The 57,671-nt window shown below is 45.0% G+C and carries 33 protein-coding genes; 15 read left to right on the forward strand and 18 right to left on the reverse strand.

Translation table 11 applies throughout. The annotated features are described in order from the left end of the window. The 3 genes from tnpC to B050_RS0110160 form a co-directional block, all read right to left on the reverse strand. Positions 1-1,019, reverse strand: a 1,019-nt coding sequence (tnpC, locus tag B050_RS22230; RefSeq protein ID WP_455423223.1) for an IS66 family transposase, incomplete at its 3' end; no start/stop codon positions are given. Next, positions 1,019-1,312 carry an IS66 family insertion sequence element accessory protein TnpA gene (tnpA, locus tag B050_RS23795; protein ID WP_018473810.1) on the reverse strand — a complete coding sequence of 98 codons (294 nt, stop codon included), beginning with the start codon at positions 1,310-1,312 and terminating at the stop codon, positions 1,019-1,021. The genes tnpA (B050_RS23795) and tnpC, both read right to left, overlap by 1 nt. Before the next feature lie 9 nt (positions 1,313-1,321). Further along, the gene (locus tag B050_RS0110160; RefSeq protein ID WP_018473811.1) at positions 1,322-1,714 is read right to left on the reverse strand and encodes a cysteine peptidase family C39 domain-containing protein; all 393 of its coding nucleotides are present in this window, start codon (positions 1,712-1,714) and stop codon (positions 1,322-1,324) included. Between the two features lie 58 nt (positions 1,715-1,772). Between B050_RS0110160 and tnpA (B050_RS22235) the strand changes: the two genes are divergently transcribed. From tnpA (B050_RS22235) to B050_RS23800, 3 genes are read left to right on the forward strand one after another with little or no spacing between them, the layout of a single operon-like run. Beyond that, positions 1,773-2,150: an IS66 family insertion sequence element accessory protein TnpA gene (gene tnpA / locus B050_RS22235; RefSeq protein WP_044202227.1), complete on the forward strand. Its 378-nt coding sequence runs from the start codon at positions 1,773-1,775 to the stop codon at positions 2,148-2,150. Beyond that, entirely contained in the window at positions 2,147-2,392 is a 246-nt protein-coding gene (locus tag B050_RS23550; protein WP_169336251.1) for a hypothetical protein, read from the forward strand. Before tnpA (B050_RS22235) ends, B050_RS23550 begins: the two co-directional genes overlap by 4 nt. Beyond that, the gene (locus B050_RS23800) at positions 2,304-2,564 is read left to right on the forward strand and encodes a DDE-type integrase/transposase/recombinase (RefSeq protein WP_052308742.1); all 261 of its coding nucleotides are present in this window, start codon (positions 2,304-2,306) and stop codon (positions 2,562-2,564) included. The genes B050_RS23550 and B050_RS23800 overlap by 89 nt, the downstream gene beginning before the upstream one ends. A gap of 1,004 nt (positions 2,565-3,568) precedes the next feature. On the opposite strand, the gene B050_RS0110170 is transcribed toward B050_RS23800, so the two are convergent. The 6 genes from B050_RS0110170 to B050_RS0110195 form a co-directional block, all read right to left on the reverse strand. Further along, on the reverse strand, positions 3,569-4,966 hold the full coding sequence (locus B050_RS0110170; protein ID WP_018473813.1) for a sensor histidine kinase: 1,398 nt from the start codon (positions 4,964-4,966) through the stop codon (positions 3,569-3,571). Then, positions 4,963-5,631: a response regulator transcription factor gene (locus tag B050_RS0110175; protein ID WP_018473814.1), complete on the reverse strand. Its 669-nt coding sequence runs from the start codon at positions 5,629-5,631 to the stop codon at positions 4,963-4,965. Before B050_RS0110175 ends, B050_RS0110170 begins: the two co-directional genes overlap by 4 nt. Positions 5,632-5,756: 125 nt before the next feature. Next, positions 5,757-6,917: an efflux RND transporter periplasmic adaptor subunit gene (locus B050_RS0110180; protein ID WP_018473815.1), complete on the reverse strand. Its 1,161-nt coding sequence runs from the start codon at positions 6,915-6,917 to the stop codon at positions 5,757-5,759. A 4-nt stretch (positions 6,918-6,921) separates the two neighbouring features. Continuing rightward, positions 6,922-11,253: a CusA/CzcA family heavy metal efflux RND transporter gene (locus B050_RS0110185; RefSeq protein WP_018473816.1), complete on the reverse strand. Its 4,332-nt coding sequence runs from the start codon at positions 11,251-11,253 to the stop codon at positions 6,922-6,924. A 539-nt stretch (positions 11,254-11,792) separates the two neighbouring features. Beyond that, complete coding sequence (locus tag B050_RS0110190; RefSeq protein ID WP_018473817.1) at positions 11,793-12,962, reverse strand: MFS transporter; 1,170 nt, start codon at positions 12,960-12,962, stop codon at positions 11,793-11,795. Positions 12,963-13,045: 83 nt separating this feature from the next. Further along, positions 13,046-14,749 (reverse strand): GMC oxidoreductase, encoded by a 1,704-nt coding sequence (locus B050_RS0110195; RefSeq protein ID WP_018473818.1) that lies wholly within the window; start codon positions 14,747-14,749, stop codon positions 13,046-13,048. A 325-nt stretch (positions 14,750-15,074) separates the two neighbouring features. Here B050_RS0110195 and B050_RS0110200 point away from each other — a divergent pair, with 325 nt between their 5' ends. Further along, positions 15,075-15,959 carry an AraC family transcriptional regulator gene (locus B050_RS0110200; RefSeq protein WP_018473819.1) on the forward strand — a complete coding sequence of 295 codons (885 nt, stop codon included), beginning with the start codon at positions 15,075-15,077 and terminating at the stop codon, positions 15,957-15,959. 59 nt (positions 15,960-16,018) lie between these two features. Here the strand turns inward: B050_RS0110200 and B050_RS0110205 are convergent, their stop codons facing one another. Both B050_RS0110205 and B050_RS0110210 read right to left on the reverse strand, forming a co-directional pair. Beyond that, the gene (locus B050_RS0110205; RefSeq protein WP_240473669.1) at positions 16,019-17,794 is read right to left on the reverse strand and encodes an arylsulfatase; all 1,776 of its coding nucleotides are present in this window, start codon (positions 17,792-17,794) and stop codon (positions 16,019-16,021) included. Between the two features lie 7 nt (positions 17,795-17,801). Continuing rightward, positions 17,802-20,255: a glycoside hydrolase family 2 TIM barrel-domain containing protein gene (locus B050_RS0110210; protein WP_018473821.1), complete on the reverse strand. Its 2,454-nt coding sequence runs from the start codon at positions 20,253-20,255 to the stop codon at positions 17,802-17,804. Positions 20,256-20,775: 520 nt separating this feature from the next. On the opposite strand from B050_RS0110210, the gene B050_RS22245 reads away from it, so the two are divergent. The 9 genes from B050_RS22245 (at position 20,776) to B050_RS0110255 (ending at position 36,818) form a co-directional block, all read left to right on the forward strand. Continuing rightward, positions 20,776-22,350 carry a cellulase family glycosylhydrolase gene (locus B050_RS22245; RefSeq protein ID WP_018473822.1) on the forward strand — a complete coding sequence of 525 codons (1,575 nt, stop codon included), beginning with the start codon at positions 20,776-20,778 and terminating at the stop codon, positions 22,348-22,350. Between the two features lie 665 nt (positions 22,351-23,015). Further along, positions 23,016-23,384, forward strand: coding sequence for a GreA/GreB family elongation factor (locus B050_RS0110220; RefSeq protein ID WP_018473823.1), 369 nt, complete (start codon positions 23,016-23,018; stop codon positions 23,382-23,384). 242 nt (positions 23,385-23,626) lie between these two features. Next, positions 23,627-26,503 carry a two-component regulator propeller domain-containing protein gene (locus tag B050_RS0110225; RefSeq protein ID WP_018473824.1) on the forward strand — a complete coding sequence of 959 codons (2,877 nt, stop codon included), beginning with the start codon at positions 23,627-23,629 and terminating at the stop codon, positions 26,501-26,503. 243 nt (positions 26,504-26,746) lie between these two features. Next, complete coding sequence (locus B050_RS0110230; RefSeq protein ID WP_229802500.1) at positions 26,747-29,773, forward strand: PAS domain-containing protein; 3,027 nt, start codon at positions 26,747-26,749, stop codon at positions 29,771-29,773. Positions 29,774-29,779: 6 nt separating this feature from the next. Beyond that, positions 29,780-30,154 carry a response regulator gene (locus tag B050_RS22250; RefSeq protein WP_044202231.1) on the forward strand — a complete coding sequence of 125 codons (375 nt, stop codon included), beginning with the start codon at positions 29,780-29,782 and terminating at the stop codon, positions 30,152-30,154. A gap of 399 nt (positions 30,155-30,553) precedes the next feature. Next, positions 30,554-31,585 carry an NHL repeat-containing protein gene (locus tag B050_RS0110240; RefSeq protein WP_018473827.1) on the forward strand — a complete coding sequence of 344 codons (1,032 nt, stop codon included), beginning with the start codon at positions 30,554-30,556 and terminating at the stop codon, positions 31,583-31,585. A gap of 12 nt (positions 31,586-31,597) precedes the next feature. Next, entirely contained in the window at positions 31,598-33,904 is a 2,307-nt protein-coding gene (locus B050_RS0110245; RefSeq protein WP_026235786.1) for a PSD1 and planctomycete cytochrome C domain-containing protein, read from the forward strand. 7 nt (positions 33,905-33,911) lie between these two features. Beyond that, positions 33,912-35,408 (forward strand): DUF1501 domain-containing protein, encoded by a 1,497-nt coding sequence (locus B050_RS0110250; RefSeq protein WP_018473829.1) that lies wholly within the window; start codon positions 33,912-33,914, stop codon positions 35,406-35,408. A gap of 24 nt (positions 35,409-35,432) precedes the next feature. Continuing rightward, a complete protein-coding gene (locus tag B050_RS0110255; protein ID WP_018473830.1) occupies positions 35,433-36,818 on the forward strand; it encodes a c-type cytochrome domain-containing protein in 1,386 nt (461 codons plus the stop codon). An 18-nt stretch (positions 36,819-36,836) separates the two neighbouring features. Here B050_RS0110255 and rluF read toward each other — a convergent pair whose 3' ends face one another. The 7 genes from rluF to B050_RS0110295 all read right to left on the reverse strand — a co-directional run bounded on the left by rluF (position 36,837) and on the right by B050_RS0110295 (position 54,491). Then, complete coding sequence (rluF, locus tag B050_RS0110260; RefSeq protein WP_018473831.1) at positions 36,837-37,568, reverse strand: 23S rRNA pseudouridine(2604) synthase RluF; 732 nt, start codon at positions 37,566-37,568, stop codon at positions 36,837-36,839. A 643-nt stretch (positions 37,569-38,211) separates the two neighbouring features. Then, positions 38,212-39,735 carry a RagB/SusD family nutrient uptake outer membrane protein gene (locus B050_RS0110270; RefSeq protein WP_018473832.1) on the reverse strand — a complete coding sequence of 508 codons (1,524 nt, stop codon included), beginning with the start codon at positions 39,733-39,735 and terminating at the stop codon, positions 38,212-38,214. An 18-nt stretch (positions 39,736-39,753) separates the two neighbouring features. After that, complete coding sequence (locus B050_RS0110275; protein WP_229802501.1) at positions 39,754-42,819, reverse strand: SusC/RagA family TonB-linked outer membrane protein; 3,066 nt, start codon at positions 42,817-42,819, stop codon at positions 39,754-39,756. A gap of 863 nt (positions 42,820-43,682) precedes the next feature. Then, positions 43,683-45,497: an alkaline phosphatase gene (locus B050_RS0110280; protein ID WP_018473834.1), complete on the reverse strand. Its 1,815-nt coding sequence runs from the start codon at positions 45,495-45,497 to the stop codon at positions 43,683-43,685. Between the two features lie 428 nt (positions 45,498-45,925). Further along, positions 45,926-47,506: a RagB/SusD family nutrient uptake outer membrane protein gene (locus tag B050_RS0110285; RefSeq protein ID WP_026235788.1), complete on the reverse strand. Its 1,581-nt coding sequence runs from the start codon at positions 47,504-47,506 to the stop codon at positions 45,926-45,928. A 21-nt stretch (positions 47,507-47,527) separates the two neighbouring features. After that, positions 47,528-50,596: a SusC/RagA family TonB-linked outer membrane protein gene (locus tag B050_RS0110290; protein ID WP_018473836.1), complete on the reverse strand. Its 3,069-nt coding sequence runs from the start codon at positions 50,594-50,596 to the stop codon at positions 47,528-47,530. A 193-nt stretch (positions 50,597-50,789) separates the two neighbouring features. Beyond that, entirely contained in the window at positions 50,790-54,491 is a 3,702-nt protein-coding gene (locus B050_RS0110295; protein ID WP_169336252.1) for an AraC family transcriptional regulator, read from the reverse strand. Positions 54,492-55,311: 820 nt separating this feature from the next. Between B050_RS0110295 and B050_RS0110300 the strand changes: the two genes are divergently transcribed. Both B050_RS0110300 and B050_RS23625 read left to right on the forward strand, forming a co-directional pair. Next, complete coding sequence (locus B050_RS0110300) at positions 55,312-56,265, forward strand: fatty acid desaturase family protein (protein WP_229802502.1); 954 nt, start codon at positions 55,312-55,314, stop codon at positions 56,263-56,265. 480 nt (positions 56,266-56,745) lie between these two features. After that, positions 56,746-57,213: a hypothetical protein gene (locus tag B050_RS23625; RefSeq protein ID WP_189458099.1), complete on the forward strand. Its 468-nt coding sequence runs from the start codon at positions 56,746-56,748 to the stop codon at positions 57,211-57,213. The last annotated feature ends 458 nt before the right edge of the window (positions 57,214-57,671 follow it).

The raw sequence follows: 57,671 nt of genomic DNA on the forward strand, positions 1-57,671 counted from the left end.
CGCTGCTCCAGGGCATACAGCAGCTGCATTTCATCCAAGACATAATTGGCCTGCTTTTCGTCATCTTTGACCGCATCGACAAAATAGNGCCTTGCATGTGCCATACAGTAAGTAAGCAGGATATCCGGATGGTTCCCGTAAAGTGAATCATAGACGATATAGCCATCCGTTTGGAGGATTCCCTTAAANCCNGNAAGCATTTCCTTGGGNCCGGAACTGTCCCNNCCTTTACGGTAGTCAAACAGTACGAGNCTGTCCACNGGAGCATGGTATAGCNACANGTATCCTTTATGAATTCCATTTTTATGGTCCCTATCCTGNACCTTTATGGGGCTTTCATCCGCCTGGAGATACTTATGNGNGAAGACGACTANGCGGAGGAGCTCCCAGAGCGGTTGGAGTTGCTCCCATCCCTTCATCAGCCAGTCCGATGCGCTGGAAGCGGGGATNCTAACTCCCATTTTTCTGTATTTGTCGATCTGCCGGTGCAGCGGCATCCCGTAAACGTATTTGTCAACGGTGAGCTGTGCAATGACCGATTCGGAAGGGATGCCCTTNTCGATTACCCGGTCAGGAAGCATNCCGATCAGAATGCCTTCCCCGTTTGGCCTGGCATANTTTGGACGCACATANCGTTTCACATAGAAAAAAGCAGGTTCAATCTCCAACACCTCAGTNACNTCNTCCCCGATCTTTGTGCAGCCTTCAGTGGATTCGGACGGCTCTATCACGATCTCTTCCCTGGTCAGTTNTTCAGGCAGGCTCATACGNCCGGTTCCTTTGGCACGTTTCTTCGGTGCTGGTTTCTGCCGCTCCACCGAGCAGGACAGCTCTTCCTGTACCGACTGGGTGACACCGAGTTCAAAAAGTCCCATCTGGTTGTCTCCGACATTGCCGTTGCGTTTCTCACTTAAACCAAGTTTGTTGCGCACAAGCCCGGCAAGCGAGTTGATCCCGAAACGCATGTCTGTCGGTTCATGATACATGAAATACCTCACTGAGCTTGATAGGGCCAGCATCAGCCCACCAGCTCACGGACAGTTGCCACATCTACTGCCCCAAACAGTTCCACACAGATTCCGGATGGATAACTGATTCTGGCAACTGGGCTTGCTGCGATATGANCCATCGGAATAATCGAGAACGGGGGAGGGGAAGTTGAAGGGGCCGAATCGGTGTCAAACTTCTTACACCAATAATAGAACGTTTGCTTTGGGATGCCTTCTGCTGCGGCAAAAGTGGCCTTACGCTGACCCGATTCCTGCCACTTACAGAACAGGGAGTAATATACTTGCTTGGATTTCTTTCTCATCCTGCAACATTAGGTATTCAGAACGCCTGTATCAATATGGGGTTTGTCGGACGGATACAATCCAAACGCAGGATCAGCCACGATTACTTTTTCCGGAGTTGCCTCATAAATTACAACATAGTGTCGTTGTCTCCAATGTGCAATACATGGCAATGGAATTTGTTCAGAAAGAGTATTATAGTCTATTACTAAAGCAAGTGTACTAAGACCAATTTTCTCCACTGCATCTGCAATTCCTTCCAAAGTTGTTCCATCACCAGATTGAAGGGATATATCTCTTAAATAGCCAATTTCATAATTCTTCCCATAGTATTTGGAAATCATTCTTAGACAAGTTGGTCCACAATCCATCCTGTCATATTGGCAATAAAAAGGCAATTTTTTAGATTGAAAATTAATCATTTTTGTTCCTAACTGCTTAAATAACTGAACCGGTTTTCTTGCCTAAACTAGGAACAAAATGATCGAAGAACTATTCAAAAAAGTCCGACTCTCATCAAGTGGTCGCAAGCTGCTTACCTCACAACAAAAAGTGTTCATTGTTGAAAATTGGGAATCCTCTGGCTTATCTTGCCCTGAATATTGCCGACGACACGGGCTGATCACCAGTCAAGTGTACAATTGGCGATCCAACGCTAAATCAGGAGCTATTATGAGTATCAAGAATCAAGGGGATTTACACACCAAAGCAGAATTAGAACTACTCAGAAAAGAGAATGAAGAGCTGAAGAAGGCTCTTGGTGAATCTACCTTGGACATCAAGATTCTAAAAAAAAAGTTGGAAATGGATCAACAACGAAACAAGAAGTTGAATCGTTATCCAGGGAGTTCAGAGTGAGTATTAACAGAACTATCAAGACTTTAGGAGTAGCCAAATCTACCGTTTACTATAAGCCAAAGGAATATCCAGATCGTAAAAGAACAGCTCGGAAGGCGCTTTGTGAGCAGATGAAAGCAGCAATTCTCGAGCTTACTGTAAGCAAGTCTACCTATGGAGTGCCCAGAGTTAAGGCCTCATACCGGTCAAATAGCGGTAGAGGTTTCCAACACCCGCTGGGCAAGCGACATTACTTCGATTAAATGTTGGAATGGGGAAAAGCTCCGTGTAGCATTTGTGATGGACTGTTGTGACAGGTCTATCATTGCTTGGAGAGCAAGTAAACATATGCAGGCGGTAGATATTGAAGTGCTGGTTCAGGAAGCTTTACACAGGCGTTTTGGAGAGAAATTGCCTCCTCTGGGGCCGCTATAGTTCTTGCATGACAATGGGCCAGAATTCGTTGAAAAGAAACTTAAAGCGAGTTTGAAATCATGGAATAGTGTCGATTGTAATACACCAACCTATTCTCCACAATCAAATGGAATGTGCGAAGCTCTAAATGGCACATTTAAAATAGATTACGTGTATGAGAGTTGTCTAGACAACACTCAAACCGTATTCAATCAAATGCAGAAATGGGCATGAATACAATACTTATGCACCTCATTCAGCTTTAGAAATGAAAACACCGAATGAATTTTTTAACTATAAATTCGCAGCATAACTAGTCCAACTTTTTAGCGGAAAGAGCATTTTGGTTTGTTCCATCCCAGAAGCAATGTAACCCAAAATATCACAAGTCACCGGTATCATCACCGTAGTTTCCTCAGGCAAGTAATAATAACCTTTTTGATTTTTTCATTAGGTGAGTGGCAAGATACCAGTACCAAAATCAAGCATGAGAATAACAGTTTATCTATTTGACCCATATTTCTTAAGTTGTCTGTCCTCATTATACCTTTTCTGTTTTATTTTTTGATAATAATTATAGGTAGCTGCCCTATCAACTTTATTAGATGTAAGGCTTCTTATTACAAGCTGTACTCCAGAATGTGAGGTTCTTATTACTCTTGTAGGAGATATTTCGTTAGCCTTCACTGTTCTTTCCTCGGAACCAGGTATTACCCGCCGCACTTTTTTGTTATCAAACTTTGGTGAGGGATATCTGACCCCATTTCTTTTGCCGAATAGCTGATTTGCTTGTACGCAGTGGTGATATAGTTTTGGTTAAGTACTATATGGGTTCGTCGGAGGAATGCATTTATTCTCTCCTATCCATTTGCTTGGTTGTTTACCGAAAACTATGGAATAGCTCAGTCTGTGTAAAATTGCACTTGGTGGGATGGATACAGATAAATTAAACAGTTCTGAAAAAGTATTGGAGGGTCTAACTACAAAAAACTCGCCACTAGGCTACCAGTGGCGACAAAATGGCACTAAACCCCAGCGCTTGCCTGTCTTACAAATCGCAGGTGCACCTCTGTCCACTCCCCTTGCTTACTGCGAATAGCAATTTTAGCCCCGATAGCATTGACCGCCTTCTGGACGATCGACAGGCCTAAGCCACTCCCTTGTATCTCCCGATGTCCAAGTGCATCTGACCGGAAAAACGGGATAAATACCTGCGCTAGGTCTGTATCTTTTATCCCTAAGCCTTCATCACGGATAAAGCAGTGGCACTCCCCCATGCTATTCTCCAATCGAATCGAAAGGGTCGTATTTTCATAGCTATACTTTATAGCATTGCCCACAATATTTTCCAGAATGACGTTGCCATAATAATATGGCAGAATATAGTCCCCAGATTCATCCGCTTCCAGGGAGACTTTTATTTGCTTACGCTTAAGTTCTTTCTGAAATCTGGAAAGTGTCTCATCGATCAACACCGCGATGGGCACCCGATGCTGCTTTTGATGGGACTGCTGCTGGTCATTTCTCGCCAGAAAGAGTAATTGCTCCACTATGACAGACATTCTGTCCACCTCCGAAAGGCTATAGTTTATTTTTTCTTCATAATCCTCCACGTTTCTTTGCTTACGGATGAGGATCTCCAGCGTCCCACGCAGCGCCGCTAGGGGCGTGCGAAGCTCATGTGATGCATCAGAGGTAAACTGCTTTTCTCGCTCCATCGCGGCTTCGATCCGATCCAGAAGACCATTGATGGAAGTAGAGAGTTCGTAGAGTTCATCTTGATTCTCCGGTAGCGGCACCCGCTCGCTGAGGTTGTTCCTAGTGATGCTGCTGGTGGCTCCAATAATGGTGGCAATGGGGGCGATACTCTTCCCCGCCAGGTACCTGGAGATAAAGAATAGGACCATCACTGAAATAGGAAAAAGAATCAGGAGGGTTTTCATCAAATTGGTAAGCACCATCAGGGAGGCCTCCAGCGGAACTGCAGCGACGATGTATCCCTTTAGCTCCCCCTGCTCTAGGATGCCTATTTGTACCTGACGAATGGGCCTGTTCTTCAGTTTGGTGTCATAATGCAGATCGAGCACCTTGCCCTTGCCCATTTCCAATTGGTCCTCTTTCAAGTTGGGAGATTTGTCCATCACCTGTCCGGCGGGCCCCATTAGCTGCAAAAATACCGGATTGATCTGAACTTCCTTATGCTCGATTTCCTCCCACTCTTTCTTATGGGTAAAATACACCGTGTCCGCCTCCACGGCTATTTCTAAGAGGTGCTTATTTGCTTCGAAAGACAGGGAACTGTCCAGACTTTCATACACGGTGCTGCGGACCATGAAGTAAATAAAGGCAAATACCAGCAAGCTGATGACTGAGGTAGCCAGCAGGTATAAAAATGCTATCCTAGTCTGAAAATTCAACTTCATAATTCCTTAGCAATATATCCCACCCCTCGGATGGTCTGGATATAATTTTCCTTATCCTCCAAGGCTAGTTTTTTTCTTAAAGCATTGATATAAACGTCAATCACCCCGGTATTATAATCAAAATTGATATCCCAGACATGCTCTATAATCTGCGTTCGGCGACAGACCTTTCCTTTATTTCGTAATAAAAATTCGAGTAAAGAAAATTCCTTCTGGGTAAGATAGATTTCTTCTGAGCCCTTAAACACCTGGTGGGTACCAATATCCATGAGAATATCGCCTACCGAAAACTGCTCATGCTCACCCGAGCTCGGTCGCAACTGCACTTTTACCCTTTCCAGCAATTCCTCAAAATGAAAGGGCTTCTTGATATAGTCATTTGCCCCAGCCTGAAGTCCAAAGATGACATCAGCCACCTCGTCCCTGGCCGTCAAAAAAATAATGGGGGTGGTCGGGTCCACCTTCCGAAAACTCCGGCAGACTTCTATCCCACTGATCCCCGGCACCATCCAGTCCAATAACAAAATATCATAACGGTCCACCATCGCCATATCCAAACCCATCTGTCCATCCGTGGCAAAATCCACTCCATAGCCTTCCTCCTCGAAGCCCTGCTTCAAAAACTTCACTATCCCTGGTTCATCTTCTACGATAAGTATCTTCATATGCTATTTGGACTTCTATTCGGGTCTCCACCTTCCCCGGCCTTCTCCGTCCCAAATCTATCAAAAATTCCTGCAATATGCTCAGTCTCCCCAGTCCGTCTTTGCTATTCCCGGCCGGCTAGAGCCTATTCAGTGATCAGGTTAAAGGCCCCTTTGGTCAGAAACACCGATCCCTTCGCAAAATCTCCTGCATTGACGATCTGCACCATCCCCTCTTCACGATTCCCTGCCTTGACCATTTTCGGTGCGAAGGATCGCTTTCCATCCGCGGTATTGGTCTGCAGCAGTACCTTATAGTCATCCCCAATCTTCACCACGGCAGTTTCGGGTAGGGCCATCCCCGGTACCGCTTCCGTCCTCACACTGGCCTCAGCATACATGCCCGGCACGAGATTGGCCATCGTTTCCTCCTCTTCTATATGCACATGGACACGCACTATTCGGTCCGCCTCCGATACCGACTTACCCACCAGATGGACCTTGCCAAGGTACGATTGGGAAGGATTGTCCTGCAGGTAAAATACTACCTCCTGGCCTACTTTGACCTTCCAGGCATCCTTCTCGAAGATATTCAGCTCCAAATGCAGATGATTAGTATTGACCAGGGACATCGCTATATCGGAAGGAGAAAGGTACATGCCCTTCTCGGCAGAGATTTCCGTGATATATCCCGACATGGGCGCTTTCAGGCTTAGGGTCGAGGTAATCGACTCATCCTCCAGCTGATCCGGCAGAATGCCCATCAGCAGAAGTTTCTTGCTCAAAGCCTCATAGCGTGCCTTCATCACCTTATAATCCGCCTCAGATTTGAGGAATTTCTTCTCGGAAGCCACATTCGTTTTATAGAGCTCCCCCTGTCTTTTATAATCGGACTCCAAATACCGGAGCTCCCCTTTAGCCTCCAAAAACTCCAGCTGAATCTGAATAAATTCAGGGTTTTCCAGCTGTAATAAATCCTGCCCTTTTTGCACCTTTTGGCCGGGCAGCAGTTTTAGTTCTTTGATATATCCCCCAAAATAAGCACTGATAGCCATTCTATTTTCGGGTGGCACATCCAGCATCCCATTAGCTTTTATGCTTTGATGGAATTCCTTTTCGGTCAACGAACCTGTATGAAAATCATTGGCCTTCATCTGCTCCGCCGTCAGGCTAATGAGATGAGATTCCGGCTCGGAGGTTTCTACAATTTTATTCCCTTCTCCCTTGCCTTCATTACAAGAAAGCATAAGCAGTGGACTACCAAAAAGGGCTATCCGAATGAGGCTGATCGCTATTATCTTCTGCATATTATTAGTCTATTAGATAGTGGGCTTCCAATAAGGTCATATTGTAATGCCATAGATTTTCCAAGTAATTGATTTCTATATTTCGGGCATTTTCGAGCAACTGTATGTATTGTAAAAAGTCAATTTCACCATTCTGGTAAGCCATCTGGGCATTGGACAATAGTCCTTTGGCCAACGTATCGCCGGTGCTGTGGTAATAGTCGATTGCCTTTTTAAATTTCTTTAGTTCTTGGTCGAGCTCTTGATAGCTTGACTGTAAGTGTATCTCGTAGTTTTGCCTACGCTGTTGGGCGATCTGCATGGAGGTCTGCGCGGCCTGGATTTTCGATTTTTGGGCTCCAAACCACAATGGAATGGCTATTCCCGCCTGAAATCCCCGATACATCCGTGCAGCGGGAAGGCTATTGGTGCCTTGAAAGACCGAAAATTGCAGGTCAGGAAGCAGCTTATTTTTTTCCAAACCTAGCTCATAGCCTTTGGTTTCGGTAAGTTGGGAATGGTAATCCAGGCCAGGATGACCGGCAAAATCCCCTCCCAAATCCAGCAGGGGCAGGCTGTCCAACTCCACTTCATAATTTTCTTCCCCTTGAATCCAGCTGTTCAGCCGTACCAATGCCTGGTCTTTATTAAACTGATGCTGCTCCATCAGCAGGGAGATTTCCCGGGATTTACTTTCTGCCGTCAGCTGCTCCAGCATATTGGACTCACCGAGTTCATACTTACTCTGAGCAGCGGCGGCAAATTGAGAATACAAACTATCCAGATAACCGTAATTTGTGAGTAGCTGCTTAAAATAGACGACTGTAAAATAGGCTTTGGAAACTTCTTGTTTGATGCGGTATTCGTCGAGCTCATAGGCTTTCTCCTGCAGGGTCACTTTACTTTTCCGCAATCGATGCTGGGCGCCATAAACGGTCGGAAACTGTAAGGTTTGATCCAGGCCCCACACTTTAATCGGCGCACCATTTTCGGCGATATTATTTTGGTCATAGAGATAGTAAACCTGGGTTTTGTCGATATCCCAAGCCGTCCCCTTCAGCTCTTCCTGCTGCTGGATGAGCGCCCTGGAAGCAGTCAGCTCACGGTTGTTTTCCACCGCCATCTGTATCGCTGAGCTTAGGCTCAGCGGATTTTCCTGTGCATTGGAAGTCTTGGTGGAAAAGGCCAAGAATAGAATTACTCCAGCAAAAGAAGCCAGCTTTGGAGCCCTCTTGAGGTTAATCTTCTTTCCTGCCAATAGCGTATAGAGCACCGGCACCACCAATAAGGTCAGGAGGGTGGCCGAAATCAATCCGCCGACCACCACGGTGGCAAGAGGACGCTGGACCTCTGCCCCTGCGGAATGAGAAATGGCCATAGGCAAGAAGCCCAAGGCTGCTGCTGAGGCAGTCAAAAGCACAGGCCGAAGCCGCTTCCGCGTCCCGATCAGTACAGCCTTATGCACATTCCTGATTCCTTGGGCTTTCAGCTCCTTAAACTCCTCGATGAGCACGATGCCATTCAACACCGCAATACCAAAAAGCGCTATAAATCCGACGCCGGCAGAAATACTAAACGGCAATCCTCGAAGGTATAGCAAAACAATACCACCGACCGCCGCAAGGGGGATGGCGCTATAAATGATGGCGGCTTCTTTGGCAGAATTAAAAGCAAAATATAGCATAAGGAAAATCAGTAATAGCGCAATGGGAACCGCAATAATCAGCCTTTCTCTGGCGGTACGCAGGTTTTCGAATTGACCACCATAAGTGATGGTATAGCCCGTAGGAAGTTTTATTTGCTCCGCAATAATCCCTTGGACATCCTTCACCACCGACTCCAAATCACGGTTTCTCACATTGACACCGATTACGATTCGCCTTTTGGTATTATCCCTAGAGATCTTAGCTGGGCCCGAGGTGTACTTGACCTCCGCAAACTCGCTCAATGGAAGGCTACGCCCGCTGGGAAGCTGGACAGAGGTGGAGCTGATATCTTCCAGGCTCTGGCGGTGCTCGCCATCATAGCGAAGCACCAGGTCATATTGCCGCTCCCCTTCGAACACCGTGCCGGCAGGCAGACCCGCAAAGCCCATACTGATCAGATCGTTCAAATCACTGACATTGAGGCCGTATTTGGCAATTTTTCGGCGGTCATATACCACGGTCATCTGTGGCAAGCCGGCCGTTTTTTCTACAATTATATCCGATGCTCCCTCCACCCCTTGGATGGCTTTCTCCACCTCCTGGGCTTTTTGGAACAGAAGATCGAGGTCCTCCCCAAAAATCTTAATGGCTAAATCGGCCCTCACTCCCGTGATCAGCTCATTGAACCGCATCTCTATCGGCTGGGTAAACTCAAAGTCAATTCCCGGAAGAATGGCAAGCTCCGCCTTAAATGCTTCCGCCAATTCGTCTTTGGTGGAGGCCGTCACCCAGTCTCCTTTGGGTCGCAACTTGATGATCACATCACTTTCCTCCATGCTCATGGGGTCAGTAGGCACCTCAGCCGCACCAATCCGGCTCACTACCTGCTCCACTTCGGGAAATTCCAGCAGGATCTTCTCCATTTTGGTGGTAGTTTCTATCGTTTTTTCTAAAGATGTCCCCGTCTTCAGCACCGGTTGGATCACAAAATCCCCCTCGTCTAAGGTGGGCACAAACTCCCCTCCCATCCGGGTAAAAAGGAGAATCGATCCAACCAAAAGCCCTACTGAAATGGCCAATACTACACCTTTATGGCGCAAGGCAAGCAGAATTGCTGGTCGGTATATCCGGTAAACCGCGGAAATAAACCGCTCCGAAAAGCCAGGTTTAGAGGATTTACTTGGTTTGATAAATAAAGAAGCCATCACGGGCACATAAGTAAAACAGAGTACCATCGCGCCTATCAGGGCATAGCAAAAAACCAAAGCCATGGGGCGAAACATTTTCCCCTCCACATTGACCAGGGAAAGAATCGGGATAAAGACAATAATGATGATTAGCTGGCCAAAAACGGCTGAATGCATCATTTTTGAGGCTCCTTCGAAGGTAATCTTGTCGATAGCCCGCTGTTTCTCCGCCCCCTGGAGAGGGCCCAAGGTCTTATATTGGGAACTAATCTGATAGGCGATATACTCCACGATGATCACTGCACCATCGATGATAATCCCAAAATCAATGGCACCAAGGCTCATCAGATTCGCATCCACGCCTGTGAGGTACATCAGAGAAAGTGCAAAGAGCAAACATAATGGGATGACCGAGGCCACCACCAGCCCAGAGCGGAAATTACCCAATAGCAATACCACGACAAATACCACAATCAAGCAGCCGAGAATCAGGTTTTCGGCAATGGTAAAGGTCGTTTTTCCGATCAGTTCGCTTCGCTCCAAAAAGGGATTAATGATTATGCCTGGGGGCAATGAAGATTTTATTTCGTCCACCCTTTGGGTTACTGCATTGATTACAGCTTGTGAATCGGCCCCTTTGAGCATCATCACCTGGCCGAGCACCTTTTCTCCCTGGCCATTACCAGTGATGGCCCCAAAGCGCGTGGCATGTCCATATTGGACCTGAGCTATATCCGAGATATAAATAGGAAGACCGTTTCTATTTTCCACCACTATATTCTCAATATCCTCCAGTGAGCCGACCAGGCCCTCCCCACGGATAAAGTAGGTCTCCTCGGTTTTTTCTATATATCCTCCTCCGGCAATGCTATTATTATTTTCCAGCACCTCATATACCTTGCCCAGTGGAATCTGGATCGCCCGTAATTTGGCGGGGTTTACCGCGACCTCATATTGCTTCAGGTATCCTCCCCAGGTATTGACTTCTACTACACCGGGGATGCCAGACAGCTGCCTCTTGATCACCCAATCCTGAATGGAGCGGATATCTGATATGGAGTATCGATCCTGATAGGCGGGCTCCACATCGATGATGTACTGGTATATTTCGCCTAATCCTGTGGAAATCGGCCCCATAAATGGGGTACCAAAGCCCTCGGGAATCCGCTCTTCTGCGGTCTTAAGCTTCTCGGCGATCAGCTGGCGGGGCAGATAGGTGCCTGCCTTATCCTCAAATACCACCGTCACCACCGATAATCCGAATTTAGAAATCGACCGAATCTCCTTTACATTGGGAAGGTTGGCCATTTCTAGTTCCACGGGGTAGGTTAGAAACTTTTCCACGTCCTCCGTCGCAAGGTTTTTGGAGGTGGTAATGATCTGTACCTGATTATTGGTAATGTCCGGCACTGCCCCCAAGGGGATATGCGCCAGGGAATAAACGCCAAAGCCAACCATTCCCAAGGTAAAAAGTAGAATGATCAACTTATGATTTAAGCTGTACTGGATGAGCTTCTGAAGCATTCGGAAAGTTTTTTAATGTCCTTTCCCAAAAGTAATCTCCTACTCTAAGGGCTTTCTTAGCGTTTTCTTAAGATTTCCTTAAAATCCACCAAACTCCGGTTTTATTTACCTAGCTGCCCCCTCAGATACTCCTAATTGACAGGGCTCCGGTAGAAGCTATATAAGCTGTAATTTGGATTTATATCTATTCGTTAGGCTTGTCCTCTATTGAAACTTGACTAGGTAAACAGGGGAGAATTCTCAAACCTTGGGGGATATATTTAGGGATAAATATGATCTACTTTGCCACAGCATAAATACCTAAAAAGGGTCCTGAAGGAAGAAATAAACGCTAGTGTAAAAAGAGCTCTGATTTCCAAAGGCTAGAAAAGCCTGCTTTAGTAAATCTCTTTATAAATCTGTGGGATAAAAGGATAAAACATTAAGATTCAACACCCTTAATAAATCAAATAAAATTGACCCAGAATAAAAAAAATAGCCTGCTTCGGCTACCTGAGAGGTGCTGAAGCAGGCTATTTACTTGCCTTAATCAAAACTGATTAACGAGCTATATTTGTACCTCTAAACTTCAAGAACAAGCCTAGGAAGATAAAGATCAATAGGGCTGGCAAGAATGCCATATACCCAAAGGTAGAGGCTGAGCTATCGGAGCCATCCATAAATGAACCCATGATTGGCAGCACAATAGATACGGACAGCATTCCCAGTCCGCCAATTATGGATAAACCTAGGGCGCCGCTTTCGGGAATTCTCTCGGCGACAAAACTTAACATGGTCGGCCAGAAATACGTCACACCAACTGCAAAAACGAATGCTGCGCCAAACACGGCTGTGCCGGAGGCATAACTCAGCAAAATCAAGCCTATGCAGCTGAATACGGCTGAAAACAAGAGCATTCCTGTGGTATCCAACTTCTTCACCACCGGACCTGCAAAGGCTCTTCCTATGGCCATAATCCCATTAATAAACGCTAAAATCAGGATTCCTGAAACATTTGCATCTTTCAATAAACCATCTATTCTCTGAAGGGTACTCAGCTCTGTGGACGCGGTAAGCAGCATACAAAAGGCCATCACCAGAAATAATGGAGAGATGATGGCTTTCCACATTTGAGAATTGGAAACGCCCATCTGTACCCTTTCGGTTTTGGGTAAGGTCTTGCCATAAAACAAGAAAGCATACACCACCAAGGGGATAAATAACATGGCCACCAGCACCTGCCAAGGCAGGTTCATCACATCCATAAGGATATATCCCAGGACGCCACCGATCACCATTCCTCCAGGGAACCATACATGAAAACGGTTTAGCATTTTGGCTTTATTCTCCGGATACATACTGGCCACCAGTGGGTTACAGGCAGCCTCCACTAGTCCATTTCCAATTCCAATAAATAAGGTTCCTGCGAAGAAGGAATAGAAATCATAGGAGAAAATGGTCAATACAATGCCTGCCAAATGGCTAAAAAACGCCATCCAAATGATTTTTTTGATTCCAAAGTAATCGACCAAAGGGCCACCAATAAGCATGGCCAGAGTAAATCCCCAGAATGCGGGGGCAAAGACCAGCCCGATTTCCACCCCTGAGAGTGCGAAATCCGTCTCTAGTACTCCTTCTAATTTTGCGCGGACCGCAAAGGTCATGGAGGTCACAATAAGCGCCAGGCAACTGGCTTGGAAAAGAGCTTTCCTATTGGCAGTTTGATTCATGGTAATAAAGGTTATTTTGGTGTATAGTTATTAATTGACAATTTTCGTCATTGGGTCATTGGTAGTATTGGGGGTGGTTCCTCTCAAGAAAATCCACCCTTTTTCAGTTGCTGTACGGCATGATCACAGGCTCTGGCGGTAAAGGCCATATAGGTTAAGCTGGGGTTTTGACAAGCCGAACTCGCCATAAATGATCCATCGGTGATATAGACATTCGGCACCTCGTGCATTTGGTTGTATTTATTCACCACGGAGGTTTTGGGATCTTTACCGATCCTGGCCGTTCCCATTTCGTGAATACAGTGCCCCGGAGGTGGGCTATTATCGTAGGAATTGATATTTTTGGCGCCTGCGGCTTCGAGAATCTGCTCGGCACTTTCGCGCATATCTTTTCTCATATTCTGCTCATTCTCTCGGAACTCACAGTCGATATTCAAAGTAGCAAGCCCATAGACATCGGTTTTATCGCGATTTAGACTGACCATATTATCATAATGAGGAAGCTGTTCGCCAAAGCCATTCAATCCAAAATGCCAATGGGCAGACGGCTCCGTCTGTGCGATTTTGAAGGCCTCACCTACTCCTGCAGGACCGGAAGCTCCACGCCCCCGGCCGCCGCCGCCCTGGTAACCAAAACCTCGTAAATAATCAGCATTGGTGGTTTTAGCATCCAGGTTTCTGAAACGTGGGATATATATGCCATTGGGACGATTGCCATAGGTATATTTATCCTGCATCCCTTCAAAATCCCCCGAGGCTCCCACCCCGTAATGGTGATCCATGAGGTTATGACCTACCTGCTCACTGCCATTTCCCAGACCATTGGGGAAGGCATCCGAAACAGAGTTTAGGAGTATCCATGCGGTCCCCAGCGTGGAAGCATTTAGAAATACTACATCGGCATAATATTCATGATATTCCTTAGTCTCAGAATCCATGATCCTTACCCCTGTAGCTTTCTTCTTGTCCTTATCATATAAGACCTCGGTCACAATAGAATAAGGCCTTAGGGTCATATTCCCTGTCTTCATGGCCGCAGGAAGCGTAGCGGAATTGCTACTAAAATAACCTCCAAAAGGGCATCCTCTAAAGCATAAGTTTCGGTATTGGCAGGGACCCCGACCGTCCAAAGGCACGGTGGCATTGGCCACACGTCCGATAAGCATGGTCCGATCATCAAAATTCTGGCGGATCCGCTCGGCAACGTGCTTCTCCACACAGTTCATTTCCATAGCAGGTAGGAAATGGCTGTCTGGCAACTGAGGTAAGCCGGCCTTTTCGCCAGAGATTCCCACAAATTTCTCTACATAATCGTACCAAGGCTCGATATCTGCATAGCGTACCGGCCAATCCACGCCATGGCCGTCCTTGGCATTGGCTGCAAAATCCATATCACTCCAGCGGTAACACTGGCGCCCCCACATGATGCTTCTTCCTCCCACGTGATTGCCACGCACCCAGTTATAAGGCTTGATTTGGTTGTAGGGATTTTCATTGTCCTTTACCCAAAATTGCTTGGTACCTTCATTAAAAGCATAAATTTGGCTTTGGATGGGATACTCTTCCATATCAGCGCGGGTCTTTCTTCCATGATGGTCAAATTCCCAAGGATTCATATTGGTGGTGGGGTAGTCTTTTATGTGCTTCACATCTCGTCCTCTCTCCAGCACCAAGGTTTTTAATCCTTTTTCACTGAGTTCTTTGGCGGCCCAGCCTCCACTGATTCCTGATCCCACCACGATCGCATCGTAGGTGTTCTCAGCTTTTGCTTTTACGTTTAGGTTCATTATGGTTTTTGTATTTTTAACTTTTCAGTATTCCTCTCAAGGTGGAAGCAGTAAATCATTTTACTCTTCCATAGTTGAAGAAGGAATAATTGATACGTTTTAGGATTTTATTATCTGTCATTAAAATTTGCAAATCGAAAAATTAAACAATTTTTATGGAATTACATACATCAAAACAGAAATTAATACTAGCAATAAGCATCTAAAGCCCATATTTTAGTCAAATTCTACATGGGAGTTTGGACGACGGATCGACTTTGATACGGGAAATCAAAAACTTTCTTATCTTTCCATTTGTGTCAGGCCCATAGCTGCGGAAATATAGATGAAGCCATTATTATTTAAAATTGCCAAAAGCGAAGAACAGTCCGTAAAGGTGCTGGAGGAGGACTACCCTTACTTTTATGACAGCCTGCATTACCATATAGAGACTCAGATCATGGTGATTTTGGAGGGCAGAGGCACCTATTTTATTGGAGATGCCATCGGCAATTTTACGGCTGGAGACATCTTTCTCATTGGCTCCAACTTACCTCATTTCTTCCGAAGTGATCCCAGCTACTATGCCGCAGACTCCTGCCTGCGGGCTAAGAATATTTCTATTCTTTTCGCCTTGGAAAACCTCGGGGAGGCTTTCCTTAACTTACCAGAGGTCTATCCCATCAAAAGCCTCCTCCAAGCGAGCAAGCGAGGCTTGCAAGTCCATGGAAGCAGTCGGGAACGTCTCTTTCGGGCAGCACAGAAAGCCTCTCAGAAGAAAGGCCTGCGCCGCATCCTTCACTTGCTAAAACAGCTGAATCACCTGGTCATGTCGGAGGAAATCACCACGCTCAGCCATATTGTTTTTGAGCCCATGTCCAGTCCTGGCGACACCAAAAAGGTCAATTCGGTGGTTCATTTTATCATGTTGAACTTCAACAAAGATATCAGCCTTGCCGATGCCGCCGATGTGGCAAACCTAAGCACCAATTCCTTTTGTAGGTTCTTTAAGAAACATACCCGCAAGACCTTTTCCCAATTCCTCAATGAAATACGTATTGGCCATGCTTGTAAGCAGCTCATCGAGGAAGCCTATAGCGTAAAAGAGGTGGCATTTGACAGCGGATATTATAACATCTCCTATTTTAACCGTCAGTTTAAACTGATTACTAGCTATACCCCCTCTGAATACCTGAAAGCACATAAGAACACCCGAAATCTGGCTAACTAAGCCTATATCCTCTGATTTAATTTATCTTCATACTGCTGGTATTGGATCTATTCAGCGTCTCATTTCTTTTCTACATACATATAGAATGCGGGATAATATCTTCCCAGCTCATCGATGAGCCTCGCCTCCACATCATACTTGCCTTCACTTATCTCCATCTCAAAACTCACTTCCTCTGCTCCTGCGGTAATTGGGGAGGTTTTTTTGAATCCGGCAAGGCTAAGGTATGCTTCGGCAAAATCACTTTTGGTGGATGCCGGGGCGAGTTGCTCGATGCGGCGATCTGCTTGCTGAGCAGCAAAGGTCTCATTAATACCTAAGCCTGACTCTCTAGGGAATCTTCGCAAGCTAATCTTATAGGTCCCTCCGGACACAAATTCCAACTTCCAAAATCCACTTGCGGTCTCGGGTTTTATAGCCCCAAACTGATGCCAGCCTCTCTTAAGGTCGCCTGTCAGCAGGTCATGCGCCGCTATTCTGGAGGGATTTTCATAGACAGTCCCCACCTTGATATAGGCATAATCTCCGGTATTCTCCTCATTCATAATGGACTCCCACCATTTCTCGTAGCCAAGGGCCATGCGCTCCGCCACCTCAGGATGCTCGGCGATCACATTCTTTTCCTGCTTCAGGTCTGAGGGCATATGGTAAAGCTGATCTCCATTAACCAACCGCCAGTTTTGATCCATTACCGAATAGTCCTTGTATTTCGTAAGGTCAAGGACCCTTTGGGTATCCACATAGAGAAGCCTATTGGGCCAAGTATCGGCTCCATTCCCTTCTAATAGTGGCCTCAAGCTCTGGCCATCCAGTGTCTTTTGGGGATTAAACTTAAGGTCTGCCAGCTCCACCAGCGTGGGCAGGACATCAAAGTGAGCGGTCAGCTGATTGACTTCTTTTCCGCCTTCAATCCCCCTAGCGGGCCATTTGATATAGAATGGCACTCGGTGACCTCCTTCCATCACGGAGCCTTTATGGCCTGACATGCCTGCATCATATACTCTATTTCCTCCAGCAGTACCATTATCTGTCATGAAGATCAGGATGGTATTATCACTGATCTCCAGCTCCTCGAGTTTATTCCGCAATCGACTGAAGTTATCATCTATATTGGTGATCATACCATAAAATCGCTTGGTACCTTCGGACAATTCTGATTCATCTTTATACAAATCCATATACTCCTCCGGCACATTCAGTGGGCCATGTGGTGCATTGGTGGAGATATAACAGAAGAAGGGTTGGTCTTTATTTTTATCAATAAAATCCAAGGCCTCGTCAAAGAATACATCGGTACAATAGCCTTCATAAGCCTGCGGCTGTCCATTATGCCAATAGGTATCGTCAAAGTAATCATTTCCCCAGAAGTCCGGGCCTTGGGTTATTCCTCCGCCACCATGTCGGACCACCTCATGAAATCCCCTATCCATGGGTCTATAGGGATAGTTATCCCCCAAATGCCATTTGCCAAAGTGCCCATTAGTATAGCCATTAGCTGCAAGTATCTCTGGGAGGAGCACCTCGTCCTCAAATAGGATCGATCTACCCGCAATGGTATGATGGACATTGAGCCGGTTGGTATGTCTGCCAGTGAGCAGGGCCCCACGCGAAGGGGCGCAGGTGGTGGATACGTGGAAATCCGTCAGACGAACTGCCTCGGAATAGAACTGGTCGATATTCGGTGTTTTGATATAGGGATTTCCTTCGCAGGAAAGGTCATTTTTGCCCTGATCATCTGTGATCACAATGATAATATTGGGCGCTTGCTGCGCTTGGAGGGAGATACTCCCCAGACATAAACTCAATATTAATAGGAAGATGGTGTTTTTTCTCATATTCATATTATTCAGAAATAATGCTAATGCTTGCTTTTTTGAGCCCCTTGGATTGGGCGGTTAGGGAGATTTCACCCTTCTCTTTTGAGGCCTTCAGGATCGCTAAGCATAGGCCATTAAATGCCTTCCTATTATCGGCTTGAAAAGATGCCGTACTGGTAGGGTCTCCATTTCCGACGGCCTCTAGTCTGCCCACGCCCTCCACTATAAAACTCACCTTATTATCGGCCAAAGGACATACATTACCTTCCTTGTCCAACACCTTAACGGTGATATAGGCTAGGTCCACCCCATCTGCCAAAATCTTCTCTCTATCCACCTCCAAGGCCAGTTGATAGGGTTTTCCTGCGGTGAATATAGACTTTTCGTTTATTTTTTCACCATTCTTGTACCCAATCACTTTTATATTTCCAGCCTCATAGGGCACCATCCAGCTGAGACGATAGGGAGAATCAAAAGATTTGGGTTCATATCGTAAAAAATCCACAATAATATTTGTTTTGTCTTTTCCTTTTACCTTCCTGCCCATCGATTTACCATTGACAAATAATTCTACCTCATCACAATTGGTATAGCAGTAAACCGGGATCTCCTGACCTTCCATTCCCTCCCAGTTCCAGTGTGGCAATACATGAATCATAGGCTTGCTGGTCCACTGACTTTGGTACAGATAAAATCTATCTTTGGGGAAGCCGCTAAGATCCACCGCCCCAAAATACGAGCTGCGTGCGGGCCAATCGGCATTCCAGTAACCATTGGTGGAATTGTCCTTGCCGCCATAGGGGGTCGGCTCTCCCAAATAATCGAAACCAGTCCACATAAACTCACCCATGCTGTGAGGGTTTTGTTCCTGAAAATAAAACTCAATATCAGGTGGGTAAGCCCATGGCGGACCAATAATATCATAACTGGTCACCTGCAAGGACTCATGGGTACTGTACTTCTCTATCGGCAGATGATATACTCCTCGGCTACTGGTCACGCTGGAGGTTTCCGAACCATAAGTTGGCAGATACGGATAGTTTTTACGCACCTCACTGTACATTGAAGGCTTATAGTTCATACCCGCTATGTCCACCTGCTGCGCCATATTATTATCATAGGGTGCTGAATAATAATTGAATCCGGCGGTGGTGGGGCGACTGGGATCCATCTGCACACAGACCTCATGGAGCTGCTTGGCCAGCTTCCATCCGATCTCCTTCTTTCCTTGCTCCAGGATCTCATTGCCTATGCTCCACATCACCACGGAGGGGTGATTACGGTCCCTCCTGATCATATCAGCAAGGTCTATCTCGGACCATTCCTCAAAGAACTTATTATATCCATTGGGTACTTTAGCCAGTTTCCACACATCAAAAGCCTCATCCTGAACCAAAATCCCCATTTCATCGCATAATTCCAGGAGCTCCCGGGAAGGTGGATTATGGCTAGTGCGCACGGCATTTACCCCCATATCTTTCATGATCTGCAGCTTACGCTGAATGGCACGTCGATTGACCGCTGCCCCCAAAGGGCCATTATCATGGTGAAGACAGACCCCCTGAAATCGCAGCTTCTCACTGTTGAGGTAGAAGCCATCCTTATCAAAAGCTATCTCCCGAATGCCAAACTTGGTGGAATAGCGGTCCATCTCCTTCCCTTCCGACCATAGGCTGGTCTCCTGAGTATATAAATGAGGGTTTTCTAAACCCCAGATGGCAGGATTTTCTATTGTTACAAATAAGGCAGAGGTTTGCTCAGTGCCGGCTTTTACGAGGAGCTCTTCCTCGCCCTCGGCCACCTTATTCCCCGAAGGGGCAAAATACTCTTGCTTAACCACAATGGTCTTATCCTCCGAAAATCGATTGATAATGACCGTTTCATTTTGCACTACAGCCTTCTTTGGGCCCACGGTGGGCGTGGTGATATAGGTCCCCCAGTGGTCCACGTGGATCTTCTCATCCATCTTTAGCCAAACCGATCGGTAGATTCCCGCTCCGGGATACCATCTGCTGGACAAGTCCTCGGGGCTAAGCCTTACGGCCACCACATTGGTCCCCTCTCCGAAATTCAGGTATTGGCTGATATCGTATTCAAATCCGATATAGCCATAGGGGCGATTGCCGACAAACTTCCCATTAATATATACATGAGCATTGTACATCGCACCCTCAAACTCTAGGCGGATGACCTTGTCCCGTGCCCCTTTGGGAAGGGTAAACTCCTTCCGATACCAGCCTGTCCCATGGAAAGGGAGGCCGCCAGCCCGAGCATTATATTTCACATCAAAAGGTCCCTCGATGGCCCAATCATGTGGCAAAGTCACCTCTCGCCATTCACTATCATCATATTCCGGAGATTCAGCGCCCTCCGCTTTTTCATTTAAAAACCTCCAACCTTCGTTGAAGTTAAGATCCTGGGCACTTAGCTGAAGCGCATTCGCCAAGACAAAACCAATAAGTAATAAGACTCTTTTCATTTTAGGATTATTGTTATTCAATTGATCCTACAAGTTGTGAGAATTGAAAGGAGAAACTTAATACGAATGTCACGAATCCTACTTCATATGATTATTCCCGCAAAATAATTGATTAAAACAGCCGGTAAAGTACTCTTCTTGTCCTCACCAGTTTCCATTTCTCCCGGATTATATAATTGTTAAAAATAGAGCCGAACATTTCCCTTCTACTTCTCCTGCCTTATAAATACCGATAAACCACAGAATTTTAATAAGCTGACACCTAATTCAAACAGGAATATTCATGAATTAATAATCTTAAAATAACTTAATAAAAATAATTTTGAATCCTTATTTATTATATTTCGAATCCTTGATCTATTTATTAACCATTAGACAAATAGTCGCGGATTCCGATTCACGCCTATAGCCTAATACGAAATAGTATACAGAGGTGAGAAGTTCTCCAATTCTCCTTCCATTTACCATGAATAAAGCGGAGCTATATGGAACAAATCCGCTTTAAATAACCCATTATCAAATGAGAAATTTATCATTATTCGCCTTTATACTTTCCTTCCTTCTGGGAGCCTCTGCATGTGATTCCACTTCCAGCATGGAAGATCCTCTGGTAAGATCTATACAGGTGGATGGAGATCGTTTTGTAGATCATGCAGGCCGAGAGATTATCCTCAGTGGGATCAATCTGGTCAATAAATCTCCTAAGGATAATTATATGCCGCTGGTGGATAAGGATTTTTATAAGAGGCTACAGGAATGGGGTATGAACAGTATTCGCTTAGTTGTGATTTGGGATGGAGTGGAACCTGAGATGGACCAGTTTGACGAAAAATACCTTAAGGAACTGGATAAGCACATCAAGTGGGCAGCAGAATATGGGGTATTTGTCATATTGGATATGCATCAGGATCTGTTCAGCGCCAAATATTCCGATGGAGCTCCTCGCTGGGCGACTTTAGATGAGGGGCTAGAGCATTATAAAGGGGAGGTCTGGAGCGATTCTTACCTGATAAGTCCCGCGGTACAGGGGGCATTTGATAATTTCTGGCAAAATAAACCTGCTGCGGATGGCAAAGGTCTCCAAGACCATTACGCTGAGATGTGGAAAATGCTGGCTGAGAGGTATAAGAACCAGAGTAATGTCATTGGCTACGACCTGATGAATGAGCCTTTTCCCGGGTCCATTGCCCAGCAGGCCATGCCAGCCTTGCTAACTGCTTATGGAGAACTGCATGCCAAAAAAACAGGAATTATACTGGGTGAGGAAGAGCTAATGGGCATCTGGTCTGAGCCATCTTCCAGAAATGAAGCGCTACAGAAATTGGACAATGCGGCGGATTTTGGCTCGGTGATCCAAGCGCTAAGCCCGCTCACCTCAGCATTTGAAAAGGAGCGCTTGCAGCCTTTTTATCAGAAAGTGGCGCAGGCCATTCGGGAGGTGGACGAGCAAAAAATCATTTTCTTAGAACATACTTATTTTGGTAATATGGGGGTGGCAAGCAGCATTCAGCGGACCACCTTGCCTAATGGGAAGCCTGATCCGCAGGTAGCCTATGCTCCTCATGCTTACGATCTGGTGGTGGATACTGAATTCTCCTCAGAAACCTCCTCAAGCAGGGTGGATTATATCCTCCAGGTAATATCCGAGACCGCCAAAAAACTCCAAATGCCCGTGTGGCTAGGAGAATGGGGCGCTTATTATGGCGGGGGAAATAATATGGTACCTGTAGCACAACATGCGATCACACAAATCGAAAAGTATAATTTCTCCCATGCCTATTGGTCTTATGAAAATGGGCTGGAAAACCGTCCTTACTTCCTTCAGTCACTCCAAAGGCCCTATCCTTTTGCGATTAATGGGGAACTCAAAAACTATCATTGGAAGCCTGACACGAATGAATTTGAGATGACATGGCAGGAAAACCCCAGCCTCAAAGCAAGCACCTTAATTTTCTTCCCAGACCTCAGTGGTCTTAGCGAGGAGGAATTGAAGGTGGTAAATGGCAAGCTCATCACCCATGAGAATTCCAATTCGGGCTGGGTGGAAATCCCCGCTAATGGAAAACTGAGGAAGATCACCTGGCAACTGGACTAAAAACGAATGGGAAATGAATCAAATGCGCCTGCACCAGCAAGCTTCTTTGACTATTCTTTCTTTTATTACTACCCTAAAACCTACCCCCCAATTAGGGAGATTTCCATTTATATCCTTATAAATTGGATCATAATCATTATTTCAGGCTCATCATGAAGCCTTTTTGGCTGTTGTGGAATAAAAAACAGAGAAAAGTACCAACCTTAGCCTCCAAATACCGTAGTTGCTAAGGAGACAGCCTGAAATCATGAAATCCATTCCCAAAGCAAAAAGCACCGCACATCGAACTCGCCTTAGCACTAAGGTCAGTTCTCCTGTATGCTATTTGGAGGACGATGAGATACAATCTGATTATAGGCTAGATCTTCCCAAACCCGCAAAAAATACTCGGTCACTAGGCCACAGCTCCAAAAGCTAAGGCGCATTTTTTCAAATTATATGACCGATAAAACCACGATATTCATTAGAATTCAGGCTTCAGGCTACCTGTCTGCGAGAGGTAAATCTGTGTGCTTTTTTCATAATAAGGCTTTTATCAAGTTGCTCTCCTCAATTTGATACCGGGATTGTGGAGAGCTTCTGAAAGCGAGTAAATTCAGAACTATTTTTGGCTGATCCTCCGCACCGGTAATTCCTCTTTTATCTACAATCGAATTGTAATACTTATGAAAGCTATACTAAAAAAATCAGATTATCATACCATCAGAAGTATCATCCAAAGTGGTCAGTCTAATGGTCAACAAATTGACCTAAAGCAGTTACTGACAGAACTTGGCAACTGTGAAGTGGTGGCAGACGAACTAGTACCTACAGATGTGGTCTGTATCGGCTCCTCGGTGGAAGTGCTGGATATGGAAAAGAATAATATCATCAAGGCGACGATCGTCATGCCAGACAAGTCCAATCTTAAAGAAAACAAAGTCTCCTTATTGGCTCCATTCTCTGTGGCCTTGATAGGCTTCAAGGAAGGGCGTGAAATCGAATGGCAGATGCCTGCTGGAAAACGCAAACTTAAAATCCTCAAGGTCAACTAATATTAAGCTAGAAAAAACACCCCTATCGCTAAGAATCTATGGGGCAAGGAATAGATCGTAAAGACCTGTTCCTTGTCCCATTTATTATGGCCTCAGGCCTTACAAGCTATTTTCAATAGACCAATCTTCGGCAATACCTACGCATTTTGGTGGAAAATATTATTTTGGAGCCAAATAAATTGAATTCATTCTGACTAAGCCTTCCATACTTATGATTTCTTCCTTATTTTGCTACATAATAAATGCAAAAACCAAAGAAGACCATATTTCCTCTTTCAGTAAGGCGACTCTTATTGCTGGTAATCCTGCTTACTATACCAGGGTTTTTTGGCTATGCTCAACATAAAATCCACCTTCATCAGCTGCCGACTGAGGGACTTTCTGATCCGGGCATCACGGCCATTTACCAGGATCACCAGGGTTTTTTGTGGCTGGGAACACAGCATGGGCTCAACCGATTTGATGGATATGACTATTTGGTATATAATCACTCAGGAGAAGACGCCAGTTCTCTATCCAGTAATCAGATCAATACCATCATAGAAGATAGCCAAAACAGGCTGTGGATCGGCACTAAATATGGTCTTAATGTATTTGACCGGCAAACTAAAACCTTCAAGAAATACTTACCTGCTACGGATAAGCCTCATGCTATCCCCGGCAAAAACATCAAGGTGCTATTTGTGGATCATCAAAACAATCTATGGATAGGCACCAATGAGGGGCTGGCGAAATTCCGGGAAGAAACGGATGATTTCCTGGTCTATAAAAATCTGCCAAATGAACCTAATGGGCTTTCGGGAAATGATATTAATACCTTGGTAGAGGACCACCTACATCGCCTATGGATAGGGACAAACTATGCGGGTATCAGCCTGCTAAACCCTGAAACTGGTCAGTTTCGGAGTTTCATGAACCAAAACAACAACCCTTATAGCCTTAGTGGAAACACTGTAATCTCAATCTTTGAGGACAGCTATCAAAACATATGGGTGGGCACCTTGCAGGAAGGTCTGAATAAATATGATACAGAAACAAACCAATTTAAGCGATACCTTAGCAATGATTCCAAGCAGTCTATAGCGACCAATTCCATCTATTCTATTTCGGAGGATATGGACAGGAAGCTCGTCGTGGGAGGCATGCAGGGAGGCATGAGCATCTATAATCGCCAATCAGACACCTTCATTCGCTATACCACCAAGGGGCATATCAACCACCGAGGCAATACCGCCAGCGTACTGACCGACTATATGAATGAGGACAAACAACTGCTGATCGCAACCAGCAATGGTGGAGTCACTATATATGACAATTTCCCCTCACAAATCAATGCCTACCAGTCCATTCCAGGAAGCAGCAATAGCCTCAGCATTAACCATATCTCAAGTCTTATCGAAGATCAGGGGAATTCTCTATGGATCGGAACTGACGGAGGAGGGCTAAATCACCTTGACCTGCAAACAGGGGAATTTGTCCATTACCTCAAAAACTCCCAAAAGGGAGCCCTTCCAGATAATACCATTCTGGATATAGAGCCACTGGCCGAGGCCAACCAATACCTTCTTCTCACCCAGCTTCATGGCTTGGTTTTATTTGATAAGAACTCTAAAACATTTGAGGCACTGCCGGTAATGGAGGGGTTTAAGCCAGAAACTTTTCAGCGCATTAACCGACTTCAGGATGGCCGCATGCTGCTCTATGGCAAACATCACTATGCGATCTACTCTCCTCAGGAAAATAAGACTTTGATCGCTTCTGAGCCCCTGCCCTACCAACTTACGACCTATATCCAGGGCCCCGAAGGACAGGCCTATTTTGGAACTGATGAGGGGCTAATGGCGCTCCGCCTACCCGATAAAACTAACTTCCATAGCGCCGGAAAGCTTAGTCCTATCCCATCGGCAAGGCTGCCTATTAATTCACTAGCTACAGACCCCACTGGAAAACTGCTAATTGGCACGAATGATGGCCAGATCTTCCATTTTGACCAAAATGAACTCCGCCCACTCACCAATTCTATGATGGGTCAAAGTCCAATAACTAATTTGCTAGTCAGCAAAGACAAACTATGGGCCACCAATAGTAGCGGAATCTGGGTAAATGGCTATTCGGATATGATGGAAGCTGCGGGAGACCAGTGGAAGCTCTATAATAAGCAGGATGGTCTGGCAGGCAATGTATCCAAAGCGGGAACTTTAGCCCTCGGCCTCCACGGTAATCTTTACCTAGGCAGTATCGAAGGCTTGAGCATCTTCCACCCTGATAGCTTACTGACCAACCCTATTGCGCCGCAGGCGATCATTACCAGCATCGAATCCCCCTCAAAAGAGCTAAATAAAAGCTGGGCACAAACTGATCTAAATACCATCCAGAAAATTCAGCTCGACCCCAGGCAGGCCTCTATAAAATTCACCTTTGCCTCCTCTAACTTCATAAAATCCTCCAAGAACAAATACAAGTATAGGCTTCTAGGCAAGGATGAAGAGTGGCAGGTAAGTCAGCAGCGTAGCGCCTCCTATACGAATCTTCCTCCTGGCAACTATACCCTTCAGCTCCTTGCGAGCAATAATGATGGTGTCTGGGCCAGCTCACCGAAGACCATATCGGTCACAGTGCCTCCCCTACCATTAATTTTCTGGTATTGGTCGCTACCTATAGCCCTCATAAGTCTATCGATCGGATATCTATTATGGTTTAGATATAGGAAATCAGGACAAACCAGGGCTATGATCCCTGAAGACAAGGTGGAAATCGCAGAGAAAAAGGTAAAAACAGACCCCTTCTTTGAGGAAATAGATAGGATAATATTGGATAACTTAGAAAATGAATCTTTTGATAATAAAGCCCTCTGCACTGCCATGGGTATGAGTAGAGCACAGCTATATCGGAAATTCAAAGAAAATTCAGCCCTTACCCTTTCGGCTCATATCAAGAAGGTGAAGCTGATCCATGCCTCTAAGCTCCTAAGAACTACCTCGCTCTCCGTCTCAGAAGCGGCAAGCCAATCTGGGTTTAAGAATATTTCTCATTTTTCGAAGTCCTTCCAACAGGAATTTAATATGACACCATCGGTTTATGCTACCTCTTTCCGGGAGCTGGCATATGATACGCTTTAAGAAGGAATAACTATAAAGCAGGATTAAATAGTGAAAAATTAGCAATCAATAATTGCAAGCTTTTCCATATTAAATCCAAAGTCAGCACAATTTGAGTATATTGAAGAAATTGAAACTTATATTTATTCAAATTTTAATAGTAAATTATACCTAATATCATTTCTAATAATCTAATAGTTACAGCAATTTATGGCTGAAGCGTCTGAAGTGTATAAGCAAATTTTTGATTTAAATCCATTTCCAATGTGGATTTACGACTTGGAGACCTTGAATTTCCTGCGAGTCAACCAGGAGGCTATCCATCATTATGGCTATAGCGAGGAAGAATTTTTGTCGATGACAATCAAGGACATCCGCCCTTCCTCAGAGATCGAGAAACTCCTCCGAGCGGTGGGTAAGGTAAGGAGACGTGAAGCTACTGACTACGACCATCTCTATGTCCATCGCAAAAAAGATGGCACCATCATCCATGTCAAAATCAAAAGTCGGCCTGTCACCTTTGAAGGAAAGGATGCTGAATTGGTCACAGCCATTGATCTAAGTGATGTATATACCAGTCAGCAGAGTGCCTTAAGGGAAAAAAACTATTTAGAAATTATTGATCGGGTAAACCTAATCGTGAATGACCTGCAGAGAGTGTACAGACCTTTGGAGGCCTTTTATGCCGCAGCAGAATTTGTAGGGAAGAAATTAAATCTACACAGTATCTCCTTGAATTACCCGATACTATTTGGAGATATAAAAAAATGGACCTCCATAGAAGACGGTAGTCCCGAGGAGCAAAACTCCAGTACGACTTTTGAGACACCGCTTATTGGCTTGCTGCAAGATTATAAAAGTCCCAGATGTCTATTTTTGGAGGAGATCAAGGAACCCATCCTGAGAAATTACCTTGAACAGCAGCAGCTAAGCTCTATTGTCATTATGCCTTTGGACAAAGACCCGGAAAGACAAGGTTTTTTGTTGGTGGAAGTCCGTGATTCCTCCCGCCAGTGGAATAGTCAGGAGATAAAGCTTATCGTGTCTATCGGCGGAATTCTGGAGAATATGCTGATGCAGGATGTAAAGCGAAAGAAACTGCTGGAAAGCGAAATGCAGTTTAAAACCATGGTCCAGGAAGGCACCGACTTAATCGCCATAATTGATGCTCAGGGGGAATACAAATATGTAAGCCCTACTTCTGGCAATGTATTAGGAATAGAGCCTGAGCAATTTATCGGCAGGAATGCGTTTTCATTTATTCATCCAGACGATGCCGAAGCGCTTTTACCCTATTTGGAATCTGCTGCTCAGCAGCCACGCATCACCTTGCCCAAATATAGATTTGTGGGCAATGATGGCGAGTACAGATGGCTGCATACTATCCTCACTAACCAACTAGGCACCTCCCCAATTCATGGGATTATCGCAAACTCCTGGGACATCACTGAGCAGGTGGAGATTGCTGAGAGACAGGAAATATTAACCGAAATCACACGCTTTCTTATTGAGGAAAAGACCGTCCATGTGATCCTACAGAAAGTATCGCATAGTCTTTCGAAGCTAAATGGAATAAAGAATCTTAGCTTATGGATCAATGCCATGGATCGATCAAAGCTATTCCATATTGCCTCCACCGAGATGAGTATGGCCACCAGTTTACCCTACGATCATTGGAGTCAGGTCATCGCCAGGGAAGTCGGCGTAGTGCAGAAGCCTGTCCGATGGACCAGCCAAAAACTAAGTCAGCGGTTTCCCGAATTCAACAATAAGTCCGGAAAATCCTTCGAAAACCTGTTGGGGTTTCCACTTATGGTCAAGGATGAAGTAATAGGTGTGATACTGGTCACCTCCCAATTGTCCTTCGATAAGCTTGAGAAAACCGCTCGGAATTTGGGTATCATAGCAGATCAGATCAGCCCATATATACGCCAAAAGATCACCAAAGATACTTTTCGTGGTTTTTTTGAGAACTCCCCAGACTTTCAATGCATACTTAATTTTGACCTGGGCTTCATCAAAGCCAATAAGGCTTTTTCGAAAAACCTTCAGTATTCAACGGAATACCTGAATCAAAAATCCTTCCTGAATCTTGTTCCTGAAGATGAGAGAGAAAGGTGCAAGGATTTTTTTTCAAAGATATTAAGAAACCGTAGTCCTAGTGAATTAGAATGTAATATCCTCAATAATAATGGTGAGAAAATACCCCTATTGATCAATAGCATTATTCCACCGGAGCAGGACGTTATCTTCGTGATGGCAAAGAATATTAATGCTCTAAAGACGATAGAAATAAGGCTTCAACTGGCTTTCAACCAATTGAAGCGGGCTCAGAAAATAGCCAAACTGGGGTATTGGCACCGCAAGCTAGATCAGGATATATCCACATGGAGTGATAGCACCTATGCCATCTATGGGCAGGACAGGCTGAATTTTATTCCTACCATAAAGAATATCATAAACTTATTTCACCCGGAGGACCGCCATCTCTTTAGCCCCAAAACCGGGGATAATATCCCTTCTCAAATGCTCAAATCCTATGAGCATCGCATCCTGATTCCAGGTGGGTCCATCAAGTGGATACGTCAAGAAATACGTTGGCTATTGAATGAAAAGGGCCTGCCTTATATGATAGAAGGGACTATACAGGATATCTCAGACACCAAAGTCCACGAGCAGGAACTTCTGCTCAGCAACGAGCGGTTCAATCTGGCATTTAAGGCCAGCAATGAGATGATCTGGGAACTTGATTTTACTACAGAGACCATTATTCGCGGCACTGCCTATCTCAAGAAGTTCCCTTATGAAACGAGCGAACCCTTCAGCTCCACCAATTCCTGGAACCAATTGATAGCTAAAGAAGATCAAAAAAGGATATGGGAGTCACTACAGAAAGTATTGAGCACTCCTGAGGAAAATTATTGGAAAGATGAGTATAAGATTATTTTAGATGACGAGGATATTGCCTATGTGGTGGATCGGTGCTATATTATTAAAGATGAGGACGGTAAGCCTCTTAAGGCCGTTGGGAGCGTGTTGGATGTGACGGAATCCCGGAAATACCTCGAAAAAATCAAAACCCATAATAAGCAACTCAAAGAAATTAGCTGGATTCAATCCCATGAATTTCGCGCTCCAATTGCACGGATTCAGGGACTCCTTAATATGGTCAAATGGTACGATTGCAATGATAAGTCCTACCCAGAGGTATTGGACATGATCGAAAAATCAGTAAATGAGCTTGACCTAATTGTTCATAAAATCACACAAAAAGCTGAAATTATAAAATAGTGAATCATGGGAACACCAATGGTACTTTTAATCGACGATGATGAAATCAATAACTATGTCAATAGCAGTATTCTGCATAAGGAATTTCCACATCTTGAGATAAAACAGTTTACTTCCGCAGAAGAGGCCTTGGCACATATCCTCAGCAATGCCGATATACCTTATTATATTTTTTTGGATATTAATATGCCACTGATGAACGGATGGGAATTTCTGGATGAATTGGATAAGCTGGACATCATCCTCAACCTTACTATTTTTATGCTTACCTCCTCCATCGATCAAGCCGATAGAGACCGGGTAAAGACCTATTCCAGAGTCAACCAGTTTTTGGTCAAGCCACTTCAACGGACATTTGTTCAATCCTTATTTAATAAATAATCCTTTCCCTATTGGTGGGGCACCGCGCATTAAGAATTCGGTTTCCGAATCAAAAAAACCTAAAGATTTAAAAGTTTACACCCTGCATTCCTATACCTTTTGAAAGATTCAACTCCCTAATAAACCTAAGGTTTGAAAGGGGAATTATATTAAACCCTAAGGCTAATGAAGGAGGTCGAGGAGCAATTTCAAGAAGCTGATCTCTCATTTTTTAAATATAGTTCTCAGAAATCAGCCCTCCACCACTAGGAAGAACAAAGGCATCATTTTAGAATAATCTTTTACAAATCAGGGTTTGAGACGAATACACAAGGGTTTGAGACGCTCAGAACAATGCTTTCGTATTTTTTATTCCAATTTTAGGAGGTAGAATTTATTCAATTAACAAATCAACTCTTGATGAACCGAAGAACATTTACAAAAGCGAGCTTACTTGGCTGTGGAGCATTGGCGATCCCAAATATTAATTTTGGAAAAGAAAGAACTGCCGATGAGCTAATCATTGGTCACGGGGATTTCCAGTATAAGGTACAAAAAGACTGGGGTACTCAATCTCCAAATGCCTTCCCAGTAAAGGATTGTCATGAGATGGTAGAAGACGCCAAGGGTCGCTTGATACTCTTGACCAATGAAACCCGAAACAATGTTTTAATCTATGATAAGTCGGGCAAAGTCCTTTCGACCTGGGGTCATGATTTCCCGGGAGCTCATGGACTTACCCTTCACCAGGAAGGAGAAGAGGAATTTTTATATATCACGGACACGGAAAAGGGTCAGGTATATAAGACCACTATGGGTGGAAAAATAGTAATGACATTGGACTACCCCAAAGAATCCGGGGTATATAGTCAGGGAAGCGAATACCATCCTACAGAAACGGCGATAGGCCCGAATGGTGATATTTATGTGGCTGATGGCTATGGTAAAAGTTATGTGATTCAATACTCTCCAAAGGGGGAATACATCCGTCATTTCGCTGGGCAAGGCGAAGCGGATTACCAGCTTAAGCAGGCCCATGGGATCTGTCTTGATACGCGTAAGGCGGAGCCCGAATTATTAGTTACTTCCCGAGCGGCTCAGGAATTTAAGCGTTTCTCTCTGGATGGGAAGCATTTAGAAACGATTGCCACCCCGGGATGCTGGATTTGCCGTCCTGTAATTCAGGGTAACAATCTATATTTTGCAGTCATTGTCACTAAGACCTGGGACGCTTTTGATGGCTTGGTCATTGTGATGGACGAAAATAATAAGGTAATCTCCGCTCCGGGAGGTTCTGCACCTAGCTATATCGATGGGCAGCTACAGGAAATCGCCTACGATGGAAGCACTTTTTTAAATCCCCATGATGTCTGTATTGACAGAGACCAGAACATTTATGTTCCGCAATGGGCTTCCAACAAAACCTATCCTGTAAAATTAGAGCGAATATAAATTAGTAAAAAGATGAGGATTCGATTAGCGTCTTTATTAGGGCTTACGGGGGCCATGATGGCTGCGGGTGTATGGAGCTGCAATTCCTCCTCTGAGGAAAAAGTGGATTTCAATGCCGAGGTACGCCCCATCATCAATGGTAAATGCATTAGCTGCCATGGAGGGGTAAAGCAGTCGGGCGAATTCAGCTTATTGTTTGAGGAAGATGCGATGGAGGTCAATAAATCCGGCAAACATGGCATCATCCCCGGCAAAGCGGAGGAAAGTGAGATGATCAAGCGTATCACTCATGCTGATCCTGAGCAACGCATGCCCCCAGAGGGCCCTGCACTGAGCAATGAGGAGGTGGAAACCCTCAAGCGCTGGATAAACCAAGGAGCGAAATGGGAGGATCACTGGTCCTTTGTGCCTCCAGATCCTGCCGAGCTAGAGCTGCAAGATAGCCAATCCCCGGACGCTAATCCTATCGATCACTTTATCATAGCTAAACTCAATGAAGTGGGGCTGGAGCCATCGCCTCTGGCGAGTCCCGAGGTCCTTGCTCGCCGATTAAGCATCGATCTGGTGGGCCTACCCCCTAGCAAAGAGATGATTCGGGATCTGCAAGCAGACAATTCCCTGAAAAATTACGAAAAATGGGTTGACCGGCTATTGGACTCTCCTTCTTATGGCGAAAACTGGGCTTCCATGTGGCTAGACCTCGCCCGCTATGCTGACTCAAAAGGCTATGAGGCAGATCGCCATCGGGAGATGTGGAAATACCGAGATTGGGTCATCAAGGCCTTCAATCAAAATATGCCCTTTGACCAATTCACCATTGAGCAGCTGGCGGGAGACTTACTGCCCAATCCCACCAAGGATCAACTGATCGCTACTGGATTCCACCGAAACACCATGACCAATGATGAAGGGGGTACGGACGATGAGGAATTTCGGGTGGCAGCAGTCCTGGATCGGGTAAATACCACCTGGGAAGTTTGGCAAGGGATCACCATGGCCTGTGTCCAATGCCATAGCCATCCTTACGACCCTATCAGACATGATGAATATTACGAATTTTATGCCTTTCTAAACAATTCTCAGGACAAGGACAGCTATCCTGTGGAGAGCCCTGTCCTTCCGGTATATACAGAAATTGATCTTCAAAAAAAGGAAAATATCCAGCGATGGATAGATTCTGTGCAAGCCTCCGGTGGAATCGCCCAAAAAGCCTCTCTGCTGAAGGCCAAAGAGGAAGAACTTAAGGAGCTCAAAAGCTATTCATTACCCATAATGCAAGAGTTAGCAGAGGAGGAGAAGAGGCAGACGTTTGTATTTGATAGAGGAAACTGGACCACCCATGGAGAGGAAGTGTATCCTGGAGTACCAGGCTCCCTTCCACCACTTCCAGAAGGCAGTCCTTATAATCGGCTCGGTATGGCGCAGTGGCTGGTAAGTGGTGAAAATCCACTCACTGCCAGGGTGACGGTAAACCGACTATGGGCGAAGCTTTTTGGAAAGGGCATAGTGCTCACCCAGGAAGACTTCGGTTCCCAAGGAAATGCCCCCACGCATCCCGAGCTGCTAGACTGGATGGCGGTACACTGGGTGCAGGACATGAAATGGGATATAAAGAAGCTGCTAAAACTAATGGTAATGTCCCAGACCTACCGACAAAGCAGCACCATCAGTGAGGAGGCTCAGGAAAAAGATCCTGCAAACTATTACCTTTCCCGAGGGCCAAGGGTTCGGCTTAGTGCTGAGCAAATCAGGGATCAATCCTTGGCCGTAAGTGGTCTTTTGAGTCCTAAGATGCTTGGACCGAGTGTCATGCCTCACCAGCCAGAGGGGATCTGGCAGGTAGTGTACAATGGTGCTCAGTGGAAAACGAGTGAAGGAGAGGATCAGCACCGAAGGGCTGTCTATACCTATATTCGTCGGACCAGTCCCTACCCTAGCATGATCACTTTTGACGGGCCGAGCAGGGAGTTTTGCATTAATCGACGGATCAACACCAATACTCCATTGCAGGCGCTGGCCACACTGAATGACCCTGTATATATAGAAGCTGCTCAAGCTATGGCTGACAGCTTACTCAAAGTATCCAATAAGCCGGAGGAGCAAATCACTAAAGGCTTTGAGATGAGTATTTTCAGATCCCCCACAGCTGATGAATTGGAGATATTGCTCTCCTTATATCAGGAGTCGAAGGGGCACTTTAGCAATAGTAAAGAAGGTCTGCAGAATTTAGACCTTACCGAAATGAATCCCGAGAAGAATGCCTTGACGGTTGTGGCCAATGCGATCATGAACCAAGATGCATTTATCACCAAAAACTAAGTCGATCATGAATCTTTTAGAAGAAATAAATTATAGAAATGCCGAGCTAAATACCCGGCGTCATTTTCTTAAAAAATGTGTCGCAGGAATGGGTTCTTTGGCTTTGGGAGGCTTGATGGGGAGTGCATTGACGGGCTGTGACTCGGACAAGGAGATCGCTGAGACCCTAATGCGGGATGCCTCCAACCCGATGAAAGCACTTCCTCCGCACTATATTGCCAAGGCAAAAAGAGTCATTTATCTTCATATGGCTGGTGCGCCATCGCAGCTAGAGCTTTTTGACTATAAGCCTGAGCTCCAGAAGCTTCATGGGCTCGACTGTCCTCCCTCCTTATTGGAAGGTAAAAGGTTCGCTTTTATCCAAGGTACACCGCAGATGCTGGGCCCACAGTTTAATTTCAATCAATATGGAGATTCCGGTTCCTGGGTATCGGACAGATTGCCGCATTTCACCGAATGTGTGGACGATGTGGCTTTTCTTAAGGCCGTCCATACGGACGAATTTAATCATGCTCCGGCCCAGCTGCTGATGCACACTGGTGGGGCAAGGCTTGGAAAACCAAGCATGGGCTCTTGGGTCACCTACGGCCTGGGATCCGAAAACCAGGATCTCCCGGGATTTGTGGTTTTGGTCTCTGGAGGCACCACGCCCAGCGCAGGAAAGAGCGTGTGGGGCAGTGGATTTTTACCTTCCGTGTACCAGGGAGTACAATGCAGAACACAGGGAGACCCCGTACTATACCTATCAGACCCTAAGGGAATGAGCAGGGAGCTACGTCAGAAGTCCATCTCCGCGATCAATAAGCTCAATCAACAGCAATATGAAGAAGTGGGTGATCCTGAAATCATGACCCGCATCTCTCAATATGAGATGGCCTTCAAAATGCAAATGTCCGTCCCTGACACCATGGACATCAATGATGAGCCACAATATATCCACGATATGTATGGCACAGAACCTGGCAAGTCCTCTTTCGCCAATAACTGCCTGCTCGCTAGAAGGCTGGCAGAAAAGGGCGTACGCTTCATCCAGCTGTACCATTGGGGATGGGATGCACATGGAGCAGGCAAAAACGAAGCCCTTAATCATGGATTTAAGGACCGCTGCAAAGAAGTGGATCAGCCGATGTCCGCCCTATTGAAAGACCTAAAGCAACGAGGATTATTGGAAGACACCTTGGTGATTTGGGGAGGCGAATTTGGCAGAACACCCATGCGGGAAAACCGTGGGGGAAAAGAGATGACCTTTGTGGGTAGAGATCACCACCTGGAGGCCTTCACAATGTGGATGGCTGGCGGCGGGATCAAGCCTGGAATCACCTTTGGGGAGACTGACGAAATAGGGTATTATGGAATAAAAGACCGCGTCCATGTCCATGATATTCAAGCCACCATTCTCAACCAATTAGGTTTAAATCATGAACGATTAACCTATAATTTTCAAGGCCGGGATTTCCGACTTACCGATGTGCATGGGAATGTCATCGAAAAAATCTTAGCTTAATCCGCTTAATCATACCTATTCACAATGAAAAAATATATTGCATCACTTATTTTAATCCTGCTTACCAGTCCCGTCTGGGCGCAGAATACGGGTCAGGAAAACGAAATATGGTTATTTTTTGGACGGTTTCACCCACTAATAGTTCACCTTCCGATAGGATTTATTCTATTGGCCTTCCTGATGGAGCTGGTAGCAAAACTTCCTCGATTTCATCATCTGAGAAGCAGCACGGGATTCGTTTTAGGATTAGGGATTATTAGTGCCTTTGGAGCCGCTTTATTAGGGTATTTCTTATCCTTAAGTGGCGAATACCAAGGCTCCACCGTTTTTTGGCACCAATGGTTAGGCATTGCCACTTTTGTATTTGCTGGCATCGCTTATTTATTAAAGTTCAAAAAACTGGAGCAGGCCTATCTAGGTTCTTTGTTTGCGAGTGTGATATGCCTTAGCCTTACCGGCCATCTTGGGGGCAACCTTACCCACGGCTCAGATTATCTGACTAGGTATATGCCGGATCCATTGAAGAGCCTCGCGGGTATTCCCACGGAGGAAGAGAACCAGCGGCCGCCAATAGAGGACATCAATGAAGCCTTGCTCTATGCAGATCTGGTCAAACCCCTGATGGAGGCCAAATGTGAAAGCTGCCATAATGCAGATAAAACCAAGGGTAAATTAAGGCTTGACAGCCCCGAGGGTTTTCTAAAAGGCGGTGAAAATGGAGAGGTATTGATGCCAGGATCTCCAGAAGAAAGTGAGCTATTCAAAAGAGTAAACCTTCCCAAAGATCATGAGGATGTCATGCCTCCAGATGGAAAAAAGCCCTTGACGGCCTCCGAGAAAGCCTTATTGGAATGGTGGATCAGTAATGAAGCGAGTTTTGACAAGAAGGTTAAAGAGGTGGAGAAAAGTGAGGATATTGCCGAAATTCTTCAGGAAATAGCCTCGCCAAAAGTGAAATGGCAAAACCCCGCTTATGCGATACAGGTCTCCGCCGCCTCCACTGAGCAAGAACAGCAGTTGGTGGAGGCAGGATTTTCCGTATCTCATTTAGCGGCCGATAGCCCTTTTCTGCAAGTCAGCTACCTTCAATCTGGCAAACCCATAGGAAAGGAGCAAATAAGTGCTCTGGAAAAGGTCTCCGACCAAGTCACCTGGTTGAATCTAGGCCATGTGACACTCGCCGAAGGATTAGACTTCTCCTTCCTGGAAAAATTCCCTCATCTCAGCCAGTTGTCCTTGCAGCGCACCTCCATTACCGATGAAGAGCTTCAGTATTTGCAGAAAATGCAGTATTTGGAATACCTCAATTTATATGGTACCCAAATCAGTGAAAAGGGAATTGCCCCGCTAAAAAAACTTGAATTTCTAACCAAAATATACCTTTGGCAGACTGAAGTGGAAGGCGCTTAAGGGCATTCTTTCAGTCGGTCAATCGTCGAAAGTTTTTATAGAATCCTCGGTCAGGTGGTGGATATCCTGAAGCTCTTCCGGGCTAAGGTACCGCCACTTGCCTACGGGAACATCCAAGGGCACATTCATAATGCGTACCCTTTTGAGTCGGGTTACTTCATAGCCCAAATAGGTACACATTCGCCGAATCTGACGATTGAGACCCTGTGTAAGGATTATTTTAAACTTCATTTTGCCCAAGGGCATGACCTTACATTTATTCGTCATGGTCCCTAAAATGGGAATACCACCCCCCATTCGCTCAATAAACTGCGGCGTAATGGGCCGATCCACGGTGACATGATATTCCTTTTCGTGATTGTTTTTGGCGCGAAGGATCTTATTCACGATATCGCCATCATTGGTCAAAAAAATCAAGCCTTCGCTGGGCTTATCTAACCTGCCAATAGGAAATATGCGCTTAGGGTGATTGATAAAATCTATGATATTATCCTTTTCTCTCTTAGTATCCGTGGTACAGACAATCCCCACAGGCTTATGAAAAGCCATATAGATAAATTCTTCCTTTGGAGGAGAGACAGGTTTCCCATCCACACTGACCACGTCACCGGGGTTCACCTTCGTCCCCAATTCGGGCACTTTGCCATTGATGCAGATGCGCCCTTCCTCCAGCAGCTTGTCCGCAGCCCTTCTAGAGCAATATCCTATTTCGCTCAAATACTTATTTATCCTTACCGAATCCCCAGCCATGGCATTATTTATTACTATTATACATCTATCTGACCAAGGTCATATTTCCCAAGCGCCCCAGCTGCTTGATGACCAAAGGCAAAGTTAGGCAAAAAAGTATTGCATGCACTTCTTGTTGCCTATTTGTGTTCTTAGTCGCATTTTATAATCCACACCTTTTAGTCAAACTAGCAACTGCGGAAATAGGAAGTATAATTAGGTGCTCAGGAAAAAAAATTTCAGCGGGCCAAACCTTCTTTCTCCCTGCTTATTTTCTTCAAAGGCCATTTGAAAGCCCATGATATGGAGCCATCCTTACCGAAGAGGCTTGTATTGCAAATTCATCGATGCCCGAAAAAAAGGCTGCACTCGAGTGAATCAATAAGTAATTTATTTCAATGCTAGAGGAGATATAGGATATTGGATAAAAGAAGCTCAATGCAAATAATGAGCAAAGCGGACAGGAATAAGTGCTTAATTTTCAATCAATATTTGAGTTGGCATTTAAAGTCATTCCTTCTTTAACTCAAAAAAAAGGATGAAACCTTGTGTACTACAAACGAATTGTAGTGGAAGGCTCATCCTCTTTAACATTTAAATTGAAATCGGCATTAATGATTTATATTATAATTTCCAGAGAGGCGATCTAAAAATCGCCTTCTGATTAAAAATAACCAGGGTTTTGTTCTATAGGCTCTAAGCCATTATTTTGTATTTCATCTAAAGGGATGGGCCAAATAAACCGAGTACTGGTATAAGGGATCGCATGACTAAGAGGGATTTCGCGATCTGTAGTATAAAAATTGACATTGGTAATGGATCGGGAAGAGGCCTTAGGTGGCACCCCATTCATTCTACCCTCACCTGATAGGCGGTGGATATCGCCAAACCTCTTACCTTCAGCCAGGAATTCAATCCTTTTCTCATTTAGGATCGCCTGTATTACACTATTTTGATCTTCCAGGCCGGCGACGGTATAGGAAGCAGCTGTAGAGGGAATTGATCGATCTCTCACTAGATTTACCAGGGTGACAGCAGCAGCGAGATCATTTAATCTGGCGCTAGCCTCTGCGGCATTGAGTACCGCTTCGGAATACCTCAAGATCACATTAGGATCGGAGAAACTGGTGGCATCGACATATTTTGTGGTATATACCCCCAATCCACCAGAGGAGGTCAATTTCCTTCTAGTGTCATCAACCATCCAGAAATCTGCTCTCCATATTAAGGGGCTGATTTTGACCAAGCCACGGCCTCCTGTATTTGGATTTCCGAGCATCGCAGGAAGGGCACCATTGGTTCCGGGGTTGGATTCGGCAGAATTCAGGAAGGAGAAAATATTATCTGTGCTTTGGCCTCCTGATCTAAAAGGAGCTGCTGGATCACTGGTTATAGCGTATTTGCCTTCCAGCTTTTTAAATTCATCCAGCACCCCTTGCCAATCTCCTTTATGGAGTTTGATACGGGTTTTCAGGGCAATAACTGCCCCCCAGCTGGCACGAAATGTTCCACCTTCATTGATCAGATCTTCTGCTTGGTCCAAATCCGCCAATAATTGATCATAATCCTCACCCACAGTACCTCGTCTCACCATCTCACCTAGGCTTATTTTAGCCACTTCATCGATTCCAAAGATCCGGTAAGGCACACCTGGGAGAGATGGGTCATCCATATAAGGTCTCGCAAAATGCACCAGAAGCTCATGATGGCTCAAAGCTCTAAGAAATAATAATTCTCCACGGTAATTGTCCCGGGTATCGGCCGTCAGAAGCCCTGATTCGAAGGCTGGATCGAGCTTTTCTAAGATAATATTAAGACGGTTGATCATCCTGTATAAGCTGATCCACATTCCATTATTATTGGCAGATGTAGGAGAGTAAGAACCTGTATAGGTGATCTCATAAAACAGCTGATCATTATACAGATCCTCACCACGCAAATCGCCCTGTTCCACATTCGCAGCTCCAAAAGGATAGCCCCGCTGAACCACATCATTGTAAAAACCTATCTGAGCCGATTCATACACTCCCAATACAGCGGACTCGATACGTGGCTCAGTGGAGAAGGCCTCATCGTCAGGAATTAAATTCGCAGGAGTGAGATCAATCACATCGCAGGAAGAAGCTAGACCTATTAAGGCAATTAATATCAAGCTCCTTTTTATATAAGTGTTAAGTATAAATTTCATATTTCAGTAGTTTAAATATTAAAAGCCAACATTTAGGCCAACAGAATAGGTACGTACTATCGGTGCTACGTTATAATCCACCCCAAACTGAAGCTGGCTGGAATACTGGTTAGCCTCTGGGTCTAGCCCCGAATACCCTGTAAACAGGAAGGGATTTTGAACCTGTGCGAAGAACCGTGCATTGGTAATCATCCCGTCAAAAGCTGAGGCCAACAGTTCTGCAGGCAAGGTGTAGCCCACAATGATATTCTGTATTCTCACAAAGTCACCTTTTTCTATAAACCTAGAATTCGAAGCGGAGTTTTGCCACATATCCTGGTCGGTAGCAGTAAAGAGTTTAGGGATATCAGTTACCTGCCCGCTCTCCGTCCAACGATTCAGGATAGAAACATGATTATTTGAAAAACCTTGTCCCAATAAGCCTCTTAGTGACTCATTCATAATATAATTACCGCCAGAAAAACGAGTAAAGATTTCTGCATCAAATTGGCCAAATTTAAAACTGTTGGACCATCCACCTTGCCATTTAGGAAGGGTGTTTCCTAGAAAATCCCGGGTGGGAAAATCTCCTAGTACAGAGATGTTTGCGGGATTTTCGGGATCATAGGCTCTCCAGGTTTTTTGATTTTTCCCATCGATATCCTGCTCAAGATTAAATTGTACGATACCCTCACCACTATAATACATTGGATTACCATTAGCGGTATTTACCCCTGCCCACTGGTAGCCATATAATTGCGCAATGGATTTCCCTTCCACTGTTCTATTATATGCAGATGAAAGAGGCTGTACCAGGCTATTAACCTTATTGCTGATAAAGGTGATATTAAAATCTGTATTCCAGCTAAAAGACTCATTTTCCAGCACTTTGGACATGACCCTCAGCTCCAGACCACTATTGGTCATGGAGCCCACATTTTGGTTTATTTTATTCTTTGGCACCCCCAGAGAAGGGATGGTTGGAGCTTCTAGTATTAGTCCATTGATATTATTTTTGAAGTAATCAGCAGAAATAGTTACTGCTCCAATATTCATATCCAAGCCTATATTTAATTTCCGGGAGGTCTCCCATTGCAATTGATTATTGGCGATCCGATCATAGCCTATACCTGCACCAGCTCCCCCCAAAACAGGGCTATAACCACCAAAAGCGGCAAAGGATCCTATTTCGGTATTACCTACCTCTGCAAAGGAGGCTCGCATTTTCAAATCGGAAATCAAATCCGAATTGAAGAAATTCTCAGCAGAAAGTCTCCAGCCAATAGATCCTCCATAAAAGGTACCACGCTTATTTCCTGCGGCAAGATCAGAGATCCCGTCATTTCTCAAGGTAAAAGAAGCAAGGTATTTTCCTTGATAGCTATAATTAAACCTACCAAAATAAGAATCAAATCCTCTCTCGGTGTACCCCCCACCCGTAAACTGGTCATTAAATGAGCCACTAATCAGGTTGTTTTTTCGGTAAAAACTATCCGATAGGTCTGAGCCTTGCCCGAAGAAATTATAGAATTTACTAAACTGATACTCCAAACCTGCGGTAATATTCAAACTATGATCATTTGCAAAGACCGTTTGGTAATTCAAGGTATTCTGCCAGTTCCATCGAGAAGCAGGGCTATACCCCATATAAACATCCCCATTTGATCCTCTGCCATCTCCATGCCTAGGGTCAAGACTTCTGAAATCATTCGCTAAGGTGATATCCACACCAATCTGGGTCTTGGCAGTTAAGCCTTGGAGAAGATCCACCTCAGCAAAAGCATTACCCATCATTCTATGCACCCGGTTACGGTACTCATTGTTTTGTATGACAAAACCAATATTTGAAATATTGTTATCAGGTCCTGCAAGATTATTACCAAAGCCTGTAGTGCTACCATTTGGAGTCACATTAAACCCATCGAAAGCGATGTTTTCCGAATCGTAAATAGGAACATTAGGCAGGGATCTCGTGGCATTATAGATGACACCAGAGAGGAAACCCGGCCCGACATTAAGCCCAACAATCTCCGTAAACGAATAAGATAAGGAGGTACCTAAGCGCACTCTATTAGAAACACTATGATTCAAATTGGCTCGGAATGAATACCTGCTGAGGTCATTGGAGATAATAGATGACTCTTGGTCGGTAAATCCTAGGGAAAAGAAGTATTTAGTGGCATCAGAGCCACCAGATATCGATAAGTTGTGCTGCTGAGTGAATCCTGCCCTGAACACCATATCCTGCCAATCGGTATTGGTTCCAAGAACGGCCAGGGGACTTTGTCCTGCATTGGTCCTTTTTTCGTTTGCTATCGACACGAATTGGTCTCCTGTTAATAATTCGAATCGATTTATTTCCTTATTTACTCCCAAAGAGGTATTATAGGATACTTTAGCTTTACCTGTTGATCCACGTTTTGTCGTGATCAGAATTACCCCATTGGCAGCGCGAGAACCATAAATGGCAGAGGCCGAACCGTCTTTCAGGACTTCATAACTCGATATATCGGCTGGATTTATATTGGCCAGAGGGTTAGAGTCCACAATCGCCGACCGGTCACTATCTAGCACCGGCACTCCGTCAATAACGATCAGAGGATTTGCATTAGAAGAAATGGAGTTTACCCCTCTGATACGAATTATCGGTCTTTGGCCTAAGACACCACTAGGGGTGGTCACCTGCACTCCAGGAGCCCGACCAGCGAACTGTGACTCAAAAGACGGAGACATAAGATTCTCTATGGCCTCACTTTTTATTGAAGCCACTGAGCCCGTTATTTCACGTCTCTCCTGTGTGCCATACCCCACGATTACTACCTCATTTAGTAATTTGACATCAAGGTCCAGGACCACATTCAGCGTACTACTGTTCGTAAGAGCCACCTCTTTGCTTTTGAATCCTACAAAACTAAATATCAAAAACTGGGTATCATCTGGAACCACCAAGGAATATTCCCCTTCCAAATTGGTCACCGTACCAATGGAAGAGTCCTTAATTTTGATATTAACTCCGGGAATACCTTCCGGCTCCTCCACTGCGCTCACCTTTCCAGTAATGGTCCGCTGAGCCATTACTGACATTACTGATATTACAGTAATCATTAAACTTAGTATAAACTTTCGCATAAGTAGTAGTATTTATTTTTAAGTCATCTTCTTTCAAAACAGCATATAAGAAACTATTAATCAAGAAATTGCAAACTCAACACCTACCTTAAAGGAGAATTATCATTTAAAAAATCCAGCTAAACTGGTAATTGGTAAAAAGCAAATAGGGTCCTGCTTTTACTTCGCCATTTACTATAAATACCTCAAATTGGAATATACTTAATTTCACCTTTGAAATCCTGAATTTAATAGTACATTGACCTCATTCTGGTAAATGGTTTGCGCAAAAACGATTGGTGATTATCAAAACAATTTGATTTTGATATGGATCTCTAAATTTGGGTTTGCTATTCTTAATTGCAATTATCTATATAAAAGATAGCTAAACGAATCAAGAAAATAAATATAAAAAATCATATATTTTTTAAAAAAAGTAAAATTCACCTATCATTATATTACTTTTTCCATATTATAAATACAATTTACTCAATTTAACAAATGTGATGCGAACGGAACAGAGCTCTGTCCGATTTTAAACTCCCCCAGTTTTCCTCTAACCATCAGTTCGTCAACAATTATTTAATACTGATCTGAATAGCCCATTCTAAAATTTCACTCGATAAAGAGGAAAAAAAATCAATTCAAACCTGTCAATAGTATTACTTCTATGAAATAAAAAAACCTAGCCTGATCGAATCGAAGTCGAGGGCTAGGTTTCTTGGAAATAATGGACCTTAGTGCTATTATAAGCAGGGGCTATTGAAGGCCAGTCCACTTTAGAAGCATATGCGAAATGGGATAAGAACAATATCCACACACTAATAATCAGGTTATTCTACTTCAGAAAACCATCCTTATTATTTCATCAGTTCTATAAGCTTATGAAATACCTCGGTGTTCTCATATATTCCAGTGAAGAGATTGGCATGGGGACCATAAGCAAAAATGGGTACCATAATGCCGGTGTGATCTTCGGTGTCAAAATTCAATTCTACTTCATTTCGGGAGGTATTGCCTTGGGGAAGGGTAATCCCTCCTGTTTCATGATCGGCGGTGATCAGGACCAAAGTCCCTGGATGCTCATCGGCATACCGGAGCACCACCCCTATGGCTTCATCAAAGTCTATTCCCTCCTCCACCACTGTGGAAGCGCTATTCCAATGTCCGCCAGTATCGATCATCGCTCCCTCCACCATCAAAAAGAAAGGCTGATCTTTTTGACTAAAGAATGCTAGGGCGCTGGTGGTAGCTCTAGCCAGGAAACCTTCTCTACCTTTCTCTACCGTGGGTAAGCCTTGATTGCTAGCGAAATACCCCACGCGCTCATCGCGGGAAATGGCCAGGGCGTCTAGGCTACTAGCAAAGTGAAAGCCAGCCTGCTCTAGTGGTTTGATATAATCATTATCAAGGGTAAGAAAATCATTTTTTCCAGCTCCAATAATAAGATCCAAAACACTTTTACTCAAATCGTCGGCTATCGGCAGGATCATATCCCGATCCTGTCGGTGGGCATAGAAAGAAGCTGGCGAAGCTCCAGTCATATGGTCTGTGGTGACTATTCCCGACCTATACCCAAAGTCCACGATGCGCTCAGGCAGGTTCATTAGGGCTTTGCCATCCGGAGAAAAACCTATGGCTCTATTATTTGCCTTCGTCCCAGTGGCTAGCGCGGTGGCTCCCGCAGCAGAATCGGTGGTAAAATCATCCGCCGACTGTGTCTTGAGCAGCCCTATATGCTTTAGCTGAGAGAGGTTTAGCTGACCTCCATGGCCATAGAGAGCGGCGGAGATTTGGGCGAGGCCATTGCCATCCCCAATCATGAGGATCACCTGCCTGATCGGTTCAGGTTTCCCATCTTCCATAAAATCAGGGGTATATATCTCATGGGACCTCTTACCTCTGACCACATTTTGGGGGAGGCTTTTCAGGTATTGACTGGCCTCATAAGGGCTGTCTGTATTGATATAATTTATCTTCAAATCATAAAAAGCCTTCCAGGCGGTTTTGCTATCTGGGGCTCCCCAGAAGCGCAGCGGACGATCATAAGCATGCACCATATCTCTGATTTCTTCAATGCGCAGCTGCTCTTCTTCCACTATTTTTCCCTTGCCATTCCAGACGGATACCCTCTTATAAGGAAGGCTGACCATGGCGATTTTGTCCCAAGGCAGGGTATCATCTAAGTCCAGCTGCTGATAATCAAACCATATATAGGCAGGATAGCTGACATAGTCCTCTACCGCAGGTCGGCTACCTGAGACGACCACCCTCACCCCCTGACTGGGGTCTGTGGAAAGAATATCTGAATAATTGGCGAGGGACTTCTGAAGGACCTCCATACTGGCATAGGCTTCGGTCTTGATATCTACCAATAATTGAAAATCCAAGGCTCCGATTCCCATAACCTGGGCTTTGCGGATGGGGTCGAGATATAAGGATTCGATAGTCCATTCTTCCTTAATAGTCTCCGGTTCATGCGCCACCATCAGCTTGCCATTTCGCAGGATCACATCGACCTCTATGCTGTGAGCACCACTTGCCAATGCCGTCCAGAAAGGAGCTTTCTGAAGGTAATCATTATGCGAATGCAGGCGATAATCAAATTGGCCCTGACCAAATAAATGGAAAGAACACAATAGAAAAGAAAGGATTAAATTAATTTTTAAATTCATAATATCTATGTTTTAAGGAAACCCAGAGACAAAAAGGAAGCATTAACCCCTTCCCACTACAAATAAGCATCAGCCGACCATCACAGCCAATTAAAATCAGGTAGTTCGGCTTTTATGCTAAGACTCAATAGTACTGAGCAGCCTGCCATTCCCTCTACTCCGCACATCATTATAGTAATGTAACCTGCTACAGGTGCTTATCTAAAGGTAAAATTCAATACTAGTCAGAAATCCTCCCACTCTACAGAATAATGGCCTGGATTCCGGAGATTGTCATTGCCCCAGGGGCTAAAGAATCATAATATCAAGGTATGGAGAAAACAGGAAAGCGGCTGCCTTTTAGGTGACTTTCCACCCGCAAACAAGAGGGGGAAAGCACAAATAAGGCAGCCACTTTATACTATCTCAAAATAAGAAAGTGTGAAGGATTACCATCCCTTGTTTTGAGCTATTCCAGAGGAATTGACCACCTGATTTGGGATAGGCCATACTCCCATGGTAGCAGGATCAAAATCCCTGGCAGGCCAGATTATGCTGACATTGAAAGGAGAGTCAGGATTGGAGCGATCGGTATGGATACGGCCATAAAGAGGCTGGGCGTAAGCTTCCTCCGCATCTCCCCATCTAACGAGGTCAAAGTGTCTGTTGGCAAATTCTCCCGCAAGCTCCACCCGGCGCTCGTGTTTCAGGTCATCCATAGTCGCATTGGACACTGGTGGTAGGCCAGCACGGTCACGCACCCTATTGATCGGTTCATCGCCATTCAGTCCCTGCATAATGAGTGCTTCGGACTTCATCAGTAAGACCTCCGCATAGCGCATCAAGGGTACATTATAAATTGTCCCCGGGTTATTCCCGTTCGAATTGACATAGGTACCTATAGCATCTTCGAATTGGTACTCATACATATATTTATTGAACTGCAATCCCGACAGGGAGTTTTCGGACTGATACCTTCTATCTTCTCCAAAAAACTTAAATTCATCTCCAAATTTAAGTAGGGTAACTGAGCGACGGATATCCTCTTCTTCATATTCCTCATAGAGGCCATTGGTAGGCATATAGTAGCCCCAGCCATTGTACTTACCCCAGCCCTTATTTTCAAGGGCTACCCCTGGCAATTTGCTTCCGTCATTTACTCCGGAAACCACGGACCAGATATATTCAGGGCCCCAGTTATTGCGGTGACTGTGAAGCAAGCGAAAATCCAATTCCGGCTGATCTGTATCATATAGGCTTCTTCCTGAGCCAGAGTTGGTCACGGCATCCGCGTAGGTGACCACGTCTGCATATTTGGAAGGGTCATATTCGGCCCAGTACAGAAAGGTTTTGGCCATATAGGCAAGAGCGGCATCCTTATGAGCCCGCCCCAAATCATCAGAGGAGTACTCTGTAAAAAGTGGAAGAAGCTCATAAGCCTTCTGAAGATCTTCGATAATCTGGGCGTAATTTTCGGAAACGCTAGAAGGTCGGCTATAGCTCCCCGCATCGTCAAACATATTGTCTTCTGTCACGATGGGCACACCACCACTGACATCATCACCATACGTATGGGCGATCCAGAAGTAATGAAAGGCCCTCATAAAATAGGCTTCGCCGAGGATCCTATTTTTCAAGGTAGCACTGATTTCCATATCGGGAACGTTGAGCAGGATATCATTGGCGCGGCGGATGATTTTATAACTTTGAGGATACATCCAATACGTATATCCCTCATCACCGGTCATATTGAAGTTTTTGATATTATCGGCAGTGGAATTTATCCTCCCCGTCACCATATCATCAGAGGCATTGATAAACCAGAAGAAGCCTCGGGAGAACATGTCTTCATCTTTCATATAGAAATAAAGGCTATTTGCTGCTTCTATGGCATCTTGCTCCGTCTGGAAGAAGTTTTCGTACGAAGTACTCCCTAGAGGATCCAAATTGGTAAAATCATCGGAGCAACTGCTGAGGGTACCCAAGCTGAGCACCATCGCCGTGGATAGTTTATAGAGTATATTTTTCATTTTGATCATTAGCTTTTGAGATTACAGAGAAAGAGACAGCCCGGCAGTAAAAGTCTGAGGAAGTGGGTATCTACCCACATCCAGGCCCTTGCCGCCTACTTCCGGATCTATGCCGCTGTAATTGGTGATGGTAAAGAGGTTTTCGGTGGAGAAATAAACCCTCAAACTGCTGTCTTTGGCAAGTCCTTGCAATAAGGTCTCTGAGAAGGTGTATCCTATGGTGAGGTTTTTCATCCGGAGATAAGAGGCATCTTCCAAGTACCAGCTGGAGCTAGTACCGAAATTCAAATTGTCATCCTTAGCGGATATTCTAGGGATATCGGTATTGGTATGCTCAGGAGTCCAAGCATCCAGCACGCGGTTATCCAGATTATATCCCGACTGAGAAGCATTCAGAGCAGTGAATTTATAGCCATTAAAGACCTTCACTCCTGACACCCCTTGAAGGATCATGGAAGCATCAAATCCTTTGAAGTCAAAGGTGAAATTGAAGCCATAAGTGAAGTCGGGTAAGTAGCTATCCATGAAGATACGGTCTTCATCCGAGATCCGTCCGTCTCCATTGACATCCTGAAACTTGAAGTCACCAGGCTGAGCATTAGGCTGAATCAATTGACCATCCTGCGTATGGGAATCCACTTCCTCCTGAGATTGGAAAATACCAAGGTAAGGAACCAGATAAGTAGCATATAGAGGCTGTCCCACCATTGAGCGGTATGGAGCCAGGGTACTTCTGACATTATCGGTATGAGAGATGAAATCTACATTACTCTTATTATACCCGTCCAGATTGACCAGTTCGTTATGCAGCATGCTGAAATTACCTCGGGCACCAAATCTCAATTCCCCGAAATTATTGAAGTATCCGGCTGAGAATTCGAACCCTCTGTTTCTCACTTCACCCCCATTTACGTCAGCAGCAGAGGTACCTTGGTGCAGGTCTTCCAAGCCAGGGAGGATCATCCCTTTGGTAGTTTTGATATAATAATCCATGGTCAGGCTCAGTTTATCATCAAGGAATGAGGCATCCAAACCGAAGTTTGTTGATTCTGAAGTCTCCCATTTCAAGGCAGGGTTAGACTGCTGACCCGCATATACGGCCTTATAGTCCAGGGTGGCGCCCTCACCGAGCACCACTGTCTGAGTACCTAATGGCACATCAAAAGAGTAATAGCCTACCGAATTAATATTCCCTATCTGGCCCCAAGAGGCCCTCACCTTCAGACTATTGATCAGTTTACTTTGGAAAAAGCTCTCATTCGAGATATTCCAAGCCCCAGACACGGAAGGAAAGTAGCTCGATTGGTTTTCTCTCGCTAGGCGAGAAGTCTCATCTCTACGTACACTGGCGGTAAGGAAATAGCGCTCGTCATAGTTATACATTGCCCGACCGATGGCCGAGGTCAGCGCATCCTCATAGACGCTCGTCTGAGGAGTCAGGAACTCTGAGGCATTTCCCATATACTGATTGAATGGTTCCTCGGAGCTGAAGCCTCTACCCTCCTGGGAATAATAATCATACTTCGTGTATTGGGAGGAGTAAACGGCGGTCACATTCAGGTCATGTTTACCAAAAATCCGCTGATAAGACACCTGGTTATCCCAAATCCATCGGTTGGTAGTGGAATGACTTTGGTACAGATAGTTTTGAAGATTGGTACGTCCAAGTTCTGGAATTCTAGGATTAAACTGCTTATTTTCAGTATTAATCACATTATAGCTAAAGGTACTTCTGAAGGACAACCCGGGGATAATCTCATAGTTGAGGTAAGTATTCGTATTGATATTCACCACGGGATTATTGACGGTAGGCCTCAGCAGGAGTCCCATTGGGTTATACACATCGCCATAGGTCCCGGCAAACTGGCTCAGGTCAGCAGGCACCACGCCGTGAAAGGCACCATTTTCATCATAAACAGGGGCAGCCGAAGGCATATAAAGGGCACTAATGATACTTCCGGAGTAAGAGCTGGAAGAGTTGGTACCGACAGCATTAGATTTTGACAGGTAGATATTTTCGCCAACAGTCACCTTATCAGAAAGATAAAAATCCGCCTTTAGCCGGAGGTTATATCGGGTAAAGCCAGTTCCCTGAAGCAGGCCATCCTTATCGAGGTAGCCAAAAGAAGCCATATAATTGGCATTTTCTCCCGCTCCACTCACATTAACATTGGCGCTATAGATGGCGGCATTTCTAAAGATCTCATCCATCCAATTGGTTCTATTTACCTGTCCCCAGGGGTTGAGATCGGCATTATGAGCGGCCTGTCTATCTACACCTGCATTATCTGCGGCGAGGTTATACACATTTGCTTGCTGCTGGGCGGTCAGCGGAGTGGGCAGATTCGTCGCACGCTGCACGCCGGAATACAAGTCAAAGGTCACTTTAGGCTTGCCAAAAGCACCATCTTTGGTTTTGATAACAATCACCCCGGAGGCGGCTTGAGCACCATAAATGGCGGCTGCGGCGGCATCTTTCAGGATGGATACTGATTCGATATCATTTGGGTTGATGGAAGGTCCATAATAAGGTACCCCATCCACCACGGTCAGGGGTCTTTCATCTGCCAGAGAGCCATATCCCCGAATGACCACCAGGCCTTCCTGGGAAGGATCGCCACCTTGCTGCATCACCGTGACGCCAGGTACATTGCCTTGAAGGAAATCATTCAGGTTGGCCACAGGACGGGAAGAAATCTGATCTACACCAGTCACAGAAGATACAGAGGAGGTCAGGTTTTCGCGCTTGGAGGTACCATAACCAATCATCACCACCTCATCGAGGTCATTCAGCGATTCCTCCAATAAAATCGTCAGCTCTGCTCCTCCCCCATAAGGTATAGTCTGAGAGTCCATTCCTATAAAAGAAACCGTAAGGCTGCCGGTATTAGCCTCGACCTTTATAGAGAATTTACCGTGCACATCCGTGGTGGTACCTTGATTAGGTTTGCCATTTGGAATGATCGTGGCACCAGGAACGGGATTCATATCCGATTTGCTGAGTACAAGTCCTCGCACAGTAGTCTGGGCATTTGCCTGGACCATTAGGAAGAAACTCAGCACCATTAAAATGTAAAAACTTTTTTTCATTGGGTGTAGGTTTTGATTAATGATGTATCAAATCTACCCCAATCCCTGCCCCAAAAGGTGGAATATTATTTCAAACTAGTGGACAATATTGACCTATAAACCTCCATTTTTAACGTATTTGGGGTGTTTATTCATCAGAAACAATGTCGTAATATTCCGGTAGTATTATGATAATTTTGACCCCAATAAAACCTCACAATTCTACTGGGTGCTGAAAGTGCTTAGGAGATTGTCCAAGGTGCTTTTTGAAGAGTTTGCTGAAGTATTTCGGGTCATTATAGCCACAGGCAAAACTCACTTCGGAAATATTCATCTTTTGCTGAAGGAGAAGTTTCTGGGCTTTTTCGAGTCTCAGACTTACGAGCAGGTCTGAAGGGGAGGTACCCAGGACCTCTTTGAATCCACGGTAACATTTAATTTTACTGATGCCCATCTGCTCACTAAGTTGCTCCACCTTAAAATTACCATCCGCCAGATGGTCTCTGATGATTTGCAAGCCTTCCTTGACCAGTTTCTCATTGGGGCTGGCATAGGTGGAATCCTCTGTTGGCAGGAGGGAAAAGATATTTCGTTCTGCGTTTAGTCGTTTTATTTTATCGATTTGGGCACCGATTTTCTTCAGGATAAATCGGCTGCTTGCGGGAAGCTGGATAAAATTCTCCACGCCCATATCGATAAGCTTCTCCTGGAAGCCGACTTCGACTGTATCATAAACATAAAAAACAGGGATCTCCACCTTTTCCTTGGCTTTACGGCTGACAGCTTCCACTAGCTCGAGGATGGTCCCGGTCATTTTCTCATTATAAATAATCAAAGCATCAATAGAGGCATTTTTGATGGCTGAGATCACCATCTGCACTTCCTCTTCCACGATGATCTCAAACTCCTCATTATGGATAATATTCACCAGGCTATCGGACTCATATTTCTTTCCCAGCAGCACTATATGATGCTTATCGGGAGCCAGCTGCTCTTCGAGGTTGAGGTGCTTCCAATGCCTCACGTGCAAGGGCTGGTCTGGGGAGGCGAGTTCCTGGTAAGGGATGGTCAGCTGGACCATAAGTAATTGTCCTCCTTCTTGGCGATAGGTAATCTTGCCGGACAGGCTCTCAAGAAGTGAAAAAGCAGATTTCAAATAAGGGCTGTACCGAAGTATTTCCTCTAGATTATGGACGAGTAGGGAGCTATTGATGGTGAGATCGACCTGCAGGGCAGCGTTGGCGCTATGTGCTTTCACTTCAAATGCCGCTCCGGACTCCAGGTATTTCAACACCTCCCGGAGCAGATATTGCCAAAAAAGTTTGAATTTAAGAACATCTAGCTCCACCCATCCACCGGTGAGCTGGTATTCTTCGCGGAAACTGATATGATATTTGGTCAGTGGATTTTGGAAGTTCTGGAAGATGCTTTCCATGAGTTCGGGGAGCAGGGTCAGCGAGGGACCGCCAGATTCCAGCTGCTCCATTTTCTGTATTTTCTCCCAATCTCTCACCTGGGTAAGCATTTGCTCCACTAAGCCCATGACCGTCTCCTTGCCAGCTTTGCTATGGGCACGCAGCAGCTCCAGGTTCTCCTTCAGATCGGTAAGGGGCATTTTAAACTGCCCAAGGACGTAAGCTTTAAACTTGTCCATTTCGAAATCAGCGTCCTGATGCCTTTGGTGCAGGTCCAGAAGGGCTGATTTCTGTTCGTTAATTTCCTTATTCTTAGCATCCAGCCGATCATTGATCTGCTGAAGTTCTGCTTTTTGCTGTTGGATCAAGGCGGTACGTTCCTCAATTTTCCGTTGAAGGATTTTCTGTTCATTTTTGGCCGCCTTGGTTCTCCAAAGGATCAGGGCGGCACTGGCCAGCATCATGAGTGCGACCCATAGGAAGGGCGAATGCCATATCGGCCGAGGGATCAGAATGCTGTGTCGAAGGTAGTTTTCCGGGCGACTCTCAAGGGAATTTCTTACTTCTAGGGTATAGCTTCCTGGAGAAAGCCCCTCGAAGATAATCCTGCCGTCGCTAGGGACTTCTCTCCATTGTTCTGAGGCGGGCAGCAGCCTAAACTGCACTTGATTTTGGTCGGACCGACTAAATTGCACGGCTCTAACGCCCAGCTCGATTTCCCCCGCATTAAGGCCTGAGAGCTGCTCCTCCGTATCGGGTAGGAGTAAACTTAGCCGAGGCAGTTCGTCCTCCAACTCGATTCGCTGAGGATGAAAATAGTTGAGCCCATTTACCCCACCGAAGAACATCATACCGAGTTCACTTCGGAAGAAGGCACCTTCAGAAAACTCTGCCCCTTGCCAGCCCTCATCAGGTGCGAGGTTATGCAGGGTATAATCTTTCAGATTAATGCGGGAAATCCCATTGGTGGTAGATATCCACATATGCTGTTCATCCGGCAAGAGGCCATACACCAGCTGGCTACGCAGGCCTTCTTCTTGCCTAATATGGGTGATCATCCCCTGCATGGGGTGATACACAGACACTCCTGCCAGGGTGGCAATCCATATATTACCGGTCTGCTCGTCCTCTTGGAGCGCGAATACGCTATTGTTTAACAGTCCATTGGAATCATCCAAAAACGTAAGTTTCCCAGCCTCATACATGGCCACTCCATTTCTTTCGGTGGCCACAAATAAGCCGCTACGAGTGGATAAAACCTGTCGAATATGAAGGCCCTGAAATAAGCGCTGATCTTCGAAGGCTTCAAAACTTTCGCTCAGGTAGCTATACTTAGACAAGCCTCCCCAGCAGGCCACCCAGAGGCAGTTATTAGCCTTATCTTCGAAGAAATCATAATTTCTATCCGCCACAAAATGCGGGGTATCCTTTTGGGTAAAGAACGTCTTCTTCCCCTGAGCACTAATCCTCAGCACCCCGGCATAAGTACCTACCCATACGGTACCTGCACGATCGGTATATAAGCTGCGGATCCTATTCCAGTCAGAGGAAGAGTCATCCTGAAGAAGGTCAAACCGCTTAAATAATGGGGAATCCGCCTTGCGCAGGAACAAGCCACTATTATAAAAGCCCAGCCACAGCTGCCCTGATTGGTCTTGGGTAAGTGCGCGGAGGGTCTCATTGGGAAGTTGAGGCTGTTTTTCCGGATGCGGATAGACCGAGTAAACGGCCGATGAATTGCGATGGGCCATGCTAATGCCACCATCCTTCGTCCCTAGCCATATATTGCCATATACATCTTCATTTATGGTATATATTTCATTACTGCGAATGCTATAAGCGTCTGTAGCATCATGATGATAGCTATAAAATTCGTTTCCTGAATCGGGGGAAAGCACATAGACGCCATGCCTGAGCGTAGCGTACCATATTCTGCCCGACCGATCGGTATGTTGGTCGAGGATATCCACCCCGGGCACCTGCCGCTCCAATAGGGCATTTAAGCCCTCGGATTCGGGTTCGGTAAAAGAGCAGGTTTTGCAATAGGCCCATTTATTACCCTCAAAAGACAGGATAGAGTCTCTTACCTGCGCCATTGCCTGGCCATATTGAGACAGACCTAAGCGCTGTATATTGGAGCCCAGCGAGAAATTGGTAAAGCCTTTTGCTCCCTTGAGGCTGAGGGTTTCTTCGCTGGAGCGCACCCACATCTGCCCTTCCTGATCCAGGAGGATATCGGTAATAAAATTCCCCGGCAGGGAACTGCTATCACCGGGCACATTCCTAAAGACGGTAAATCGCTTGCCGTCAAAATAATTGAGTCCATCCCAGGTGGCTATCCATAATCCTCCATCCTGGGCATTGACGATTTTATTGACCGAATTATTAGAAAGCCCATCTTCGACGAGGTAGGTTTTGAACTTTAGGTTTTGTGCCCAAAGGTCCGAAGCCAAACCAGCAAGCACGATGCATAGGCCATAAAATAAATATCTATTTTTCATGTTCAATAACAGCAAACTGATCTTCGGATGAGTTCCTCCTAATGCTTTAGGGGCAGGAAGCTTACCGATATTCATCAAAAAAAACGATCTAATCGGGTATTAGGGTGGTTTAAGGTACAAATATAATGTAGTGAAAGCCAGTGAATGCGCAGAAAGGAGTTAACAAATAATTAATTCGCAGTGCTAGTTCCGAGCTTCTCGGCCAGAAGTGCCTCCTATAAGGCCTAAAGGCAATGTGAAGGTTAAGATTAGATAATTAGGTAGGTTTGGGGGGATATTTTTTGTAACTTTAGGCCTAATAAACAATCCTGAACAGAAGGCTCTTGAGACACAAACAATAGCTCCGGCGAGTATCAATCATAAACCCACCAAGCCGAAGCGATTGATTTCAAACCACTTAGCTCAAATAAACAAAAAATAGGCGAGCACAGGTAGCGAAGCATAATCAGGAAACAGGCATAAAATACCATGCTTTTTCCTTATCTTTGACCGGAAGAAATCGTCGAGAGGGCAAGTAAAATAGAATTTAAGTAACGATTAGCTTATCCATTTCACTCACCCCAGTATTTCCTTCTCCAAAGACTATAGAACTTAAAAAGCGAAAGGACGGTTATGAGACCGTATAGGTTTTTATAAACCAACCTTAGCGTACGATAATCATTTTATAATTTAAATAGCAATATTTATCAAAACAATCCGATTTACAGAATCAGAATTATCTGATTTTTCCCGAACACTCCGTAGCAGAGTGAACACCTATTTTAAAAGCGCTCAGCGCTCGAAATTTGCTAACCGCGAAATGGTGATTAAGACCATTTTTATGCTGACACTGTATTTTCTCCCCATCATGCTTGTGATTACGGGAGTGGCACAACAGTCTTGGCAATTATACACCTGCTTTATACTTAGTGGATTTGGAATGGCGGGTATCGGCATGGGAGTCATGCACGATGCGATCCACGGCACCTACTCCAGAAATAAGAAGATCAACAAGCTTCTTGGTTACACCTTGAATATGGTGGGCGCCAATGCCACAGTTTGGCAGATCCAACACAATGTACTGCATCATACGTACACGAATATCTCGGAGGCGGATGATGATATTAATGTACCCTTTGTATTGAGATTTTCTCCGCATGCCAAAAAACACCCTTGGCACAGCTATCAGCATTTATATACTTGGATATTCTACGGCTTATCGACCATCTTTTGGGTGACGGCCAAGGACTTTGTCCGGTTAAAGAGATATTATAATATGGGGCTACTGAAAGGTCCTCGTGTTTTTGAAAAAACAGTATTGAAAATCATTGCCTGGAAGATCCTTTACTTCTCTTTCACCTTAGGCTTACCTATTCTATTGAGTCCTTTTGGTGTTGGGCAGATATTCCTGGCATTTTTTATCCTTCATTTTATCACTGGTATTTGTATCTCATTCATTTTCCAAACCGCTCATATCATGCCGGACGTGGCATTTATGGTGGCTGACGAAGATGGTATGGTCGAAGGAGAGCGTATTATTCACCAGCTTTCTACTACTTGCAATTATTCTGAGAAGAGCAAGCTGTTCTCTTGGATGATTGGAGGACTCAACTATCAAGTGGAACACCATTTATTCCCGGACATATGTCATGTCCATTACCGTAAAATTGCTCCAATCGTACAGGCAACTGCGGCAGAATTCAAAATTCCTTATTATTCTAAAAGGACCTTTTTGGATGCGCTAAAGTCTCATTTCCATATGCTGTACTTATTGGGTAATACACAGGAGACCTAGTCTTCCATCTGGCTCTGCTGACGCAATAATAAGCAGGGAGAAGTCATCTCATTAGGCTGTAAAAGCAGCTAATTGGCTAAAACTGATGGAAGCAATCTCATCGGTTACAAGACATCAAAATCCAAACATCCTTCTTCATACGCTGATATTGAAGTATATTTTGGGTGTAGATAAAAAAAAACTTGTTTTTTAGCCTAATTTATACAAACTTCTACCTGATATTTCTTTCCTAGGCAGAGCTGCAGCCATCCAGTCAATGACTCATGCTGCATCTACTTTCTCCCAGACGGAACCACCTTCCTGTAGCTAGCTGACCTATTCGCCTTGGTTAATTGACCCAGCTACCCACAGCCAGATTCGTCTTTTTATTAACATCTCCCCGCCATTCACAGAGGCATGTATCCACATGAGTCCCCTAGACTCACCAGTACAAAAACCTCCAGGCGATCGTGAAACAAGGGAAAAAACAAACGAAAACCTATGGCAAAAAATCAAAACGCATTTATCAAGAAGCAAAAGGCTGAGCTAAAAAAACGTCGTAAAAAAGAAAAAATGGAAGAGCGACTACACCGTAAAGCTCAACCAAAAGATGGGAGTCTGGACAATATGACCGCTTATGTGGATGAATTCGGAAATATATCCGAAACCCCACCTGAGCCGCCAACAACCAAAGATAACGCACGCCCTAAAAACAGGTACCGTGGAGATTCTCGAAATGACTCCCGTGGCGGATCCAGAGAATCTCGTGGAGATTCTAGAGATTCTAGAGAGCCTCGTGGAGACTCCAGAGACTCCAGAGACTCGAGGGAGCCTAGAGAACCTAGAGAGCCTCGTAGCGAATCCAGAGGCGAGTCTCGCGGTGAATCCAGAAATGATTCTCGTAGCGAATCTAAAGGCGAACCTAAAAGTGAGCCTCGCAACGAGTCTAAAGGCGAATCCGACAAATAAAAACACCCAAAGCCCTTGCCACCATAAGCAAGGGCTTTTTTTTGTGCCTATTAACTCCTCCTCTTTTGGGATCAGTCTGAATTTCTGGGGACAGGTAGTTCAAGCATAATTTTTTAACAATCTAAATAGGAAGAATTCTATATTTGTGACGCCTCTAAATTGTGCTCTAAAAGCCTTAATTTTTGCAATGAATGACTCAGTCGAGGCATTGGTACTACGGTCGTCAAAAAGTTAAGGATAGATGTATAATGATTTTGTAAGGTTCTAGATACGGTGTTGAATGATCTCTAACCTGCGTTTTCTACCTCACTATACCATTGTGCCGGCTTGGTGAAGGCGTTCTTTTATTTTACTCGTTTGGTAAATCCTAGCCCAATACCTCCCCCCAACTTTTAGGACTGATCCCTCTTTTGGAACTTGGCTGTACCAATCATTAAAGCCGACCTATGCCCGCCTAA

This window comes from Echinicola pacifica DSM 19836, assembly GCF_000373245.1.
Taxonomy (GTDB): domain Bacteria; phylum Bacteroidota; class Bacteroidia; order Cytophagales; family Cyclobacteriaceae; genus Echinicola; species Echinicola pacifica.

Coding starts and splice junctions, on each gene's coding strand:
- B050_RS0110160 (WP_018473811.1), bottom strand. CDS start 1,714: ATGATTAATTTTCAATCTAAAAAATTGCCTTTTTATTGCCAATATGAC.
- tnpA (WP_044202227.1), top strand. CDS start 1,773: ATGATCGAAGAACTATTCAAAAAAGTCCGACTCTCATCAAGTGGTCGC.
- B050_RS23800 (WP_052308742.1), top strand. CDS start 2,304: ATGGAGTGCCCAGAGTTAAGGCCTCATACCGGTCAAATAGCGGTAGAG.
- B050_RS0110170 (WP_018473813.1), bottom strand. CDS start 4,966: ATGAAGTTGAATTTTCAGACTAGGATAGCATTTTTATACCTGCTGGCT.
- B050_RS0110175 (WP_018473814.1), bottom strand. CDS start 5,631: ATGAAGATACTTATCGTAGAAGATGAACCAGGGATAGTGAAGTTTTTG.
- B050_RS0110180 (WP_018473815.1), bottom strand. CDS start 6,917: ATGCAGAAGATAATAGCGATCAGCCTCATTCGGATAGCCCTTTTTGGT.
- B050_RS0110185 (WP_018473816.1), bottom strand. CDS start 11,253: ATGCTTCAGAAGCTCATCCAGTACAGCTTAAATCATAAGTTGATCATT.
- B050_RS0110190 (WP_018473817.1), bottom strand. CDS start 12,962: ATGAATCAAACTGCCAATAGGAAAGCTCTTTTCCAAGCCAGTTGCCTG.
- B050_RS0110195 (WP_018473818.1), bottom strand. CDS start 14,749: ATGAACCTAAACGTAAAAGCAAAAGCTGAGAACACCTACGATGCGATC.
- B050_RS0110200 (WP_018473819.1), top strand. CDS start 15,075: ATGAAGCCATTATTATTTAAAATTGCCAAAAGCGAAGAACAGTCCGTA.
- B050_RS0110205 (WP_240473669.1), bottom strand. CDS start 17,794: ATGAGAAAAAACACCATCTTCCTATTAATATTGAGTTTATGTCTGGGG.
- B050_RS0110210 (WP_018473821.1), bottom strand. CDS start 20,255: ATGAAAAGAGTCTTATTACTTATTGGTTTTGTCTTGGCGAATGCGCTT.
- B050_RS22245 (WP_018473822.1), top strand. CDS start 20,776: ATGAGAAATTTATCATTATTCGCCTTTATACTTTCCTTCCTTCTGGGA.
- B050_RS0110220 (WP_018473823.1), top strand. CDS start 23,016: ATGAAAGCTATACTAAAAAAATCAGATTATCATACCATCAGAAGTATC.
- B050_RS0110225 (WP_018473824.1), top strand. CDS start 23,627: ATGCAAAAACCAAAGAAGACCATATTTCCTCTTTCAGTAAGGCGACTC.
- B050_RS0110230 (WP_229802500.1), top strand. CDS start 26,747: ATGTGGATTTACGACTTGGAGACCTTGAATTTCCTGCGAGTCAACCAG.
- B050_RS22250 (WP_044202231.1), top strand. CDS start 29,780: ATGGGAACACCAATGGTACTTTTAATCGACGATGATGAAATCAATAAC.
- B050_RS0110240 (WP_018473827.1), top strand. CDS start 30,554: ATGAACCGAAGAACATTTACAAAAGCGAGCTTACTTGGCTGTGGAGCA.
- B050_RS0110245 (WP_026235786.1), top strand. CDS start 31,598: ATGAGGATTCGATTAGCGTCTTTATTAGGGCTTACGGGGGCCATGATG.
- B050_RS0110250 (WP_018473829.1), top strand. CDS start 33,912: ATGAATCTTTTAGAAGAAATAAATTATAGAAATGCCGAGCTAAATACC.
- B050_RS0110255 (WP_018473830.1), top strand. CDS start 35,433: ATGAAAAAATATATTGCATCACTTATTTTAATCCTGCTTACCAGTCCC.
- rluF (WP_018473831.1), bottom strand. CDS start 37,568: ATGGCTGGGGATTCGGTAAGGATAAATAAGTATTTGAGCGAAATAGGA.
- B050_RS0110270 (WP_018473832.1), bottom strand. CDS start 39,735: ATGAAATTTATACTTAACACTTATATAAAAAGGAGCTTGATATTAATT.
- B050_RS0110275 (WP_229802501.1), bottom strand. CDS start 42,819: ATGATTACTGTAATATCAGTAATGTCAGTAATGGCTCAGCGGACCATT.
- B050_RS0110280 (WP_018473834.1), bottom strand. CDS start 45,497: ATGAATTTAAAAATTAATTTAATCCTTTCTTTTCTATTGTGTTCTTTC.
- B050_RS0110285 (WP_026235788.1), bottom strand. CDS start 47,506: ATGAAAAATATACTCTATAAACTATCCACGGCGATGGTGCTCAGCTTG.
- B050_RS0110290 (WP_018473836.1), bottom strand. CDS start 50,596: ATGAAAAAAAGTTTTTACATTTTAATGGTGCTGAGTTTCTTCCTAATG.
- B050_RS0110295 (WP_169336252.1), bottom strand. CDS start 54,491: ATGAAAAATAGATATTTATTTTATGGCCTATGCATCGTGCTTGCTGGT.
- B050_RS0110300 (WP_229802502.1), top strand. CDS start 55,312: ATGCTGACACTGTATTTTCTCCCCATCATGCTTGTGATTACGGGAGTG.
- B050_RS23625 (WP_189458099.1), top strand. CDS start 56,746: ATGGCAAAAAATCAAAACGCATTTATCAAGAAGCAAAAGGCTGAGCTA.